This is a genomic window from Sphingomonas taxi, from assembly GCF_000764535.1.
Classification (GTDB): domain Bacteria; phylum Pseudomonadota; class Alphaproteobacteria; order Sphingomonadales; family Sphingomonadaceae; genus Sphingomonas; species Sphingomonas taxi.
On sequence record NZ_CP009572.1, the window covers coordinates 57672 to 115342 of the forward strand.

A 57671-nucleotide genomic window follows, 5' to 3' on the forward strand; every position below is an offset into this window, starting at 1 on the left:
CGTGCACCATCGGGATGTAGAGCACGTATTTCTGCGCCGCGGCGGGCAGGGCATCGACGAGGAACGCCGAACCCGACAACGGGAAGATCAGATATGAGGCGGGGTGCCAGAGCTTGTCGACCAGCTCGCTCTCGTGGCTGAGCGCACCCAGCGTGATCGCAAGCGCCGCGCCGAACCAGGCGATGAGCAGCCAGCCGCCGACCACCTCGAGGATGTTCTTGGGCGGATCGATCCAGCCGAGCACGATGAACAATACGCTCAAGCCGGCAAAGGACATCGACGCCCCGCCGAATTCGAGCGCGATGCGTGCGACATAGATGTCGAGCACGCGGATGTTGCGGTGGTAGAGCAGCGACAGGTTGCTCCACAGCGCGCCGATGCAGCGGCCCGGCATGTTGCGCCAGAGGAGCACGCTGGAATAGCCGGTCAGCGCGAAGGCGACGATCGGCAGGTTGCTGCCGTGATAGGCCTTGGCCGCGGTCCACAAGGCGGCGACGCCGAGCGTGAACAGCATCGGTTCGACGAACAGCCACAGGAAGCCGATATTGTGCCGGCCATAGCGGGTCAGCATCTCGCGCAGCAGCAGCGCGACGAGGACGCGGCCCTGGACCCGCAGGCTGTCGCGCAGCGGCGGACGGGCGAGTGGGGCGGCGGGGGTCATCCCTCGCGATGCTCGCGCACGCCGGCGAGCAGGATGGTGAGGATGCCCCAGGCGAGCAGGCCGAGCACCAGCACCGCCAGAATCCCGCCCAGCCGCCGCGGCCGGATCGGATAATCGGGCAGGCTGGGCGGCGCGATCCGCTCGACATAGGCGCGCTTGCGGCGGGCCTCGGCATGCGCGTCCTGCAACGAGATCAGCGTCGCGGCGAGCTGTTTGGCGGCCAGTTCGCTGTCGAGCTGCAGCACCTGGTAGCGGGCGGCCGCGGCGGACAGCGAATTGCGACCGCCGGCGACCCCCGAGCGGCGCTGCGCGATCTCCTTCTGCAATCCGTCGATCTGGGTGCGCAGATAGGGGATCTGCGGCGCGGCCGGGGTGAACGCCTCCATCTGCTGCAACTGGGTGCGGGCGGAGACGAGCTCGTCGTCGAGCTTGGCGATGCCCTGAAGCCGCGCCTCGGCCTCCTTCTCGGGATCGATGATGCCGGCGCGGTTGCGATAGGCGGCGAGCCGCACCGCGGCGGTGCGCGCGCGCTCCTGCGCGTCGCGCGCGTCGCTTTCGGCGACGGTCAGCGCGTCGGACCGCGCCCGGGTGGAGAGGCGGTTGACCAACGCTTCCGAGCGCTCGAGCAGGCGTTCGTTGATTGCCCGCGCCGCGACCGGATCGAAGGCGCTGACGCTGAGGTGGAGGACCTGCGTCGTGGTGTCGGGCTCGACCTCGACCTTGCCGAGATAATAATCGAAGAAGCGCTCGCGATTGGCGGGCAGCAGGCCGCCGAACCGGTCGAACAGGAACACCGACCCCGCGGTATAGGCGCGGGTCAGCAGACCGTCGCGATCGGCATCGGCCAGCGCGCCGCGCGATTCGAGATACTCCACCACCGCATTGCTTTCCTCGGTGGCGCCGCTGAGGCCGCTGCCGCTGAGCACCTGGCCGAGCGAGGTTACCGCCGCCTTGCTCGGGCTGCGCACGACGAAGCGCGCCTCCGAGACGAAGACGTCGCTGGCGAACAGCGCGAAGTACAGCGTCGCCAGGACCGTCGGCACCACCACCAGCGCGAGGAACAACGGCGACGGGCGCGTGAATGTGGACGACACTAGTTGGCGGTTCCCAGATTGATGTGACAGCCGGCGGGCACCGGACGGCCGGTCCCGGGGCGAAGGTCGGCGGCCGGGCGGGCGAGGGCCGTCATCCAGGGCGCGACCTGGTCGAAATGATCGTCCCAGCTCGGCGGGCAATAGCCGCGCAGCGCATCGATCCGGCGCTGTCGCTGCGCCGCGGCGCGATCGAAGGCGACGATCCGCGCCGCCCAGCCGGCGACGTCGTGCGGATCGAGCAGGCACGGAATGCCCTGGCCGACCTCGCGGAAACACGGCAGGTCGCTGGCGATCACCGGCACGCCCATCGCCAGCGCCTCGGCCATCGGCAGGCCGAACCCTTCCGCCAGCGAAGGCATCAGGACCGCACGCGCGCCGCGCATCAGCGAGGCGAGCGTGGCGTCGTCGCAATCCTCGACGATCTCGATCAGGCCGCCGGCCATCTGCGACGCGGCGAGGGCGTCGCGCAGCGCGGCGACCCCGGTGCCCCATCGCCCGACGATGACCAGCCGTGGCGGCATGCTGCCGGCGGTCGCGCGCATGCGGTCCCAGACCCTGCGCAGCAGATCGTGGTTCTTGCGGCTCTCGATCGTGCCGACGCACAGGAAATAATCACCGTCGGCCGGTGGCGGCGCATCGCAGGGCAGCGCGGCCCCCGCCAGCGGCGCGAGCGCGACGGGCGGGCAGGGGAGGCGCAGCCGCGCCGCATGCGCGTGCAGGTCGCGCGCCACCGCGGCGCTGCCGACGATGATCCCGGCGCCGTGGCGCAGCGCTGCGGCGACGCGGTCCGTATGCCGCCTGACCGCATGGGGGCGGCAGTGATCCGGGTGCAGGATCGGGATGAGGTCGTGGACGAGGTAGACGGCGCGCAGGCCGTGGCGCGCGATCCAGCGGACATGCGCCGGCAGGTCATAGTCGGTATGGGAGACGTTGAGGTAGAGGCCGCCCGGACGGGGCCGACGCGGCCGTGCCAGTGCCGCGGCGAGATGCAGCGCCAGCCGATGCCGGATGCCGCGACGACGATCGCCGGCCAGCAGCGCGAACAGCCGGCGCGACGCCGATCGGCCGAACACGCGGATGACGCCGCGATGCTGCACCACCGCGCGGGCCTGCGGCGCGAAATAGTGCAGATAGGCAAGGCAGATCCGGTCGATCCCGTTGGCCGGGCGCCCGGTCCAGCGCAGCGCCACCAGACGCGTCACGTCGAGCAGGACGAGCGCCTCGCCTGTCGCCGCGCTGGGGAAGCCTGGAGTGACCGCATTCATCCTGAGACAGACGGAGGCGCCACGTCCCGACCTTGGTGGCGTCGCGAATTTTTCCGGAGCGTGCCCGCCGCGCCGGTGACGCCCGATCTAGAAACGCGTGTCGAGGCCGATCCGGAAGGTGCGTGGCCGCAGCGGCGTGACCTGATCGCGGCCGGTGGCGAACGGCGTGCCGAGCGCGAAGCGGTTGCCGCGCGTGTCGAGCAGGTTGCTCACCCCCGCGGTCACGCCGAAGCGCGCGAAAGCCAGCCGCGCGGTGACCTCGGTATCGAGATAGCTGCCCTGCCGCTGGCCGAGCACCGGCCCGACGCCGAGCCGCGATGACCCGACGTAGCGCAGCCAGCCGTCGACCGTCAGCCCCGCCGCGCCGAGATCGTGATGGTAGGTGGCCCCGGCCCGCGCGGTCACCTTCGCGATATTGGGAATCTGTTCGAGCCGGGCGGAGGCCTGCGCGCGCGTGGCCGCCGCCCCCGGCGGCAGTTCCGGCGTCGCGATCAGCGCGAGCAGCCGGCTCGACGGCTCTTCGATGCGACCGTCGTTGTACGACACCGCGCCTTCGAGGCGCAGGCCGCCGACCGGGCGCAGCGTGCCGGTCGCCTCCACCGTCCACAACCGGCCGTTGCCGATATTGGCGGTACTCGGCAGTCCGAGGCCGTCGATGAAATCGGCCTGGATGTCGCGCCACGACGCCCGCGCGACCGTCACGCTGAGATCGGCGAGCGGCGAGCCATGGCGCACCCCGGCCTCGATCGTCGCCACCCGGTCGTTGCGGAACTGGCGCACATAGTCGCTTTCGATCGCCAGCCCGCCCGGACGGAATCCCTGCTGGTAGCGCAGGAACAGCTTGGTGCGCCGGGCGACGTCGACGAGCGCCGAGGCGCCCGGCAGGACGATCGTCTGCGACCGCTGCGCCGTCTCGCCGTCACGCGCCGTGGTGGCGACATCCTCGGGACTGCCGTCCAGCGTCGACCGCGTCGCGCGCAGGCCGCCGGTGAGCAGCAGGCCGGGCAGCGGACGGATGCTGCCCTCGCCATAAGCGGTCCATTCGCGCACGCTGTTGACGACGCCGGTGGTCGGCGCGGGCGCGTCGGGCGCGCCGAGCAGGCGGCGCAACCGGGTCTGATTGTGGACGTAGCTGATGCCGGCGAGCCAGCCCGATCCGTCCGGGGCGCTCTGCCAGGCGCGGGTCTCGTTCGCCTGCATCCGCGTCCGATTGGCCTGGACGAACAGGCGGGGCGGGCCGCCGGGCGGCGTCGCGTCATAGCGTTCGAGCAGGTCGTGTGCGGTGAGGCCGCTGGTCGAGCGGAACCGGACCGTGCCGATCTGACCGGCGATCACCGCCTGTGCCTGACCGTAATTGGCGCGGAAGCCCTCGGTGACCGGGGCGAGGCGGGTCAGCGGCGCGCCGTCGCGATCGGCATATTGGCTGTCCGCACCGTGGATCCGCTGGCCGATGCCGATCAGCTCGGCGCTCCAGCCGGACCCGATCTCGAGGTGCGCGGTCGCCCGCCCGCCCTCGATGCGGGTGCGATTGACGTCGGCGCGGCCGAGCAGCGGCTTGTCGATATAGCCGCCCTCGATCGCGTCGGTGGCGACGAGGCGCACGCCCAGCCGGTCGGTGACGACGGGCACGTTCAGCACCGCCTGCGCGTCCAGCCCCGGACCGCCATGCATCGTCGCCGACGTGCCGACCACCACCGATCCCACGGCACGGTCCAGCGCGACCGGATTGGGCACCAGCCGGATCAGCCCGCCGAGCGATCCGGCGCCGTAGAGCGTGCCCTGCGGGCCTTCCAATACCTCCACCGCCGCGAGATCGGCGAGGCGCAGGTCGGGATCGGGTGCGTTGTAGCTGAGACGCAGGTCGCCGTAATATTGGCCGACCGTCGCCTGGGTCGGACCGGTGAAGCTCGAATCGGCGATGCCGCGGATGAACAGCTTGTTCCGGCCGGCGCCGAGATAGGTCGAGGTCACGCTGGTCAGCCGCTGGACGAGGCGATCCGTGCCGCCGGCACCGCCGCGCTCCAGCTCGCCGCCCGGGATGCTCGAGACCTGGCCAGCGAAATTGTCCTGGGTCGTATCGCGCTTGCTGGCGGTGACGACGATGTCGCCGTCGGGCTGCGGCGCGGGGGGTGGCGGCGACGGGGGCTTCGGGCGGGGCAGCGGACGGGGTGCGGCGGGCGGCGCGGGGCGCAGCCGCCAGCTCTGCGCGCCGATCGGCTCGACCTGCGCATGCGCGCGCGCGGCGATCGCGGCGAGCGCCGCCTTGGCCGACAACCGTCCGCGCAATGCGGGGACCGCGCGCGACCAGAGCGATGCGTCGGGCACGACGATGCTGATCCGGGCCTGACGGCCGAGCGCGGTCACCTGTTGCCCGACGGTGCCGCCGGGCAGGTTGATCGACAGGGTCTCGGCGCGAACCGCGGGCGAGACGAGGAGCAGCGCGCAGGCGGCGATGCCGCTCGTCCCGCGCCTCACCGAGGCAGATCCAGCGTCCAACCGTCGCCGTTACGCCGCACGCTGACGTCCAGAAGCGCCGCGAGCAGCGTCGGGTCGTTGCGGAACGCGTGCGTCTCCAGCGTGCCGTTGAAGATCCGGGTGGCGACCGCCGGCGCGGCGGTGATGCGCCAGCCGAGCTGCCGCGACAGGTCTTCGGCGACCTCCGCCATCGTCGCGCCGTCATAGGCGAGGCGGCCGTCGCGCCAGGCGCCGACATCGGCGACGTCCGTCCGCGTCCGCCGCAACGTGTCGCCATCGGCGACGACCCCCTGACCGGGGTCGAGGCGGAGCGCAGCGCCTTTGGGGTCGACCATCACCGCGCCTTCGCCGACCGCGACCTGCTTGCGCGCGCCCAGCACCCGCACGTCGAACACGGTGCCGAGATCGGTCAGCGCAAGGCCACCGACATCGACGTGGAACGGCGCGCCGGCGTCGTGGCGCACCCGGAACAGCGCCTCGCCCGCCTCGACGGTGGCGCGACGCGGCCGGGCCCGATCGAGCCGGACGCGCGACCCGCCGGCCAGTTCGATGCTGCTGCCTTCGGCAAGCGCGATGCTGCGCCGTTCACCCGCCATGGTGGCGATCGTATAGGATCGATCCTGTTCGCGCCAAAAACCGAAACCGAACAATCCGACCAGCACGACGGCGACGGCGAGCCAGATGCCGCGTGCCGGCCGCTGCACAGGCTCGGCAATGACCGGCTCGGGATCATTCGCGGCGGGTGGCGGCGTCGGGACGGTCCGCGCGACGCTTTCGGTCGCGGCGGCCAGAGCGGCGACCGCGCGATCGTACAGCTCCGCATGCCCCGCGTCCGCTTCGAGCCAGTGCGTGAAGGCGTCCCAATCGGCATCGGGCTCGGCCATCCGCAGCGCCCAGTCCAAGGCGACGCCGTCGACGGCATGTCCTGCGGCGCCCGGTCCGAACGCGCTCATCGTATCTCACCCTTCAGCTTGACCAAGGCCCTGGTCACGTCGCGCAAATCGCTCTCCACCGTACTCAGGCTGATGCCGAGCTCCGCAGCGATCACCCGTTGCGGCACCCCCTCGACGCGCGCCCGATGGAAGATCGTCGTCTTGCGATCGCCGAGGCTGCGCAGGAGCTGCGTGACCTTCGCCGCCTCCTGCCGCGCGCCGACCTCGCGTTCCGGGGTCGGGGCGGTCGCGGGATGATCCTGCTGTCCGTCGTGCCACGCCTGGTCGCGCCGTTCCGCCTGCCGCAGCGAGCGATAGCGGTCGATCATCAGCAGATCGGCGGCCCGATAGAGGTAGGCGACGGGATTGGCGATCGGTCCGTCGCTGCGCCCCGCCACCTTGAGCCAGAGGTCATGGACGAGATCCTCGGCAGCCTCGCCCGCACCACGTGCCCGGAGGAAACGAAGCAGCTTGTCACGATTGTCCAGATAGACTGCTTCAAGGCCGTTCGGCGGCATGGTGTGACGGGTCGTCCGCGTTGGAAGATGCCGCTGTCTAATCGGAGAGGCCTGGCAGGAGAAGCCATGTTTGCCGTGGTCCGCTCCGGTACGCGGGGGAGAGACGTCATCGGCGGTGTCGTCCAGCGGGGGAACGCACCTGTCCGCCGCGCAAGCCGCGATCGGCCGCGCCTCGTCCCATTCATCCGTCCTGTCTTGCAGACCCTCGTCGAGGCGCATTGTCGGTCTTTCCCGGTCTTTAGCAACCGAGACGGAGTCGGACGGGCAAACCCTTGGAGCCGCCGGCCTTGCCCCCTCGCAGAAGGCTGCGGTCAGGTCCCGGACGCGACGCGTGGTCCGCAATAGATGATCGCGGCGCCGGCAAGGCACACGCACGCCCCCAGGACGTCCCAGCGATCCGGCTTCGTGCCTTCGGCGAGCCACAGCCAGACGACCGCCGATGCGATGTAGACGCCGCCATAAGGCAGCATAGGCGCGCCCCGCCTGCGCCATGGCTGGCAGCGTGAGCAGAGAGGCGAACAGGCATAGTGACAGCAGGCCCGGGACGACCCACCACATCGATCTGCCGAGGCGCAACCAGGCCCAGAAGGCGAAGCATCCGGCGATTTCGGCCAGCGCTGCCGCAAGGAATGCAAAGGCCGTCATCGTTGCGTTCGCGCTCATGGCAAAGGCCTCCGGTGGCCTATGCGGGGCCGCGCCGCCCGAACCGCCGCCCGATCTGCGACAGCCGGTCGACCACCATGCTCTCCGGCCCCTCGGGACGGCCGACCGCCGCCCAGGAGCCGAGCAGGATCGCGCCGTAGACCGATGCGCCGAGCACGACGGTGCCGATCACCGCGACCAGCGACAGCGACTGGCGCATCGCATCGGGGAGCAGCAGGATCGCTGCGGCCATGCCGGCGGTGGCGAGCGCGATCCGCCACGGCGCGAGCACTTGCGCGACGATGCCGAGGCCGACGAGCTTGCGGACATAGCCCATCGTCACCAGCATCATCGTCGCATTGGTGAGGACCCGGCCGATCACCGCGCCCATAACGCCATAATACCAGATCAGCGCCACCAGCACCGGCAGCTTGATGACGATCTCGACGAGGCGCTGGCGCAGGAAGATCGAGGTGCGGCCCATCGCCATCGCCATCGGATCGAGCGGCGAGACCCAGACGACGAACACCGGCGCGAGCGCGAGCCAGCGCAGCATCGGGATCGACGAGATCCAGTTGCCGCCGAGCACCACCGGCACGACCTGATCGGCGACGAGGCTGAGCCCGATCATGCCCGGCGCGGCGATGGTCAGCAGCGTCTGCGAGATGCGCAGATAGGCGCGCGCCATCCGCTCGCGCGAATCCTTGAGCGTCACGAAGCCGGCCATCAGCGGCCGCATCGCCGGCGTCACCAATACCTGTTCGGGCACCGACGACAGATCCGCCGCCATCGAGAAATGGCCGAGGTCGCCTTTGCTGATGAAGCGACCGAGGATCAGCTTGTCCGACTGCCAGCTCAGCGCGGCGAGCGCCTGCGCGAGGCTCGCCCAGCCGAGGAAGCCGGCGAAGCTGCGCCATTGTGACAGGCCGAGCCGCGGCCGGAACGGCGCAAAGCAATAGGATTGCACCATGCTGGCGAGCGGCGTGACGACGGTGCCCGCGGCGATCGCCCAGTAACTGTGGGTGGTGATCGCGAGCACGACCGCGACCGAGAAGCCGAACACCTTGCTGACGATCTCGATCACGAGATCGCGGCGGAAGTCGATGCGGCGGGCATATTGCACCATCGCCGGGCTCTGCAGCCCGCGCGCGATCGGCGACAGCGCGAGGAACAGGATCAGCGGCACCAGTCGCGGATCGGCATAGGCCCAGGAGAAGGGAAAGGCGGCGCCGGCGATGACGATGGCGAGGATCGCGCCGCGGATCACGCCGATGGTGAAGGCGGTGTCGAGATGGCTGCGGCCGATCTGGTCGAGCCGGACCAGCGACTGGACGATCGGCAGTTCGGACACCGCCTCGACGATGAAGATCAGCGTCATCGCCACCGAGATCAGGCCGAAATCCTGCGGCGACAGCGTCCGCGCGAGCACGATCAGCGTGGTGAAGTCGATGCCGCGCGCCATCAGCCGCGAGGCCATCAGCCACGCCACGCTGCCCGCCGTCCGGCTGCCAACCCCCGGCCCACGCTCTGGTCCGGCCCCTGGACCGCCCCCTGACTTGTCCGTCATCGCCGCAATGCCACCCTTATCATCCAGTGCCGGCCCGCTCCCCGCAGCCCCGGCGGCCGCCCGGCGATCGGGGCGGCGCACGTCGGCGCGTCCTACTCAATCGCGTGGCGTGAAAAAAGTCCTGTGCAGGAAGCGCTTGAGCAGCACCGCCTGCCAGCGGTGCTCGGCCGCCTCCTTGGCCGCCTTGGCCATCCGTCGCGCCCGCATCCGCACCGACGTGGTGAGATATTTAGGGTCGATGTTCCGGCTAGAATCGATCCGGAGATATTTGGCGAAATACGGATAGTCCTTGAGGAAATCGACATAGACCTGGCGGTGGCTCGGGTCCCACGGTCCGTTGGTGGTGTTCCACGGTTTGACCGGGCCGGTGAAATGGACGATCCGCGGCCCGAGCGAGCGATCGAGATCGGCGAGCCGGAACCAGGTCGAATAATTGTAGCGCGGATGCATCATCTCGCGCTGCGACCCGACCACCGCGTTGAGCGCGCTCTGGTCGTGATGCTTGCAGCGTTCGGGGTTCTCGGCGAGGAAGCGCAGCGCCTGCGTCGTGAACGTCCGCCACGCCTCGCGCTGTGCCATCATCACGCCGGCGTTGAAATAATCCGCGACCCGGTCGATGCCGATACCCTTCAGATAGGATTGCGGATTGGCGTAGCGGCCGCCGTTGTCGAGCCGGTCGGCCCCCGCCAGCAACGTGCCCGGCGGGCAGTCGTGCGCGATCAGCGGCGCGACCGGGCCGACGATCTGGACGTCGCCGTCGATATAGATGACCGTCTCATATTGCGCCGGGATCTCCGCCTCGACCGCGAGCCGGCCCAGGGTCGAGCTCGGGCAGTGCAGGTCGGGCAGGCGGTCGACGCTGTCGGGGATGAAGCGACGGCTGTCGAGGAAGCGGAAGTTGAACCGCGCCCCGCCGAGCGCCGCCTGGATCGCCGCCTGTTCCTCGTCGGGGATGTCGATCAGATAGATGATGATGTCGGCGATCGCGACGACATCGGGCTGCGCGGCGAGCTGCGAGGCGGCGATCATCGCTTGGCCGACATAGCCGCGGTCGCTCACGAAGGTGATGACCCGGGTGATCCCCGGCCTGTCACACTCGGGTGTCCCCAGGGTTAGCTTGTTCACCGGTACACTCCTGACTGGCGCATCGGGCCGGCGCCGGGCCGACCTCACGTCGCGACCAGCATGGCACGACGGGCATCCCGCGGCGCGCCGCGTTCATGTCCCCCTATGGTCGACGCAGGTCAATAATTAGTAAGCGCCCGTTTTGGCACGGGTTCGGCCCACGAGGATAGCCTTGGGCGACAGGCGATGCTACGGTTTTGTTGCCTGCTATCAGGTCGACGGACGGTGCGCGTCCATCGTGCGACGGCGTCGCCTTCTTCGGGAAGGGTGCGGTCAGGCGATGGTCCCGCGCCCCGATAAGGGTCTGCAATGGTCGTTCTAGCAATCTTCTGGCTGTTGTTCTTCGCCGCGGCGGTGTCGGGTATCCGCTGGACGCTGTATCTGTTCTTCGCCAGCCTCGCTTTCGGCTCGCTCGCCATCCTGCCCGTCAACCTGACCGGCGGTACCACCTTTCTGCCGCACACCGCCTGTTCGGCGTTGCTCTGCATCCGCTCGTTCATCGCCTGCCGCAAACCGCACCTGCTGATCGACGGGCTGCTCGACTATAACAAGCTCGGCCTGCTCACCGCCTTCATCGTCTACGGGCTGATGGTCACCTATACCGCGCCGTTCCTGTTCCACGGTGCGCCGATCATGGGGCTCAACAACATCACGCGCAGCCCGCTGGGCTTCGGCTCGGGCAACATCACCCAGCCGCTCTACCTGCTCGCCGCCTTCGCGATCACCATCTCTATCTACCAGCTGCTGCTGCAGACCGACACGCGGCGCATGGTCTATCAGGCGATCTTCGTCGGTGGCGCGATGGCGCTCATCGCCGGGATGATCGACATGGCGACCGCGGGTTCGGGCATGCTCGCGCCGCTGCGCACCGCGACCTATGTCATCATGGATGGCGACGACGTCGGCGGCATGCGCCGCGTCATCGGCTTCAACACCGAAGCCTCGGCCTATGGCGCGCTGGTGCTGTCGTTCGGTGCCATCATCTACTTCACGCGGATCGGCGAGGCGCTGGGCGGCATCTATGCCAAGATCCAGACGCCGATGGCGCTCGCGTTGATCGCGTTCACCGTGCTGTCGACCTCGTCTGCCGCCTTCCTGGGACTGGGTATCCTCGGCGTCTTCGCGGTCGTCGCCAACGTCATGGCATTGCGCCATCCCGCCGACGAGAAGCGGGCATTGATCCAGCTGCTCGTCATCGGCGCCGCGGGGCTGATCGTCGCGGCGCTGGTGGTGGCGACGCCGAGCATGTTCAACGGCGCGGTCGAACTCGTCGACAGCCTGATCTTCAAGAAGACGTCGAGTAGCTCCTATTCGGAGCGCAGCAGCTGGAACCTCGTCAGCCTCGAAGGCCTGGTCGCCACCGGCGGCTATGGCGTCGGCGTCGGATCGACCCGCGCATCGAGCTGGCCGGTCGCCGTGCTGAGCAGCACCGGCGTCATCGGCGGCCTGCTGATGGCGCTGTTCTTCCTGCGGCTGCTGACGCTGAGCCTGCGCAATGCCAGCGACGAGATCCGCCGGGTAGTGATCGGTGCGCGCTACAGCCTCGCGGTCTGTCTCGTCCCCAGCGCGGTGGCGGGCACGCTGGTCGATTTCGGCGCGTTCAACGCGACGCTGTTCGCGATCACCACCGCGCTGCCGACGCTGATCCCGGTGGCGACGCGCCGGCGACGCGTGCCGCGGGCGCCGCGCGTGCAGGCCAATGCCGTGGCGCAGCGTTGAGGCCGGGCCGAGATACGGGTGGCGGCACCGCGCCGGGTGGCGCCGGTGTACATACCTGTTATCAACACCCGATCGTTAATCCTGTCCTGATCCGGGGTAATCCACCTTTGATCTCACGGCCGTAGCACAGGAAGATCCAACGCATGAGCAGGCGCATTCTGGTAACCGGCGGGGCGGGATATATCGGTAGCCATACCTGCAAGGTGCTCGCGGCCGAGGGGTTCCTGCCCGTCACCTACGACAATCTCAGCCTGGGCGATCCGGCGCGCGTGCGCTGGGGACCGTTGGTCGAGGGCGACGTCCGCGATGCCGCTGCGGTCGCCCGCGCGATCGCCGATCACGGCGCCGAGGGCGTGATTCATTTCGCCGCGGACGCCTATGTCGGCGAATCCGTCGCCGACCCTGCGCGCTATTACGACAATAACGTCGGCGGCATGATCGGCCTGCTCGCCGGCATGCGCACGGCAGGATGCGGCCGGATCGTCTTCTCGAGCACCTGCGCGGTCTATGGCGACCCGACGACGTTGCCGATCTCCGAGGACACGATGCCGGCACCGGTCAATCCTTATGGCCGGACCAAGCTCATCGGCGAAGGGATGCTCACCGATTATGCCGCCGCCTACGGGCTCGACTTCGTCGCGTTGCGCTATTTCAACGCGAGCGGCGCCGACCTCGACGGCGAGCTGGGCGAGGACCGCGAGTACGAACCGCATCTCATCCCGCGCGCGATCCTCCATTTGCTCGGCCATCTTCCCGATTTCCAGGTGTTCGGCAGCGACTTCCCGACCCCCGACGGCACCGCGATCCGCGACTATATCCATGTCGCCGACCTCGCCCGCGCGCACGTGCTGGCGGTGCAGCGGCTGCTCGCCGGCACCGGCGGCCGGCGCATCTTCAATCTCGGCTCGGGCGTCGGCCATTCGGTCGCCGAGGTGCTCGCCGCGATCGCCGCGGTGTCCGGCCGGCCGCTCGCCACCCCGACCGGCAACCGCCGCCCTGGCGACCCGCCGCAGCTCGTCGCCGACGTCGCGGTCGCGCGCGACGACCTCGGCTTCACCGCGCGCCATTCGGCCTTGCGCGACATCATCGTCTCGGCCTGGCAATGGCACGTAAAGACCCATCGCGAGGCCGTGTCATCCTGACGCCGGCCGCCTCCATCCGCTCCTCGGGGACCGATCATGCATCTTGAGAAACGCATCCTCATCACGGGCGGCGCCGGCTTCCTCGGCTCGCATCTGTGCGACATGATGCTCGCCCGCGGCCATCGCGTCCTGTGCGTCGACAATTTCTTCACCGGCACGCAGCGCAACGTCGACCATCTGCGCGACAATTCGCGCTTCGAGCTGATGCGCCACGACGTCAGCTTCCCGCTGTTCGTCGAGGTCGACGAGATCTACAATCTCGCCTGCCCGGCGAGCCCGATCCACTATCAGCGCGATCCGGTGCAGACCACCAAGGTCAGCGTCGTCGGCGCGATCAACATGCTCGGCCTCGCCAAGCGCACCAAGGCCAAGATCTTCCAGGCCTCGACCTCGGAAGTCTATGGCGACCCCAGCGTCCACCCGCAGACCGAGGATTATTGGGGCAACGTCAACCCGATCGGCATCCGCTCCTGCTACGACGAGGGCAAGCGCTGCGCCGAGACCTTGTTCTTCGACTATCGCCGCCAGCACGGCCTGGCGATCAAGGTCGCGCGGATCTTCAACACCTACGGGCCGCGCATGCACCCCAATGACGGGCGCGTCGTGTCGAGCTTCATCGTTCAGGCGTTGCGCGGGCAGGACATCACTATCTTCGGCTCGGGCGAGCAGACCCGGTCGTTCTGCTATGTCAGCGACCTGCTCGCCGGGTTCGTCTCGCTGATGGACACGCCGAACGACGTCACCGGCCCGATCAACATCGGCAATCCGGTCGAATTCACGATGCTGGAGCTGGCGACGCTGGTGATCGAGCTGACCGGCTCGCGCTCCAGGATCGTCCACATGCCGCTGCCCGCCGACGATCCGCGCCAGCGCCGCCCCGACATCACGCTGGCGCGCCAACAGCTCGACTGGGAGCCGAAGATCCAGTTGCGCGAGGGTCTCGAGAAGACGATCGCCTATTTCGACGCTCAGCTCGCCGGATACGCCCAGCACCAGCGGGCCGATCCATGATAGGACGAAATCACCGTCGCCGTGGTGGCGTGACGCTTGCAAATCCCGCGCCGGCCATGCCATGGATCATCGCTTAGCCAGGCGACTTGAAGGTGTTGGTAATCATAGCATTACTACAACATGCAAGTTGCCGCGATCCAGCGAGCTAAACGGTTAGGACCAAAACGGGCGTGCGCACGATAGACCAGTATGTATTGTGCCGGCCGCATGACGCGGGACTACATATCCGTCAGGAACGGGATCGCCGGCATGACTGAGGGGATGCCGTCGATCCGGGCCAGCGTCGTCGTCATCAACCACAATTACGGCGAATTCCTCGCCACCGCGATCGACAGCGCGCTGGCGCAGGATCATGCCGATGTCGAAGTGGTCGTGGTCGACGACGGCTCCACCGACCATTCGGCCGCGATCATCGCCGGTTATGGCGACCGCATCCGGGCGGTGATGAAGGCGCAGGGCGGCCATGTCGAGGCGGTCAACGCCGGCTACGCCGCCTCGTCTGGCGAGGTGGTGCTGTTCCTCGACGCCGACGACCTGATCCATCCCGACTGCCTGCGCCGCGCGCTGGCGATGCTCCAGCCGGGCGATTCCAAGGTGCAGTTCCGGCTGGCGACGCTGGACCGCACCGGCGCCGACCAGAACATGCCGTTCCCGCATTTCCCGCCCAATTTCTCCGCCGACGACGTGTTGCGCGGCGCGGCGCGCTCGGGCTGGTATCCCTGGACGGTGTCGACCGGCAACGTCTTCGTCCGCGGTTTCCTCGACCGGGTGATGCCGATCGATGCCAAGACGGTCTATCGGTCGCCGGACGGCTATCTCAGCAAGCTCGCGCCGCTCTACGGGCCGGTGCGCTCGCTGCGCGAAGTGCTCGGCGGCTATCGCGTCCACGGCCAGAACGCCTGGGCGAGTTCGCAGAAGACGTGGAGCGCGGATACCGCGCTGCGCTGGCTCGCGTTCGACCGGGTGCTCGAACGCGCCTTCGTCAGCGCGGCGCAGACGCAGGGCGTCGTGGTCCGCCAGCCGCTGCTGCGCTCGTTCCAGGCGCTCGAATATCGCATGCAGGCGCTGCGCTTCGCCGATCCGGACAAGCGCCCGCCCGACAGCCGCCAGACGGTGATGACCGACGCCGTCCACTGGCTGGTCGAGCTCCACCCGTTCGGCTGGCCGGGCAGCGTCGCGCGATTCGGCTGGCTGGCGTTCCTCGGCTATGCGCCGCGCCGGCTGGTCGAACGCCAGGTGCGCAAGGCGCGCACCCAGACCAACCGCTCGCTGTTCTGGCGCTCGATGCTGTCGCTGACCCGCAAGTTCGAATAGGGGCGGCGCCGGTCCGGTCCGCCCGGACCGGCGCCAGGCCGGCTCACCGCCCGATCGAGGTATAGGCGAAGCCGAGCGCGGCGATCTCGGCGGGGCGGTAGACGTTGCGCAGGTCGACCAGCACCGGGGCCGCCATCGTCCGCTTCAGCCGCTCGAAGTCGAGCGCGCGGAACGCATCCCATTCGGTGACGATCACCACCGCGTCGCTGCCCGTCGCGGCGTCATAGGCGTCGCTGCAATAGGTGATGTCGGGCAACGTCGCGCGTGCCGCGGCCATGCCTTCTGGATCATAGGCGCGTACCGTCACGCCGGCATCGTGCAGCGCCTGGACGATCGCGATCGACGGCGCATCGCGCATGTCGTCGGTGTTGGGCTTGAAGGTCAGGCCGAGCAGCGCGACCGTCTTGCCGCGCGGCGCATCGCCGAGCATCGCGATCACCTTGCGGCCCATCGCGCGCTTGCGGCTGTCGTTGACCTTGACCACCGCCTCGACGATCTGGATCGGGCTGTCGTGATCCTCGGCGGTCTTGAGCAGCGCGAGCGTGTCCTTGGGGAAGCACGAGCCGCCATAGCCGGGGCCGGCGTGCAGGAACTTCTTGCCGATGCGGTTGTCGAGGCCGATGCCGCGGCTGACGTCCTGGACGTCGGCGCCGACCGCCTCGCACAGATTGGCGATCTCGTTGATGAAGGTGATCTTGGTCGCGAGGAAGGCGTTCGCCGCATATTTGATCAGCTCGGACGTGCGCCGGCCGGTGAACAGGATCGGGCTCTCGTTGAGGTAGAGCGGGCGGTAGACCTCGCGCATCACCTTGCGCGCGAGCTCGTCGTCGGTGCCGATGACGATCCGGTCGGGGCGGGTGAAATCACCGATCGCGGCGCCCTCGCGCAGGAATTCGGGGTTGGAGACGACCGCCACCGCGACGTCGGGGCGCTTCTCGCGCAGGATCGCCTCGACCTTGTCGCCGGTGCCGACGGGCACGGTCGATTTGGTCACGACGACGGTCGGGCCGGTCACCGCTGCGGCGATCTCCTCGGTCGCGGCGAAGACGTAGCTGAGGTCGGCATGGCCGTCGCCGTGTCGCGCGGGTGTGCCGACCGCGATGAAGATCGCATCGGCGCCCGCCACCGCCGCGGCGAGATCGGTGGTGAAGCGCAACCGGCCGGCCGCGACGTTGGCGGCGACCAGCGCGTCCAGTCCGGGCTCGAAGATCGGCATCCGCCCCGCCTCGAGCGCGGCGATCTTGTCGGCCGCCTTGTCGACGCAGATCACATCATGACCGAAGTTGGACAGGCAGGCACCCGAGACGAGGCCGACATAGCCCGAGCCGATCATGGTAATACGCATAGAGCCTCATCGTCTGGGGGACCGCCGCAGCAACGATGCGGCGTGCAACGATCTCTAACAAAAGGGGAAAGGTTAGAGAACGCGCGATTGCTGTCCTATTTTGGGCAGGGATCAGCGGATCAGGCGACGCATCGGCGGGATGTGGTCGAGGATCAAGACGCACAGCGCCGACGCCAGCACCGCGAGCAGCGCATTGCCGAGGCAGGCGGCGAGCGTCGCCTGACCCAGCAGGCGCGCCGCGAGGTCGAGGAACAGCAGGTGCACGACATAGAGGCCGAGGCTGAGCCGCGCGAGCCGCGCGAACAGCGGCGACAGGCGGAACGTCGACGGGATCGCCAGCGCGACGAGGAAGGCGGCGATGCCATAAGGGATGGTCATCAGCGTGTTGTCGGTGAAACGCGGGAAGGGGATGGTGCCGACCGCGACCAGCGCCGCGACCTCGGCGAGTTGCAGCAGCGCGGCGACGGCGAACACTGCCAGCGCAAGGCGTAGCGGAATATGACGGCCGCGATCGCGCAGCCACGCGCCCGCGGTGACGAACAGCAGGCCGAAGAAGGGGCCGTTGCGTGTGTTGAACGGCGGCTTCGGCAAATGAAGCAGCAGGCGCAACGGTCCGAAGGCGAACGCCAGCGCATAGAAGACGAGCGCCAGCGCGAGCACCGCGCCCCAGCCGAGCCGGCTGCGCACGACGGCGAACAGCACGCCGGCGACGCCCAGCGCGGGCAGGAACCAGAGATGCTGGCCGTCGAGACCGGTGATCAGCAGCCGCACGATCATCGCCGGCGAGCGCAATTCGGCGAGCGAGCCCTGGAAATAGAGGATGTAGACCAGCGCCCACACCAGGAAGGGCGGCGCGAGCCTGACGAGCAGGCGCAATGCGGTCCGCTCGGGCGAGCGTTGCGGCATGAAATAGCCGAAGGCGACGAAGAAGAAGGGCACGGCGAAGCGCGACAGCAATGCGATCACGTCGGCCGCGACCGGCGCGTCCTGGGCGCCGTTGGACACCGCATGGATCAGCACCACAGCGACGAAGGCGACCAGCCGCATCAGGTCGATGCCGGCGAGGCGGATCGTGCCGTCTGGCGGCGTCACCGGGGAAGCGTCGATTGCCGTCGCGATGGCCGATCCCTTTCCGCTCAAGCCTCGCATCGACCGGCGGCCGGACCGGCCCGACACGGTGTCGGCACGATCTGGACGGGGAGATGCCAAGCACCGCCAACAGGTTGGCGGCAAAGGTTAGCATAACCCGGCGACGGACCGGCAAGCTTTTGCGAAAGGTGGCGCGATAAACGGCTAAGCGACTGGGATCGCCTCGGTAATTCTACCGGGCAGCGTCAGTCCTTGTAATAATTGCGATACGCGCGACGCCTTCTGCGCCTCGACCGTCGGTTCAGCAAAACCACGATCAGACTTAATCCGACCAGCGCCGCGATTATGATGAGGGTAGGAACCGACATGCTCACGATTAATCAAAGGCTCCCTCGTGAACGCGTTGCCGCATCTAACAATGATGCGCTGCGATATGCAACGCCAAATCGCCTCGTACCGTGTTCAACAATGGGAAAGCATTCGACCCGATAGCGGCCAATAGCGACACTTGACCAAGCCAGTTTTGGTAAATACAAAATAAACGCGAGGCACGCATCAAGGTCGCCGCGCCATTCAAACAGCATGAACCGGTCGAGACCATTATAGCGCGATCGCGATCCGCGCCTTGAGCAATGCACGATCAATATTCGCGGTGACCGGCTATGGGCAGACCCGATCCGGGATTAATGCTCATGTACGGCACTGCGGCATTTCGAGGGATCATGGCCGTTTCGGATAGGGTCGGGCGACTTGGCGCGACGGGGTCGGGCAGCGTACACAATGTCCGTCGACCTCGATCGTCTTGGCGGTCATGCGAAACCCTGCGGCGCCGGCGGCAACGCTGATGATATTCGCCGCGGTATGGCCCCTGATCGGCGTGGATTGCCCGCACCTCTGGCAGACCAGGGTGATACGCGGCTGATATTGCTCGCCTTCTATCGCCCGATTGTCGGTCGGCTGGACGAGGTTGGCCTGCATCAGGATATCGAGGATGCGATAGACGCTCGCCGCGGCGGGTTCGGCGTTCACCTTGGTCGAGGCGGTGGCGAGCGCGAAGATCTGGTCGCGCGCATCGGCGTGCGCCGCCTCCTGCGCGGGCGACACCATGGCGCCGTCGCCCGCCGCGGCACCGCCACGCCGACGGCGCAGCTTGGCGGCGATGCCGAGCACCATCGATTCACCGCCCTGCGGCCGGCCGGCGACCTGCCAGAGCAGCAGCACCGTCGCGCCGAACGCCAATGCGCCGAGCGCGGCGAGCGCGGCGAGCGCCACCGTCAGCCACGGCCGCGACAGATCGGTCGGGAGCAGCTGTGCCACCGGGAAGACGACCGCCCCCATCACCAGGCAACCGAGGATCGGACGCAGGATCGCCTTGAGCTGCGCCCAGACCGGCAGTTCGATGGCGTCGCGCGCGGCGCGCACCGCCATCCCGGCCAGCACCAGCGCGGCGGCCGCCCGCGCGGCCGCGATCCCCGGGATCAGGAAGAACCAGGCGCCGGCGATGACCAACGGCACCTTGACGAGGAAGTCGGTGAGCTGGCGGTTGAAGATCAGCGTCGAGCGGCGCAGCGCCAGCGCCAGCGCGTTGAGCGGCGTCCACAACAGGCCGGGAATGCCGGCGAGCGCCAGCCATTGCAGGATCGGCGCGACCATATCCCATTTCGCGCCGAGCGCGAGGCTGACGACGGGATGGGCGAGCAACGCAGTGCCGGCGAGGATCGGAAAGCCGAGCAGCGCCACCGCCGCGAAGGTCTTGAGATAGGCCTGGCGCAGCCGCTCGGGATCGTCGCGCACCGCGACCAGCCCCGCCGACAGCGGCCCGAGGATCGGCGTCAGCAGCACCTGGCCGGGGATCGACGCCAGACTGTCCGCCATGGTGAAGCGGCCGACCGTCGCGGTCGGCGCGAGCCGGCCGAGCACCAGCCGGTCCATCTGCCAGGCGAAGGCGGAGAACAATTGCGCGCCGCTCAGCCAGCTCAGGAAGTTGCGGAACAGCCGCCAGTCCTTGAGCGAGAAGGTGGGCCGATAGGGGGCGAGGACGAACGACATCAGCGACGCCGTCACCGGCGACAGGATGGTGCCGAGCGCCAGCGCCCAATAGCTGCCCGTCGCCACCGCGACGCCGATCGACACGCACAGCGACACGACCTTGCCGAGCAATTCGGTGGCGACGGTCCGGCGGAAGTCGAGATCGCGATTGTACAGCGCCAGCCGCGGATTGCTGATGCCGCGGAACGCCGGCGCCAGCGCCAGCGCGGCGATCAGCGGCAGCAATCGTGCGTCGCCATAGACCATCGCGAAGGGCCAGGCCGCCGCGCCGATCAGGATCGCCAGGACGACGCCGCGCAGCACGCTGAGCGTGAAGGCGGTATCCATCATCGTCCGGGTGATGTCGCGCTCGACGAGCAGCACCTGCGACACCGGCAGTTCCATCACCGCCTCGACGATGAAGATCAGGCTCATCGCGATGCTGATCAGGCCGAAGTCGGCGGGCTGCAACAGCCGCGCCAGCACGATCAGCGCGACGAGATCGATCAGCCGCGACAGCAATCGCCCGCCGACCGCGAGGATCGAGGCGAGCGCGGTGCGATGCGAGGCGGTCGCCGCGACGGCGGTGGTGCGGGTGGCGGCGGCCGGGGCGGGGACGCCCGCCGATCCTAGCGCCACGTCAGGACCGCGCCGCAAGAGAAAGGGCCGCAAGAGAAAGGGGTGTCCCGGGGACGGGGCGCACGGCCGCAACGAACGCCAATACTCTCTGCTCCGATGATGACATCGACGGACCGGGACCGACGTGATCCTGGACCGCAAGCCGCGCCGCAGCCGCTTAGCGCATTGATTAGCGGTTCCTTCATCGTCTGTCACCCGCATTGAACCATTGCTTTCGGCGCGTCGCTGGCCTGATATGGGGCCATAAGCACGATGCAGGTGCGCGCCGCGCCGCGGCCGACGGGAGAGGAATGCAGACGACGGCCGAGCAACAGCACCCGACCCGCCGCCTCTGGTATAGTTAACGCCTGTTGACCAAGAACAGATCGGCAAGACACGTGCGCTGCAATAGCGCGATCGCAGTCCCGGCAGGGTCCAGACACGCGGGATCGGCCATGAGTGTTATCGTCGCGGTCTTTCTGTTCATCACTGTTGCCACAACGGTTGCGAATAAGCTGGTACGGCCGGTGAACATCGTTCACACTGTCTTTACCTTTTTTGGCTTAGAGCTATATCCAGAAGATTAGGGTGCGATATGGCGATAACTGCTCAGATCATCAGTGACGACCGCAGCTCGGAACGGTTCCCGGCCGGGCTCAACGCGACACTGCGCGACCAGGTGACGCGTCCCCACGACGTGATGATCGACGATCTGTCGCTGACCGGCTTCCGCCTGTCGGGCGGCCCGGCGATGGCGCTGGGCAGCGAGGCGTCGATCGGCTTCGCCGGCATCGGCGTGCATCAGGCGCGGGTGACGCGCCAGGACGGCGACGTCTACGGCTGCGAGTTCGTCACGCCGATCACGCAGGAGATGCTGACCCGCGCGCTCACCGCCGGCCCGGTCGCGCCGATCGCCTTCCCGACCGCGGCGGGCCCGTCGCTGCTCGACCACGTTCCCGAACCTTATGTCGAACCCTATTCGGGCCGCACCAAGCTGGCGATCGCGACGGTCGCGGCCGCCGCAGGCTGGGCGGTCGCAGCCGGCCTGTATTTCGCGCTGACCTGAGCGTCGGGGGCGGGGGATGACCCGCCCGCCCCGCACCGTCAGAAGCGCAGCACCGCCGATGCGGTCACGTTGCGCCCGGCGAAGGTCCGCGCGCTGGCGATGCCATCCGCCGGAATATAGTCCCGGGGACGGCCGACCTCGGTAACCGCGGTCACGTTGAACAGATTCTGCGCGTTCAGCCCCAGCCGGATCGTCGGCGTCACGTCGACCGACGCAAAGCCGTTGGTCAGGACGTAACCCGGCATCTTCAGCGTATTGGAGTCACCCGCATAGGATGACGTCGTGCCGGTGACGTTCAGGCCGACGACGAAGCGGCCGGTATCGATCGACGGCGTCGCCTGGAAGACGATAGCGGCCTGGCGATAGGGGATGTGCCCGTCGAGCGTCGGATCGACCTCGCTCTCGGAAATGCGGGCATGGGTATAGGTCGCCCCGCCGAGCAGGTGGAAGATGCCGCGGTCGAACCCGCCCTCGAATTCGACGCCGTAGGACCGGTAATGGTTCTTGACCAGCATCTGCACCGGGACGGCGATCTCGTTGGTCTCCGCGGTGAGCGCGCGGAAGGCGGTGAGGTTGGCGAAGAGCGGACCGGAGCGGAGCTTGATGCCGAGATCCTGCTGGTCGACGAAATTGACCGCGACCTCGTCGGCGATGCTGCCGTCCGCGCGAACGCCGCCCCCGAACAGCAGATGGTCGGCGTTGAAGCGCGCGCCGCGGCTCACCCGCCCGAACGCCGCGACATCATGGACGATCTCGTAATTCACGCCGACCGAATAGGTGAGGTAGGACTTGCGGTAATCGACGGGCTGCGCCGCGTTGAGGTCGACAACGGGAACGCGCTGTTCGGGCGTCTGGATACGCCCGTCCTGGTTGACGTCGATCATGCCCGGGCGGCTGGGGCCGGCATAGAAGCCGTTGGCAGACGAAATGTTGTAGCGGATGCTGCCGCCGACGTTGAGCCCGCCAATCTGGAAATTGGCGCCGAAATAGGGCGCGTCGATATTATAGTCGACGTCGTAGAAGCGCTGGCAGCAATTGCCGAATATGGGTTCGCCATAAGCGATCAGCCCGTTCTGCGTCACCGGCTGGCCGGCGCTGTCGTAGACGTCGAGCAAGGCGGCGCGATGGCCCTTCGCCTCCTCGAGATAGCTGTTCCAATGCCAGTCCATGCTGACCTTCTGGAATGACTTGAAATAGCCGAGCGCGATGCTGCCCTTGAAGGCGCCGAGATGGTAATCGCGGGTCAGCGACAGGATGTTGGTCGCATTGGTTAAATCGTTGAGCGTGACGCCGAAGGTCAGCGCGTAGAGGCCCAGGCCGTTGCCGTTGAGCCGGGTCGGGTCGGCGATCGCCCGACCGGCGTTCGGCCCGCTGGCATAGGCCACCGTCGCGCCCGCTTCGCCGATCCTGCCCGCCAAGGTTGCTAGCGGCGCCACATCCGCCGGGAAGGAGGTGATGACGCTGCCCGAATTGCTGGCGACGTTGAACATGTCGCTGAAATTGAAGCCGTCGCCCAGGTCGAACGACACCTGCGCGCCACCGCCGCGGGTCTTGATGCGATAGCCGTCGGCAAGGTCGGAGGCGATCCGGTTGCCGTCATGACCGATCGCGGTGTCGCTGCGGAAATAGGGCGACAGGGTCGTGCCGGACCGCAGATCGAAATCGGGGAAGCTCTCGTAGACCGGCTTGTCCGCGGTGCCGGTGATGCGGGCCGGCGTCGGCATGTAGAGCGGCGAGCGATCGTCGAGAACCTTGACGCTCAGCCGGATGAAGCCGTTGTCGAACTTGCGCGTGACATTGGCCTTGAACTGGCCGCCGCGCTCGGCGGTATAGCCCGTGTTCCTGAGCCCCTTGCCGATGCGGTAGAAGCCGCCGACGTGGAAGGTCCAGTCGTGGCCGATCGGTGCGCCGTAATCGGCATCGAGCCGGGTCCGGTCGAAGTCGACGCCGCGGCTGAAGCCGATCGACCCGCCGGCGACGTCGCCGGTCTTGCTGATGAAGTTGATCACCGCGCCGGGGGCGTTGCTGGTGAAGGTCGACGCCGATCCGCCGCGCAGCACCTCGACGCGCTGGATGTTGTAATCGGGACGCAGGAAGGTGTCGGCGGTGGCGAAGGCGATGTCGCCGAAATCGAGCAGCGGCAGGCCGTCTTCCTGGAACTGGACGAACTTGGCCCCGCCGCTGGCGGAGGGCAGGCCGCGCACCGCAATATTGGCATTGGTCTCGCCGCCCGACGATTCCGACCGCAGACCGGGAATGTTGCGCAGCAGATCGGCACTGCCCAGCGGCGCGAGCCGGACGAGGTCGGTGGCATCGACCGCGCTGATCGAGATGCTGGTGGTCAGCCGGCGCCGTGGGCGCGCCGTCCCGGTGACGATGATGTCCTTGTCGGGCGGCAAGGTCTCGTCAGCGGATGCCGGCGTGGCGGATGCCGGGGCATCGGATACCGGCACGGTGGTTTGCGCCGAAGCGTCCTGCGAGATCAACGCGATCGCAGCCACACCGACCAGCAAACGGGACGTAACGTTCATTCGAATACCTCATGCGGCGCCGAAACCTCCTTCGGCCGCATCAATTATAGAGGGGGCGGGCGACGCCGATCGGGCATCGGCCAGGCGCGAAACCGCGATCGGCCCGCCATCGACGTCGATGCTCTTGGGAACGTTAGCGCTCCTCGCGGTGACTAAATTTCAAGCGGCTGGATGCACTCGGCCGTACCGCATCCGTCGGAGCCGTTCGGCGCAGACCTAGCCGAACCCCGGATACGATGGTTCACGGGGCCATAGACGGCATCACAGGCCAATAAGCCGGCATCCCCCGATCGAAAGCATCACCAAATAAAATGAATTTTTCAGCCGGATCGTCAGAATACCGTCATACGACGGCAGTACCAGCAGTCTGATTGCAATAGAGTCGATCCGGCAAAGTGCGCATTGGATCGATCATGCAGTGTGTACCGCGATTAGCCGGCACTTTCTAAAGATCTGCGTTCAATTGGCGCATTGTGGTTGTTTGACAACGGCCGCAATCCGAACTCCGAAGGGAAAACAACGATCGTGGCCAGCGGCATGAACCGCCTCAAGTCTTCGCTGCGCGCCGCACGTGATTGGCTGCGCAACGAACCGGACAAGGGTCACGCGGCAGATCTCACGCTGGCCTGCCCATCGGATGTTCAGCGAACATCAATCGACATGCCAGGGCCAGAGATTTGGGATCATGCGCGTGATCGGGCCGAAGAAGCCGATCGAATCCGGCGCAATGGTTATCCATGATCCAGCCCCTTCTATCATCATGACAACGAACAAGATTTGCGGTGCCCCAGATGGGACGACATCCGATCGCAACCGAATGCCACCGGTTGCCGCCGAACGTCCCGATCACGTTCAGAACTGCGACGAAGAGAACAGAATGACATCCGAGATCAAGACCATACAGGCACGATTGGTGCAGGGATGGGAGATCGTCGAAGCCGATACCGGGATCGGCCTGATATTCAAACTCGCGAGATCGGACGGCAATGGCATGGTCGAGATCGTCGGCGATATTCCGCTTCTCCTGTCACCGGCACATTGTCGTTCGCTGGCAGCGCACCTGAACGAGATCGCTGATCGCACGAACGGTTCGGCGCGTCGCCCCTGAGGTTGCGTCGTTCGCACTTGCCGTTGTCCAAACCGGACTCGGCGTTTCACCCCGATCCGACCGGGACGCACGGCATCGTGCCGCACCGCACGCCGGCAATTGCTGGCGGGCAGGAGCGTTGCAAGCGGCGGGAATGCCCCTATAGCCGTGTGCATTACGACGGTGGCAGGATCGGACCTTCTGGCCCGCGCCATCGTCAAACCCCTGCCATCGGTCCCCTACCGTCGATGTTACGGGTCGCTCGCTCGACTATGGGGATGCGTGTTGACGATCGTTCAGGGACACAAACAGCATTTTCTCGTGCTCGACGGCATGCGCGGGATCGCCGCACTGATCGTGGCCGGGCTGCACGCCAGGGAGTTGATGATCGGCGGCCGGCTGCTCGACCATTCGTACCTCGCGGTAGATTTCTTCTTCTGCCTCAGCGGCTTCGTCATCGCCTACGCCTATGAGGGCCGGCTGGCATCGGGCATGCGGCTCGCGACGTTCGCCAAGCTGCGGTGGATTCGCCTGTATCCGATGATCTTCATCGGAGCGCTGCTTGGCGGCCTTGTGCTGATCGCCGGGCGCAAGGATGGCATCATCGTGCCGACGGTCATCACGATCGGGACCATGCTCCTGATCCCCGCCGGATTCTTCTTCAGGAAACAGGCCTATCCCAGCGACAATCCGATCTGGTCGCTGTTTTTCGAGGTCATCGCCAATATCGTCTATGCGCTGTCGCCGCGATTGTCGGCGCGGTCCTTCGGCGCCCTGCTGCTGCTGTCGGCGCTGGGCTATGTCGCGATCTGCTATGCGTTCGACGGCATGCAGTTGGTCGGCTTCGATAGCTGGTGGAGCTTTGCGGCCGGTTTCGTGCGCGTGACATTCCCGTTCGCGGCCGGCGTCGCCATCTTCCGTCTCGGCCTGCACCGCCGCAGCGGCGTGCCGACATGGCTGCCGCTGATCGCGCTGCCGGCGCTCCTGCTCTTTCCGATCGCCTCGCAGGCGATCGCCGACGCCGTGATCGCCTTGGTGTGCCTGCCGGCGCTAGTCGTGCTTGGCGCCCGCACCGCGCCTGCGGCAGCCCTTGCGCCGTGGCTGAAGGCATTGGGCGAACTATCCTATCCGCTGTACCTGCTGCACCAGCCGATCCTGCGCGTCGTCAAGAATGCGCCGCACATCGACGTGGTGCGATCGATCCATCCCCTGTTGCCGCCGCTGATGGGGATCATCCTCGCCGTCGTCGCATCGGCCATCGCGATCCGCGTGTACGACCGGCCGGTCCGCAAGCTGCTGACGGCGCACCTCGGCCGGGTCGCGGCCTGAGCGCCATCAGGCCCGCGTAAACCCGTCTCCGCCTTCCGTCAGCGCGCTTCAGGCTCCGCCGACGCCAGCACGCTGTCGGCCGCGACCAGCCGTTCGGCGCGCGCGACCTCCGCGGCGAAGTCGCGCAGGAAATTGGCGCGGGCGAAGCGGCTGGCGTTGGCAATCGCCGCCTCGGGGTCGAAGCCGGGCAGCCAGGCGTCGAACCGCTCCATCGCCGCGATCAACGACTCCGCGCTCTGCTCGTGGAAGTGGATGCCGGTCTCGCCGTCGATCACCGTCTCGGTGCCACCGCCACGGCCGAACACCACCACCGGTCGCCCTGCGGCCTGCGATTCGACCGGGATGATGCCGAAATCCTCCTCGGCGGTGAAGATCAGCGCGCGCGCCTGCGCATAGGCCGCGCGCAGCTCGTCGAAGCGCATCCGCGTCGTGAAGCGGACGTTGGGGCCGGCGCGTGCCTTCAGCGTCTCGAGCATCGGGCCGTCGCCAATGACGTGCAGCTTGCGGCCGCTGCGGGTGAAGGCGTCGACCGCGATGTCGGGGCGCTTGTAGGGGACGAGCTGGCTGATCCAGACGCATTCGTCGCTGACCGCGTCGCTGCGCTGGAAGATGTCGACGTCGACCGGCGGATAGACGACGCTCGCCTCGCGGCCCCAGAATTTGCCAATGCGCCGGCGGACGAACTGGCTGTTGGCCATGATGACGTCGGGCCGCGACGCGCTCATCCGGTCCCAGGCGCGCATCCGCGGCGCGACCAGCCGCAGGTAGAGGCCGGCGAGCTTGCCGCTCGCCTTGCGATAGGCGTGATATTGATCCCAGATGTAGCGCATCGGCGAGTGGCAATAGGTGACGTGGACCGCGTCGGGGCGGGTGATGACGCCCTTGGCCGGCCCGGCCTCGCAACTGATGACGAGGTCGTAGGCGCTCAGATCGAGCGCCTCGAGCGCGGCGGGCATCAGCGGCAGGTATTTCTGATATTGCGTCTTCGCCAGCGGCAGCTTGCTGATGAAGGTGCTGAAGATGCGATGGCGCTTGAGCGTCTGCGACAGCGCATTCTCGTCGACGACATGGGTGAAGATGTCGGCGTCGGGATAGAGATCGCAGATCCGCTCGAGCACGCGCTCGCCGCCCCGCATCGTCACCAGCCAGTAATGGACGATCGCCACCTTGCGCGGGCGGGCCGGGATGCTCTCGCCGGGCGTGGGGTCTACGGTCATCGAATAGGGTCCTGTTGCAAAAGCAGCGCCATGCCGCGAACTTACTGGGGCAGCGGCAGATGGGAACGCGTGTCGCGGCGATCGGGAAAATAATTGCGCGGCGTCGCTTTGGCGGCCGGGGTCGGGGTCGCGGCGGGGGCCGGCTGGCCGGCGGTCGCGCCGCTGCCGCCGCCCGGGTTCGCGCCGCTGTCCGACGTGGTGTCGGTGACGGTCGGGCCGGGATAAGCGGGCAGCGCGAGCGGCACGCCGACGACCGCGCGCGTATCGACGTCGCTCGCCGGCAGCGTCGGATCGGGCAGCGTCGGCGCGAGCAGCGCCGGGTCGGTGGGCAGCGCCGCGGCCGCGGTGCGGAAGGCGGTGTAATCGTGGGGCTGGCCGGGCAGGCGGTAGAAGATATGGTGGCCGAGGATGCCGAGCTTGAGCAGCTCGGGCGCCCATTTCGGGAAGACGTAGAGCGTGTGGTAATGCGTCGCCTGTCCGGCCTCGGCCGAGGTCCAGCCATCGAGCGCGGCGGTGGCGACGCCCATCGCGACCTTGAAGCGCGCCGGATTGGGCGCCCGCGCGAGCGAACCGTCGCAGGTGAAGCTGAACTGGCAGCCCGTCGGCCGGTCGGCCCCCTGGTTGACCACCTCGCAGATCGTCTTGGGATAGCGCGGATGGCGCAGCCGGTTGAGCACGACCTGCGCGACCGCGCGCTGGCCGCTCAGCGGCTCGCCGTTCGCCTCGTAATAGACCGCATTGGCGAGGCAGACGGTCTGGCGTTCGAGATCGGCGCCGAGCCAGGCGGCGACGAAGGGCGGCGCCAGCGGGTTGCTGGCATGGCTGAGCGGCAGCGCGAGGTTGCGGGCGAGCGCGTCCTGCGGCGACAGTTTGAGGATCGCGCTCGGTACGAAGGTGTCGAGCGGCAGCTCGTCCTCGGCCAGCGGCGCGGGGGCTTCGACCTTGGTGCGCGCCGGGCCGAAGGGAATGGCGTCGAGGAAGGTGCTGTCGTCGTCCATCGTCAGCAGCGCGGTCACCAGCCCGATGACGAGCAGCACCGCGGCCAGGCCCCAGAGCGTCGATCGTTGGGAATGGGAAAGCGACACGGGCGGTCCTCGGGCAATCGGGGCGGCCGCACCCTTATGCCGATCGTTCGGCGGGTGTCCTGCGCGGGATCGGATCGATCCCCGCCGCATCGTGTGTTTTCGGGACATTTGCAAGCTGGCAGAGGCGATTGCATTGGCTAGGGTCGTCGCGAACCGGCGGTTGGCCACGGCTCGGTCGGACAGGGGAAGGATATGAGCGTATTGCCCGATCGCGAGCGTGCCTCGCCTGCACCACCGACATCGGCGCCGCGTCCGCTCGGCTGGGCGGCGCCGGCGCTTGCCGGGCTGGTCGTCGTGCAGATCCTTGCGGGTGGCGCCAACCAGGGCCTCGCCAGCGCGATCGCCGCCTTCGCCGATGCCTTGCTCGCGATCGCGGTGATCGCGCTGTCGCCGGCCGCGTCGCGCTTCTGGCGGCTGGCGCGGCTGCCGCTCGCGCTGCTCGCCGTGGCGCTGGCGTGGGCGGCGCTGCCCGGATTGCTGCCGCAGGGGCTGGGCAGCGCGCTCGGCGTGCCCGCCAATCCGGCCGCCGATCTGTTCGGCCTCGCGCTCGCCAAGGCGCTGGCGACGACGCTGCTGACCCTCGTCGCCGCGCTGCTCGCCTATCGTGCCGGCTCGGCGCGCGGCGTCATACGGGTACTGACGCTGATCGGGCTGGTCTATCTCGCCTGGGCGGCGGTCGATGCGATCGACTGGCTGTACGACAGCGCGCGCGCGTCGCGCTACAGCGGCACGATCGGCAATCCCAATGCCGCCGGCATCACCTTCGCGGCGCTCGCCCTGCTCGCCGGCGGACTGGCGCTCGCCCCCGACGAGGAAGCGATGCAGCTGCGCCTCGCCGCGCTGGCCGGGAGCGCGGTGGCGCTGGTGCTGTGCGCGTTGACCGGCAGCCGCAGCGCGGTGCTGCTCGCGATGCTGGGCGGCGCCCTGCTGCTGGTGCGGCGCTGGCGGCGCTGGCAGGACGGCCGGCCGCCGCTCCGACTGCTCGGCCCCGCGGCGCTGGCGCTGATCGTGCTGCTGGTGCTGGTCGCGGTGTTCACCCCGGTCGCCGACCGCTCGGCCTATCTGCCCGAAGATGCCGGATCGCGCTGGGCGGTGATCGATCATTACACCGGCGTGGCCAACCAGAGCCCGCTGTGGGGCCATGGTCTCGGCAGTTTCTACGAGGTCAACCAGCGCACGCTGACCGCGGAGGTGGCGCCGCTCTACTGGAATTTCGGCGCCGCGCACAATGCGCCGGTACAGCTCGCGATCGAGGCGGGCTGGCCGGGGCTGGCGCTGCTGCTGATCGCGCTGGCGGCGATCGCCTTCCAGATCGCGCGGGCGCGGCGCGACTGGTGGTCGGTCGCGCCGCTGTGCGCATTGCTCGCGATCGCCGGCAGCGCGATGGTCGACATCGCGCTCAACGTACCGGCGGTGGCGGCAGTGTTCGCGGTGCTGCTCGGCTCGGTATGGGGCGCGGCGCTGGCGAGCGGCGCGACGCGGCGGCCGGTGGCGGCGCGACGGCCCGTGACGGCGCGGAAGCGACCGCGGCGCGCGAAGGCCTCGACGACCTGACATCCATCCGTTGGTGCGAATATCCATCCGTTGGTGCTGAGCCTGTCGAAGCACCTTGGGACCCACCTGCCCTTCGACAGGCTCAGGGCGAACGGGCTGGGAGGCGGGTAAGCGGGTAAGCAGGCAGCCTCCCGTCGTCACGCCTCAAGGCTTCGGCTGCACCCGCAGCGCGAAGCGGACCGACATCGGCGAGCCGCCCATGATGTCGACCAGCCGGTCGTTGAAGCGGCCGTCGAGCGCCGCGAGCCACGCCGCCTCGGCGACCGCCGCCTCCTGCGTCGCGGCGGGCAGGTCGCGCCAGTAGCGTGCCGCATAGGCCGCGCGCCAGAAGCCCTCGGCGGTGAGGAAGGGCGCGGCGGCATAACTGGCGATGAAGGCCCGCAGGCTCACCGGGGTCGGGTGATCGCCGGGGGCGATCGCGAGCTGGCTATGGAGCAGCAAGGTCGCCGCGGCGTCCGGCCGGCCGGCATCGGCAACCGCGAGCATCGCGCGGGCATGGGCGAGGCTGGCGCGATCCGAGCCGGGCGGCACCGCGGCACCGGCCTGCCGCAACCACAAAGCGGCAAGCCCGATCGCGGCGCGCGGCGGCACGTCGGCGGGCCGCCAGCCCGCCGCCTCGGCGAGCAGCGCGGCGCGGACCGACGGTTCGGCGTCGCGCGCCGCAGCGACCGCGGCGACGCGCCGTTCGCTGCCGATCGCCATCCCCGACACGACGAGCGTCACCCCCGCAGCCACCAGCCACGCCGGCCTCAGGCGGGAGCGGGTCACGCGCCCTTATTCGTTGTAGTAGGAGGAGTAGCGCGCCGAATAATAGAGGCCGCCCATCGCTTCCGAGCGGTGATCGACCATCGTCAGCACCGCGCCGAGCACCTCGCCCTGGCTCTGTTCGAGCCCGGCGAGCGCGGCGTCGACCGCGGCGATCGGCGTCGTGTTCCACTTGATGACCAGCATCACCGCATCGGCGAGACCGACCAAAGTGCGGGCATCGGCGATGCCGAGCAGCGGCGGGGTGTCGAGGATGATGAAATCGTAGCGGCCGCGCGCCTCGGCGAGCATCGCTTCCATCCGGCCCCCGCCGAACAGGTCGATCGGGGTGAACAGCGAGCCCTGGACGAGCAGCAGGTCGAGTCCGTCGACCTCGTCGGGGATCACCGCCTGCGCCATCGACGCACGGCCTTCGAGCACGTCGGCAAGACCGGTGTCGACCGAGCGGTTGAGCGCGCGGAGCACGCCGGCACGGCGCACGTCGCAGTCGATCAGCAGCACACGGTCGCCGCTCAGCGCCATGATCCGCGCCAGCGACAGCGCGCTGGTCGTCTTGCCCTCGCCCGGCAACGTCGAGGCGAGCGCGATCACCTGGGTCGGCTGGCTCTGGTTGCGCGACACGATGAACGAGCGGATCGCGCGATAGGCCTCGGCATAGACCGTCATCGGCTTGGCGACGAGCGTCGTCGCCGGATTGGCGACGCGGCGCGACCGCAGCTTCCACGGCGTCGGCAGACGCGGCACCGAGGCGACGAACGGCAGGCCGAGCATCGTCTCGATGTCCTCGGGCTTGCGGATCGTCGAGCTCAGCCCCTCGAACAGCAGCACGCCGGCGAGACCGAAGACGAGGCCGATCAGCAGGCCGGCCGCGGCGAACGCCTTGACCTGCGGGAAGGTCGGCTTGGTCGGGATCGTCGCATTCTCGATGATGTTCGCCTGCGGCGTCGAGACGCGCTGCGCCTGCGTCGACTGCTGCGCTGCCTGCGCGAGGCGGGTGTAGGCGGTACGCTTGGCCTCGGCGTCGCGCTCGAGGCTGCCGGCCATCACCGACGCCTGGTCGTCGCGGGCAACGCCGCGCTGGAGCGTGTTGAGGCGATTGCGCAGGCTGGCGGCGCGTGCCTCGGCGGACAGCGCCTGGCTGCGCAGGCCGCCGACGACGCGCTGCGCCTCCTGGCGGATCTGCGCGTCGAGCGATTCGATCTGCTGCGCGACCTGGATCGACAGCGGATAGCGCGGGCCGTAGCGCGAGCTGAGCTCGGCGCGACGCTTCTCCGCCTCGGTGCGCTGGCGGCGCAGGTCGGCGATGACCCCCGACGACAGCACCGCGGAGATCGCGTCGGTACCGCCGGTGGCATTCTGCCGTTCCGCCACCGACACCGCCGAGCGCGCCGCGGCGGCCTCGGATTCGGCGGTGGCGAGCTGCATCGACAAAGGCGCGATCTGCTGGTCGGTGATCGTGCCGCCTTCGCCGCTCTGGCTGATGCCGCTCTGCGCGCGATAGGAGGCGAGGCGCGCGTCGGCGGTCTGGACCTCGGCGCCGAGCTCGCGCAGCCGGTTCTGGATCGACTGCGACTGTTTCGCCGCAGTGCCCATCAGATTGTCGGCGGTGCCGGCGACATAGGTGCTGGCATAGGTGTTGGCGATCCGCGCCGCCTTGGCACCGTCGATCGAGCGGATGCCGATGAGGACGAGATAGCTCTTGTCGTCGCGGTTGATCTTGAGGTGCTCGAGCACACCGCTGGTCGCGCGTTCGATCGCGGTGTTGGCGGGGCCCTTGCCGGTGAATTCCGGATCGCGATCGAGGCCGAGCTGGGTGACGACCTTGCGCGCGGTGGCGCGCGAGCCGATCACCTGCACCTCGGTGTTGACCGCGGTCTGGTCGGCGGGCTGTTCGGTGCCGTTGCCGAAGTCGAGCGGCGAGGCGGCATTGGGGGTGATGCGCACCTTGGCGAACGCGTCGTATTTCGGCGTCAGCATCAGCGCCGTGCCGAGCGCGGCCGCGAACACCACCAGCGCGGTGACGACCACGATGATCCAGCGGCGACGGATCGCTTCGCCGACCGACTTCAGGGTGACAGCGCGCCGTCCGACATGACGTGACTGGTCGAAGCGGCTTGCTTCCTCTTGCTCGGCCAGCGTGGACATCTTGTTCATACGGTCGCTATTTTCCCTTGGGGGACGACAGCGTTAGCGCTGCAGGACGATTGATAACAGCGCACGGGTTTCGTCGAAAGCCTGTAATCCGACGTTGCCGCGGGCGGACCGGTTGTCGCGTCCGACCAGCAGGCCGAAACCGAAATTGCGGTTGAGCAGATAGCGGCCGCCGGCACTGTAGCGGACGATCTTCGACCGGCCGTTCTGGTTGACGAAATCGTCCTGCTCATAGCCGACCTGTGCGTTGAGCAGCAGGTTGCGAAGCAGTTCGTGATCGACGCGCAGCGCGGCCGCGGTCGCGAAGAAGCCGCTGCTGGTGCCGAAATAGCTGTCCTGCACGGTACGGCGGACGTTGAGCCCCACCGTGGTGAGCTGGGTCGGGAAATATTCGACCTTCGCTTCCGCCGCGATACCCGAAATGTCGCGGTAGATCGGCGAATCGTAGCGGCGGTTGACGTAGCCCACCCCGATGCCACCGCGGATCAGCGCCGACAGATCGAAGCTCGCGCCCCCGATCACGTTGAATTCCTTGGAATCGCGATTGGGGATGCCGGTTGTCAGCGGATATTTGTAGGTCGTGTCGGTATAGCCGCCCTGCACAAACAGCGAGGTGTCGGGCGACACCGCATATTCGCCGCGCGCGGTGGTGCGCAGCAGCACCTGGTCGCGGCCCTGCTGGCTGATCAGCCCGCCCGAGAAGGACCGGACGTCCGAGAAGTTGAACTGGTCGACGCTGACCGCGACCTGGCCGCGGATGCGCGCGCCGGCGAAGGCGCTGCCGACGCTGGCGGTGGTCTGCTGGAACTGGATCGCCTCGGCGGCATCCTGCGGCGAGGCGGCGGACGAGCGCGGCTCGGTCGAGCGTGCGGTGCGCAGCAAGGTGTTGAAGGTCAGCGAGCGCGTCGCGTCGAGCCGGCCGCTGGCGTCGATATTGTAGTTGGTCTCGTTCCGCGGCGTCTCGCTGGCGAAGCGGCGCAGGCGCGCGCCGGCGTTGAAGTTCAGTTCGTTCGTCGACCAGTTGCTGTTCGCGGCGATCGACGGCGCGATCAGCGCATAGACGTCGCTCTGCTTGTTGTTGTCGACCTGATAAGCGTTGTCGCTGAAACCGGCACCGAGTTCCAGCTTCGGGTAGAGCAGGAACGAGCCCGCCCGCACGCCCTGCGCCTGATATTCCGGGCGCTCGCGCTGGAGGACGCTGGTGTTCTTGCCGCGATCGAAGTCGAGCGGCAGGTTTGGCAGGACCAGATTGGAATCGGTCGACTGCGCCTGCGCCACGCCGGCAGCGAATGGCATCGTCAGCATGCCCGCCAGGGCAACAAAGGGCAGCCGCATCGAAATACCTGTCATCAAAGTCATCAATTAAAACGAGGCGTAATTGGAGCTGCCACCGCCGATCCCGACGGCGGGACCCTGGGCAAGCGTCGCGCCCGGGCCGCCGACCGCGGCGGTGCCGTAGCGGTCGCAGCGCGAGGCGTTGGTGAGCACGTCGCGCAGCGCCTCGACGGTCGGCTTGGGGCTGCGCGGCACGTCGAGCGCCTCGTGCAGCGCGGCGACGACGACCGGGCAATTGGCCTGGCTCTGATCGACCGTATAAGCGATCTGCGCTTCGAGCTGGTCGCGGCCCGCCGGGGCGGGAACGCCGGCGATCGTCCGCATGATCTCGGTATAGAGCGCGATGACGTTGGGATCGTCGCGCGACACCATCGGCGACAGCGGCGTCACCGGGATCTGCGCGTCACCACTGGCACCGACGAAAGACAGCGTCGCCGCCATGCCGAACAAAACCAATCGCATAGCTGAACCCCTTAGTTGACAAGTCTGTGTCACATAACGCCGCAATCGGCAATCACGTGGCATGGCCCGGTCAACATTCCGTCCGATTTCGGGACAATAATGGCCCTAATCACACGGTTTCGACGTATGTCCGGCGACGGAAAGGGGGCCGTCGCCGGGCCGGTTGCTAGAACAGACGCTCGCGAATGCGGATCGTGTCGCCGGGACGGACGCGCAGATCGGGCGACAGCGGCACCGTCTCCTCGGTCGCCTCGCCGGCGTGCTTGACCACCACCGACTTCTTGCTGGCGCGATAGGTGAAGCCCTCCGCCGTGGCGACCGCGTTGAGCACGGTGAGCCCCGAGGAATAGGGATATTCGCCCGGCTTGTTGACCTCGCCGAGGATATAATAGGGCCGGAAGGTCAGCACGTCGATGCTGACCCGCGGCTCGCGCAGATAGCCGTCGGCGAGCTTGCGCTGGATGGTCGCGGCGAGCGCGGTGGTGGTGACGCCGGCGGCATCGACGTCGCCGATCAGCGGCAGCGACAGCTTGCCGTTGGCGTTGACCAGGAATTCCCCCGACAGCGACGGTTCGTCGAAGATCAGGATGCGGATCTTGTCGGCGACGCCGAGCCGGTAATCGTCGGTCGACGCGGTGACGCCCGCCGGACCGGCCTGTGCCGAAGCGGTGACGCCGCCCGCGGCGGTGGCGGCAGGGCGCGCCGGCGCGCTGGCGGTGGTCGGCGCGGTCTGGCCGGAGGCGAGGGCAGGGCCGCAACCCGCCAGGCCGATCGCCGCGATCAGGGTCATCAGGATTTTCATTCGCCGGACTTCCCCATTTGCCACTCTATCTTCCGAACGACCGCCGCAGCCGCGGTCTCAATCGGTTAAGGCTAGCGCAGGTCGCGATTATTGTCACCTGTCGGACACGCCCCGCAACGCGCCCTTTTCTGGGACGGCACAGGAATTTTCCTTAACCTTCCCGCGGTACATTGCATGACGAGATGATCACCGCGCCCTCCTCGACCGGCCGTATCGCGGCCCTCCTTGCTGCGGCGCTGGCCGTGCTGTCCGCCACCCCGGCGAGCGCGAGCCGGCCCGACCTGTTCATTGCGCTCGCCCAGCCGATCACCCCGCCGCGCGGCTTTGCGGTGATGTGCGAGACGCGCCCCGATCTGTGCAGCAACCAGCCCTGGACGGGCGAGACCGAGATCACCGACGACCTGCGCCTGCTCGACCAGGTCAATCGCACCGTCAACCGTCATGTCCGCCAGGAGAGCGATCTACGCGCCTACGGCCGTGCGGAGGTGTGGACGCCGTCGGGTCGCGGCCGCCGCGCGGTCGGCGATTGCGAGGATATCGCGCTGGAGAAGCGGCTGGAGCTGATCAAGGCCGGCTTCCCGCCCGACAATCTGTTCCTCGCGGTCGGCTATGCGCGGCGCATCGGCCTCCATGTCGTGCTGGTCGCGCGCACCGGCTCGGGCGATCTGGTGCTCGACAGCCGCGCCGCGGGTATCCGGATGTGGCGCGACGTGCCCTATAGCTGGATCGGCGCGCAGTCGGGGCAGGACCCGGCGCGCTGGTTCGGCATCCAACGCAGCTCCTGACGGAACTTACCCATTGCTCGGCGATTGACCCCCTTCGGCTTTCAAGCCGTTCGATAACAGGGGTAATTTCGATGAAGAAGATGGTGGTTCTCGCCATGGCGGCCGGTCTGGCCAGCCTGTCGGCCTGCAATTCCAGCCCGCGCGAGCAGGTTGCCGACAATATCGAGGCGAACAGCGAAGCGGTTGCCGACAATCTGGAAGACGCCGCGGACAATGCGAGCACCAGCGCAGCCGAAGCCAGCCTCGAGAACAAGGCGGACGCGGTACGGGCGACTGGCCAGAACCAGGCCGACGACATGCGCACGAACGACCCCGACACCAATCTGTCGAACGGTATCTGACGGCCGGCGAAGTTCCGGGTCAGGCCGGGCTGTTCCCAAGCACAGCTCCGGACTGGGGGGCGTCCGGTCAACCGGGCGCCCTTTTTCGTTGCGGCACGGCCGGCAACAGCCTGACCCCGCCCGCCGTAAACGACGGACGGGGCCGGACGTCACAGCTTAGTTGCTGTCGGAATCATTGTCTTCCTTGTCGCTGATCAGCACCGCGGCGCCGATCGCGATACCGGCGACGATCACCGCTGCGGCGATCGGACCGATGCCGGCACCGGCGAGCTTGCTCGACTTGCCTGCGGGCGCGCCGGCACGATGCGCGGACGACAGCGACAGCGCGCTTGCGGCATTGGTCGGCGCGGCGACGGTCGGCGCGGCGCTGGCGGCGATCGGGCTGGCGACGAGGGCGAGCGTCGAGGCGCCCAGCATGACGGATTTAAGCATAGAGATACTCCCGGTTGCGATTGTCGGCGAACATCGCCGCCCGACCGAACGCGTCAGGACGCGAGCCTCTACCATCCAAGCTACGGATTCTTTTGCACTGCGGTGTAACCGGGGCGGGGCGGGGGCGCGACATCGCCCGGCTCCGCGGCCGCTAGCCAAGCGGCGGACTGACGATGCGCGGGCGGCCGTCACGCGCCTGGACGAGCCATTGCGCGTCGTCTTCCAGGCCGAGCGCGGTGAGGCAGCCGGTTTCGTGCGCGCCGGTGTCGATGCCGATGCGATTGCCGCCGAGCCGCGGTACGCCGGGCTCGACGGTATGGCCGTGGACGACCACTTTCTCGTGGCGGCGCTTGCTCGACAGGAAGGGTTCGCGGATCCACAGCAGGTCGTCCGGGTCCTGCCGGGTCAGCCGCACCCGCGGACGGATGCCGGCGTGGGTGAAGAAATAATCGCCCAGGCTCCACGAATGCGGCAGCCGGTCGAGCCAGTCGACGATCGCGCCGTCGAGCGCGCTACGCAGCAGCGCCAGCGTGCGGGCGCTGTCGAACGGCCGCCCGCCGACCGGCACGCCCAGCCCCTCCAGTGTCGGGCGGCCGCCGAATTGCAGCCAGAAGGCAAGCGCCTCCTCGTCGCCGCGATAGACGTCGACCAGCGCCGCCTCGTGATTGCCCTTCAGCACCTTCACGCCTTCGTCGCCGGCAAGCGAGAAGACCTTGAGCAACGTCGCCGAATCCTTGCCGCGATCGATGAAGTCGCCGAGGAACACCAACGTCACCGCAGCCGGCGGGCGGGCGTGGGAGTCGACCCGGATCGCCTCGAGCAGGCGGATCAGCAGATCCGCCTCGCCGTGGATGTCGCCGATCGCATAGACGCGCCGGCCCGGCGGCAGGCACGGTTCGGTCGCGGGGCGGCGGCTTCGGAATACCATTGGGACAACCAGACATGCCGCGGGCGGACCAACGGGGAGCGGGATCGGGCGGGACGGGGTGAAACGGCGAGCGGCTCCAACCATCATATCCGCCGAGCGGCAACCGATATTTAACTCGGTGCCGCTAAGAACTTGAGAATAATCTCAAGTTGGATCGTCATGCTGAACTTCCGAATGACTCTTGCGACGTGCGGCGCGCTGCTGCTCGGTGGCTGCGGAGGAGGCGGCGGAGGTGCTGCCGGCGAAAGCGCGGCCGGTTCGTCCGGCGCCGTCGTCGTCGTTCCCGCCGCGACCCCCACGGCAACGCCGACGCCCACTGCGACCCCGACCGCGACCCCCACGCCGACCCCGGTCGCGACCACGCCGAGCGCGATGATCCTCGGCGCCGCCACCGCCTTCGGCCAGCAGACCTGGGACTTCTCGATCCTGCAGACCGCAAAGTCGCTCGGCACGGCGGTCGTGCGCGACGGCGTCGCCTGGACCGAGATCGAGAAGTCGCCCGGCGTCTATGAGTTCAATTCGGCCAAGGTGAGCTGGATCAACAACGTCAGCGACGGCGGCTTCCCGGTCACCTTGCTGTTCGACAATACCAATCCGCTCTACGACGGCGGCCTGACGCCCTATACCGACGCCGGTCGCGCCGCTTACGCCAAGATGATCGTCGCGACGCTCGACCATTTCCCCAAGGTCAAGACGATCGAGGTCGGCAACGAATACAACGCCTTCAACTTCGTCACCGGTCCGGTGCTCAACGACGGCTATCCGGCGCGCCAGAAATATTATTACGAGACGCTGAAGGCGGTCTATACCGCGGTCAAGGCGACGCATGCCGACGTCAAGGTGCTCGGCGGTGCGGCGCTCGCCATCCCGGTCGGCTATTTCAAGCCGCTGTTCGCGATGGGCGGGCTCAACTATATGGATGGCATCGTCGTCCATCCCTATACGACCGACGCCGAACAGCTCGACAAGCAGCTCACCGTCCTCAAGTCGGCAATGGGCGCCAATGCCAAGCCGATCCACGTCACCGAATTCGCCAAGGAGCTCGACAGCGTCGTCGACACCGCCGACTATCTGGTCAAGAGCGTCGCGGTGATGGCGACCGCGGGCGTCGCGGAGGCCGACTGGTACGCGCTGCGCCAGCAGGGCGGCCCCAACAACATCTGGTACAAGAATGTCGCGCTCGCCTCCTTCTCGGGCGCGGTGCTGCCGCCGGGGCAGGGCTATAAGGTCATGGCGACGCAGGTCCTCGCGAAGGGCGCAGGCCGGCGGATCGCCACCGATCCCTTCGTCTACGCCTATCAGTTCGGCCAGAATGCGATGGTCGTCTGGGGCGATCCGCGCAGCCTGACGGTCAAGGCCAGCGCGAAATTCTACAATTCGCAGGGCATCGAGATCGCCCAGCCGACGACGATCGACGCCAAGTCACCGACGATCATCGTCAGCGACAGTCCGTTGGTCTATGGCGACACCGTCGTGCTCGGCTCGAGCCAGCTCGTCGCCGACAGCTACGACCAGTTCGACTTCACCAATTCGCTCGACGGCTCGACCAAATTCGAGGGGCCATGGACCTATTTCGCCTATGGCGTCCGGTCACAGGCCTATACTTTGGCCTATACGCAGGGCGGGGGCGAGGTCGCGAGTTCGGACTGGATGCCCTATATCGGCATCGACTGGCTGCGCCCGTTCAACATCAACGCCAATACGGTGAGCCCGGTCGACTATAACACCGGCGGGTCGCCCGACGCCTATAAGGCGATCCTGCGCTACACCTCGCCCTATGACGGCAAGTTCGACATCAGCGGGGTGTGGGACGTCAACGCCAAGTCGGCGGACGGCATCGACGTGCAGGTCGTGGTCAATTCGCAGACCGTGCTGGCGACGATCTTCAACGGCCATTACGATATGAGCCTCAAGGGGATCAGCCTCAAGCAGGGCGACGTCATCACCTTCGTCGTCGGGCCGAACAAGAATGCCGCCGGCACCGACACGACCAACTACCGGATCAAGATGTACCGCGCGTCCTGATCGCGGCGCATCGCGCCAACGTCCCGAGGAACGGGTCGCCGGCACCCCGCCGGCGGCCCGTTCGTCCGTTACCAGGCGAGACGCAGCGACAGCGCGCCGTTGATCGCCTCGCCGACGTTGGTCTGCGTCCAGTAATGCGCGTTGGTCAGATTGTTGACGTTGCCGGTGACGGTGACCGGCTGGTCGCCGAGCCGGGTCTGATACTGGAAGCCGGCATTGGCGACGGTATAGCCGGGGATGGCGAGCCGGTTGTCGTCGTCGGTCGGTGCCGGGCCGATATAGCGGACGTTGCCGAACAGGCTGAACCCCGGCAGCGCGGGCGGCCGGTAATCGGCGTTGCCGGTCACCTGCCATCGGCTCGCGCCCGCTGGGACATGGCCGAGGATGTCGGCATTGTCCGACGCGACGGTGCGGAGGCTGGGGTCGAGATGGATCGCGCCCGCCCCCAGCCGCAGCGCCGGGGTCAGCCGATAGCGTGCGGTCGCCTCGACGCCCTTGTAGAGCGTCAGCCCGTCCTGCACCAGGCGATGGCCAACCCCCTCGATCGGCTCGACCCGTTCGATGCGGAAGGTCGCGGTGGTCAGGCTGAGCCCGTCATGCTCATATTTGCCGCCGACCTCATATTGACGGCTGATCGTCGGCTTCAGCACCTCGCCGGCGTTGACGTAGATGCCGTCGACCCGGCTGCCCGGCTCCAGCGCCTCGGCATAACTGGCGTAGAGCGTGGCATAGGCGACCGGCTTGTAGAGCAGCGCGACGGTCGGCGTCAGCGCAGTGGCGCGGTAGCTCGAATCCTTCGTGGGATCGTCGTCGGTGTCGGACAGACGATAAAGATTGTAGCGCGCACCGGCCATCGCCTGGACGTGATCGCCGAAGTGCAGCGTATCGCTGGCGAACAGCGCCCGCTGCTGCTCCCGCGACGGCCAGCCGTCGGTGCCGAAGGCGATCGCGCGCGTCACGCGGAACGGCTGGTTGCGATAGAGATTGCCGTTGAAGTCATTGCCCCAATGCGAGTCGGCGGGGCCGAAATCGCTGAGGTTCACCTGCAGCGACGTGCCGACGACGATCTCGTGCCGCACCGGCCCGGTCGCAATCTCGCCCTGCACCAATGCCTGCCCGAAGTGGCTGCGGCCCAGCGAGCCGAAATTGTAGGCGAAGCCGCGGTAGTCGCCGGTCCGGTCGAGCAGGTCGACGAACATCTTGTTCGCATGGTGCAGCTTGCTGGTGTAGCCATAGGTCAGCCGCACCGACCAGTCGGGCGCGAAAGCCCAATCCAGCCCGGTTGCGGTCGCCAGCGTCCGCGTCGCGTAGAAGCTGTTGGCGATGTTCAGTTTGTCATAATCGTACGAGACGCGCGGCAAGGCCGTATCGCTATATCGAGACCAATAGACGCCGAACGGCTCGTGGCGCAGCGTGCTGTCCTCGTAGCTCGCGGTCGCATACCAGTGCAGATCGGCGGCGAGGCGATAGTCGAGCGCCAGCGCACCGACCAGCCGGTTCACCCCGGCGCGATTATAGGCATCGCCCTTCTCGCCGGCGAGGTTGAGACGATAGCCGAACGCACCGTCGCGGGTCAGCGGCCCGCCGGCATCGAGCCGCGCATAGCCGATGCCGGCGGTGCGATACCCGATTTCGGTGGTGAGCAGCGGCGCCGGCGTCGGCCGCTTGGTACGATAGCTGATCACCCCGCCCGGCGACCCGAAGCCGTACATGAAACCGGTCAGCCCCTTGAGCGCGGTGACGCTCTGGATCGGCTCGAGCGCGAAGTCGCCGCCCCAGTGCAGCGCCATCGGCACGTCATCGACGTAATAATTGCGCACGCCGATGCCGCGGATCTGCGTTCCCCACCAATTCGTCGAGGCCGCCGGTGCCGACGACGAGACCGAGGGATCGTCGGCGAAGAGCTGGCCGATATTGGTCACCTGACGGCGCAGGATATCCTCGGCATCGACGACGGACAGCGAAAACGGCGTGTCGAGCAACGGCTTGGCGCCGAGCGCGCCGTTGCTGACGATTTTCGCCTGCCCTTCTTCGTCGTGCACGCCGGTGACGATGATGTCGTGCCGGTCGTCCTGCCCCGCGGCGGTCTCCCCCGCCTCGGTCGCGGACTGGCTGCTTTGCGCGTCGACCGTCGCCGGCCATGCGGCAAGCGCCGAGGTGGAAAGAAGATACGCGCAGACCCGATACATGCTGTTACGCCCCCGAAACATCCGGGCGCCATAGGTTGCATGATAATGCGAGTCAAAGGCGTTAAGCCAGCTTAATGATAAGGTCCTGAGAAGAAGGGCTTTCGCTCCAGTCTTCGGTGGATGGATGCAGCGAGCGCTGCCTGCGACGGCGCTCCGCCGCTTGCCCAGCCCCAGTCAGGGAGGGTGCGGGCGGCGTTCCTGCGATCAGATGGCGGCGGGCGCGGCCGTGGTGTTCGATGGCGAGGCGAGTGCGCGATTGACGTCGTCGGCCGCCGCATCGCCGTCTTCCCCGTCCTGCTCGTGGCGGCGCCGCACGCTCGCCTTGAGATCGCGGGCGAGCGCGCGCGCATCGCGGGCGAAGGCGGCGTCGGGATCCTCGCCGACGGTGACCGCGACGCTGGTCACATCGCTCACCCTGGTGACGGCGCTGGTCAGGTCGGCGGCCTCGGTGTCGCGCTGCGCGGTCGCGGCCTGGATCACGGCGGCATGCTGCACGTCGCCACGGGTGGCGGCGACCGCGGCCGCCGCGACCAGCACCGCCGGATCGGTTGGGCTGACCGCCTTCGGCGGGGCGGTGTCCTTGACCGGATCGATGTCGATCGCGCTGAGATCGATCGGCGTGCCGCCGACGCTGATGAACGCCTGCACCGAGGCGGCCAGTTCGCGCGCGATCTGCGCCACCGCCTGTCCGTGCCGGGCGGGATCGCCGGTGTGCATCATCTCGACCAGATGCAGCTGCGCCTTGAGGTCCTGCAGCTTCTGGCTGGCATGCGCGCGCGCGATCTCCGCGTCGCGCTTCACCGCGCGCAGCGTTTCCAGCGTCTCGCTTGCGCCGGACACCTTGTGCGCATCCGGGCGATGCACGGGATGGGGCTGTTGCGGATCGATGCGGTTGGGATCGGGGGCGCCGGCATCCACCGTGCCGTCGCTCGCCGACACGTCTTGGACCGGCGCGATCGGCGCGATGCCGAACTGCTGCGGATCGGCGGAAACCGCCGGCGAGGCGCTGCCTATCTTCATGGATCCATCATAGGATGGAATCCGGAACCGCGGAAACACGGCCGGCGCCGGCGCGCCCGACGGCACGCCGGACCGCGGCATGGCCTGCCCGGCCACGCCGCGGCGTCAGATCAGAATACGGTCGCGATGATGCCCGCCCAGAGCGCAGCCGCGATCGGCAGCGCGATCAGGATGCCATGCGCCCCAAAGGGGTGACGCTCGGCTTCGGGGTAATTGAAAATACGCATCAGAACCTCTCCCAGCGTTTTCGCCTTAGGAGGTTAACGTACCAATTTGGGAAAGAGGTTCAAGGGGTAGACGGATCTTTTGTTTTTTTGGCATGGGTCACCCGCACCGCATTGCAGCGACAACATCTCGAAATCGTCGTCCCGACCCTCGCCGTGGCAGGCTTGTGCTGCCATCGGTGGATGCCGTGCCGGCAGAGAAATCTCAGCACGCAAACGCCTCACCTTGCTTGGGCTATCCTTATCCAAACACACGGGTTTTACCAGCCATCACGGGTCTATCGCGTCTCAAAACGGGGCGATGCGCGACCGCTGCGATGGCCGCCGGGACGGTGAAAGTGGGGCGATGGCGGGGGGTGTCCGGGCGCGGGGTGAACGTCCGTACCGGGGCGTGTTTTTTTTCGAAGACGGATGCAACGGGAGCGTTTTCGTGGTTCGGGTACGGTCTATTGCGGCTGTGAGACGGCTGCCCGCCACGATGGCGGCTGGGTCTTGATAGTTGATGATTCGGCCGGCACGTCGGACGCCGCCTTCCGCCCCTATGTCGGTTTCGGCCTGCGCGCGCAGCTGCAGGGCCGCAAGCCCGAGGCGTTCGGCGGCTATGCCGGTGCGCCGCTGGTCCTCGGCGCCTTCGGGGCGCAGCGCGCGCCGCTGGTCGGCACCGTCTCGGCGGGCGTCGGCTATCGCCTCAACGACGGGATCGAGCTGTTCTCGACCGTCGAGGCGCAGACCGGCCGCGACGACCATCGCGAGAGCATCGCGACGGGCGTCCGCCTGCGCTTCTGACCGGGTGGACGCCGGTCCTTTGGGCCGGCGTCCGCACCGTTTCATCCCGCAGGGCGGCTGCGGCTGCATCATTCGGCAAGTTTGTTCGTAGCTTGCCACTCGCATGCTGCGACCGCGAAGGAGCCCGTGATTGTCCGACCCGTCCGCGCCGATCGACTATGCGCAACTGGCGCAAACCGAACTGGATCTGGCCGCCCGTTCGCCGACCACGGCGCGCCGGCGCGCGCACCTCGACCAGGCGGCGATCTTCGCGACGCTGGACGAACGGCAACGCGCCAATTGCGATGACGGCGACCGCTCCGCCGGGTGAGCCGACCCAGTGACGGCTGTCAGGAGATGATCCGCCTATCGCGGAAGAGCTTCCCGGCCGGCTTGCAGATCTCGTCTGTCGATCAAGCCACCTTAAGGTTCCTTAAGGCCATTTATCGTGTTGCTACAAGATCTTGGCCCCGTAATTGCACCATCTTAAGGAACCTTAGGACTCGTCTCGACGGCATTTTACCGCTTTTTCCCAAACGCTTGGCGCCACGGCCCGCCGTGTAGGGTGTGCAAAAAACAGGAACTGCCCGCCGTCTGTTTCCGTGCTCTCCCGACCTCTCGTCCGGATGGCTGGCGTAGACCTGGGAGAGGCGAACGTATGGCGACCAATCGCGCAATCATGCGGGTCGAGGCGTGCGCAGATCCGATGCCGCGGTGCACCGACGACGGCCGATCGCCGCTGCCGATGCTGCGCCCGTCTTACATTTTGTTGCGGGCTGCCAGTGCCGCAACCCGAGCCCCTTGCCCGGAATTGTAGGACCATGGTCCAACAACATCCGCATCACCGGCCGGGACAGGCCGGGATGCCGCAAGGAGAGACATGATGGCCTATATGCTGCTCGCCGGTCTGGCGCTCGGCGCTGCCGGCGCCACGCTCGGCATGACCGTGGATCATCGCACGCAGCTCGATCACCATAGCGGCCGCGTCGCCGTCACCTATCGTGGCGATGTCGCGATCCACCACAAGCAGGTCGGCACCGCGACGGGCGGCGGTCGCAGCGCGACGCTGCGCTGCGACTGGACCGCGAAGATGACCGTCGCCCGCCACGCGACCGGCACCGGCGGCACCAGCATGACCCGCCATATCGCCGATACGCCCGCGATCGCCGGCACCCGGCCGGGCTGGTGCATCACCAACCGGTCCGCGATCAGCGAGGAGGTCGCCAGCCGCGCCGGCGACATGCAGCGCCATCTGGTGACGGTCGCCGAAGAGGATCATGCCGCCTTGCGGGCCGAACTCGACCGGTTGCACGGGGCGGAACGCACCGGATGATGCGCATGCGGGCAATGCTGCTGACCCTCGCCGCGGCGGCCCCCGCCGCGGCGCAGGACGTGCCCTCCGCCGGCGTGACCGCGAGCGCGGAAGTGACGAGCGACGAGGTGCGGCGCGGACTGAGCTGGAGCGGCGGCCGCGCCGCGGTCGCCGGCGAGCTGCTTGGCTCGCGCGGCGCGCTCGACGCGTCGGTGCGCGCGGTGACGCTGCGCGACAGTCCGCGCCATGCCGGCGCTGAGGCCGTCGTCGATCTGACCACCGGCACCGGCTGGGACCTCGGCGCGATCCGGCTCGACGCCACCGCGACCGGCCATCTGTTCGCCGGTGCGCGCGGCCGGATGGACTATGTCGAGTTCGGCGCCACCGCAGGCTATGGCTATGGCCCGATCTACGCGACGCTCGGCGTCGCGGTCGCGCCGTCGCAGGATGCGATCGGCGGCAGCAACGTGCATGTCCGCGCCGACGCCAACGCCGGCATCCCCGGCACGCCGTTCACCCTGCTGGCCGGGCTCGGCCATTCCTCGGGCAGCGTCACCGATCCCGCCCGCGCGGACCGGCTGCGGCCGGGCGGCAGCTATGTCGACTGGCGGCTCGGCGTCGAGCATCGCCGCGACCGGCTGACCTTCGGCATCGACTATATCGGTACCGATGTCGCGCAGGCGGACGCCAGCACCCGCTTCGCCGATGCGCGCCACGCGGGTGACCGGCTGGTCGGTCGCGCGCAACTGTCCTTCTGATCCCACCGGCCGGAGCGATGTCCGTCAGTGGGTGACGGACCGGACGGGTCGCGTGATGAAGCGCTGGATCGTATCGCGCAGCCGGTCGTGCGACACCGGCTTCTGGATCACCGCGCCTGCGGACGGGCAGCCGTGACAGCCCTCGGGATGGCCGGTGACATAGAGGACGGGGATGGGACCGCCCGCGCCGGTGATCCGCCGCACCGCGGCGACGCCGGTGCCACGGCGCAGCCGGACGTCGGCGACGATCAACGCCGGCACGCGACGCGTCGCCGCCTGTTCGGCCTCGGCCTCCGTCTCCGCCACCTCGACGGTGCGTGCACCCGCGAGGATCGCGGCATCGCACACGAACTGACCGAACAGATAGGAATCCTCGATGATCAAGACGTGCGGCATTAGGGACTTCCAGCTAACCGCTTAGAAAATGCCGTTAAAGCAGGATTGTTCCGTTAGTGTAACGGTATTTGCGAGGCGACGGCCGTCTGACTGTCGACAATCTGCCGATCGCGATGGTCCGCCAGCCATGTGGCGAAGTCGCCCGCTTCCATCGGCCGCGCGAACCAGAAGCCCTGCGCCTCGTCGCAGCCGAGCCGGGTAAGCACCGTCGCCGCGGCTTCGGTCTCGATCCCCTCGGCGACGACGTGATAGCCGAGCTTCTTGGCGAGGCCGATCATCGTCTCGACCAGCACGAAATCGGGTCCCTGCGCACCGGTCAGGTTGCGGATGAAGGCCTGATCGATCTTGAGCACGCGCGCCGGCAGCCGCTGCAGATAGGCGAGGCTGCTGTGCCCGGTGCCGAAATCGTCGATCGCCAGGCAGATGCCCGCCGCGGCCAGCTCGCGCAGCATGGCGAGCGCCTGATCGGGTTGCGCCATGATCGCGCTCTCGGTCAGCTCGATCTCGAGCCGGTCGGGACGCAGGCCACGCTGCGCCAGGCCGCGCTGGACGCGCGCGACGAAATCGGCCTCGGTCAGATTGGCGGCGGAGATGTTGACCGACAGCGTCTGCGCGATCGCCGCATGGTCCCAATGCGCCAATTGGTCCATCGCCGCATCGAGCACCCATTGCGTCGTCGGCCGCGCCAGCGAGGTCTGTTCGATGATCGGGATGAATTCGGCCGGCGAGATCTCGCCGAGCTGCGGATGCCGCCAGCGCAGCAGCGCCTCGGCGCCGAGGCAGCGGCCGCTCGCCATGTCGAGCCGCGGCTGATAGACCAGCCGCAACTGGTCGCCCGCCTCCAGCGCCGCGCCGAAATCGCGCAACAGACGATATTGGCGCTGGTGGGCAGTGTCGTTGGCGGCGGAGTAGAGCGCGATCGACCCGTCGGCGCGGCGCGCATCCTGCGCGGCGCTCGCCGCGCCGCGCAGCACGTCGTCGGGCAGCACGTCGCCGAGGACGAAGGGCCGCACGCCGATCGCGACGCTGGTGACGAAGCGTGCCGAGGACGATCGGCGGATCAGCGCGAACCCCGATTGCAGCACGTCGAGATAGGCCGCCTGTTCGGTGTCGGGCGGCGACAGGAAGGCGAATTGCGCCGCTCCGACGTGATAGACGGTCCGGCTCGGCCCGAGCATCCGGGCGAGCGAGCGCGCCGCTTCGCGGATCAGCTCGTCGACGCGCGTGCCGCCCATCACGCGCGTGATCCGGCTGATCTGGTCGTCGCGCGCGAGATCGACCACCACCGCAAAGCGCGGCTCGCCGCCACGGTCGCGCGCGAGATCGGTCAGATCGTCGCGGAACTGGTTGCGCGTCGGCAGGCCGCTGATCGGATCGATCCGTCCGAAGGCATGCTGCAACTCGATCTGCGCCATCACCATCGCGGCAAGATCGACCAGCCCGGCCAGCTCGGCCGGCGAGACCTGCCGCGGCACGGTGCCAAGGACGCACAGCGCGCCCAGGCCATAGCCGTCGCTGGTGATCAGCGGCGCGCCGGCGTAGAAACGCGTACCCGCGCGTGCCAGCACGCTGTCGGCGTAATGAGGGTCGGCCAGCAGATCCTCGACGACCAGCGGCACGGTCGATTCCGCGACCGCGGCGCACGGCGCCTTGTCGCGCGGGATGCTGCAATGATCGATGCCGACGCGCGACTTGAACCATTGCCGGTCGCGATCGGTCAGCGAGACGGCGGCTACCGGCAGGCCGAAGATCTGGCTCGCCATGCGGGTGATGCGATCGAAGCTTTCGCTCGGCGGGGTGTCCAGCAATTTGAGCTGGGCGAGGGCATCCAGCCGGGCGTCTTCGACGTCGTTCGCGCGCGGTTTCATTGTGATTTGGATTAGAAACAATGTCTTAAATATGTGTGGCGGGCGACCGCCGGCAGTCGCCGAGCCGCCATGAAACGCCTCGCCGCGCCTGGACGGCGTCGGGCGAGGCATTTACCCGGCCTTGGGGGGCACCGAGCGTCAGGATCACTGACGCTTATTCCCTAACGAAAGGTAAAGGCTCCGCTCAGGAATGGGCGAGCTGGCGGTCGGCCGGCGCCGGCCCGGCCAGCACCCCGGTCAGTGCGGCGAGCAGATCGGCCTGGCGGAACGGCTTTTCGAGCCGCGGCAGATCGGCCGCGAGGCCGACCGCATCCGAATAGCCCGAGACGACGAGGACGGGCAGGCCCGGCCGCCGCGCGACGATCTCCCGCGCCAGCTCGACCCCGGTCATGCCGGGCATCAGATGATCGGTGACGAGCAGGTCGATCGCGCCGGCCTCGTCCAGACGGGCGAGCGCCTCGCTCCCCGAACGCGCCTCGATCACCTCGAAGCCGAGATCGACGAGCATGTCGGCGGTCGACGCCCGCACCAGATCCTCGTCGTCGACGAGCAGCACGGTGCCGGCGACCGCGGCGGTGGCAACGCCCGGCGCCGGGCGTACTGCCACGGCTGCCGCGCCGGCGGGCAGCCAGAGCGCCACCGACGTGCCTTCGCCGACGCTGCTGTCGATCGTCAGGCGGCCGCCGAGCTGCAACGCCAGACCGTGCGCCATCGACAGGCCGAGCCCGGTGCCGCGGCCGACGCCCTTGGTCGAGAAGAACGGCTCGACCGCGCGCCGGCGCGTGTCGGCGTCCATCCCGGTGCCGGTGTCAGTGACGCGGATGACGACATAGGCCCCCGGCGCCAGCCCCGCCGCGGCCGGATTCTCCCCGCGCTGCGCCGACACGGTCAGCCGGCCGCCGCCCGGCATCGCATCGCGCGCGTTGACCGCCAGATTGAGCAGCGCCATCTCGATCTGCTGCGGATCGGCGATCGCATGCGGCAGCGCCGGGGCGATATCGAGCTGCAACCGGATCTGCGGCCCCAGCGTCGTGCCGATCAGATCCGCCATGCCATGGATCAGCGCCGACGGCGCGACCGGCTCGGGGCGCAAAGGTTGCCGGCGCGCGAAGGCGAGCAGCCGCTGCACCAGCGTGCGCGCCCGGTCCGCCGACTGCAACGCGCCCGCGATCAGCCGCTGTTCGCGCTCCCCGCCGATCTGGCGGCGGTGGAGCATGTCGAGGCTGCCGATGATCGGGGTCAGCAGATTGTTGAAGTCGTGCGCGACGCCGCCCGTCAGCGATCCCATCGCCTCCAGCTTCTGCGATTGCTTGAGCGCCTCCTGCGTCTCGACCAGTTCGCGGGTCCGCTCCTCCACCCGCTGTTCGAGCGAACTCGCCGCGCGGCGCAGCGCCTCTTCCATCACCTTGCGCTCGGTGATGTCGATGGTCACGCCGGCCATGCCCTCGACCCCGCCGCCCAGCAGCAGCGCCGGGCGGCCGCGCGCCTCGATCCAGCGCTGGTCGCCGGCCGGCGTGGTGATGCGATATTCGACGTGATAGTCGCCCCCCTGCGCCAGGCTGGCCTCGATCGCCGCGCGCACCCGGTCGCGATCCTCCGGCGCGACCGCGGCCTCGAAATCCTCGTAGGTGAAGGGCGCGGCGGGATCGCGGCCGAACGTCACCCGGCACGTCTCCGACGTCTCGAGCCGGTGGCCGAGCGCATCGAGCGCCCAGGTGCCCATCCGCCCGGCGTCGAGCGTCAGCGTACGCAGCCGCTCGCTTTCCTCCATCGCGTGGATCAGCCGCGCATTCTCGATCGCGGTGCCGGCGAGCTGCGCGAGCATCTGCAACCGGTCGATCACCTCGGGGCCATGGTCGCCGGGATCGGACCAATAGGCGCCGAGCGCGGCGACCGGCTCGGGCGTGCCGATCGGCGCCATGATCAGGCTGCGCACGAAGGTGGCGCGATAGGCGTCCTGCGGCACGCGCGGATCGGTGCGCACGTCGGCGATCACCGTCGTCTGGCGATGACGCATCACCCAGCCCGAGACGCAGCTGTCGGCGGCATAGCGATTGCCGCGCCACAGCGGCCCGATCGCATCCTCGGCGACGTAATAGCATTGGTCGCCGTCCTTGAGCGCGACCGCGATCCCCTCGGCGTCGAGCGCGTCGCGCGCGGTCAGCCGCAGCGCCTCGACCACCCCAGCGATCGACCGGGCGGCACCAAGCCGTTCGCTCGCTTCGCGGAGCAGCGCACTGACCTCTCGCCCCTGGGGCACTATCGGTTCCTTCGTGGGAGCGGGTCCCGCCTGACCCTTATCATCTCCCCCCGGCGAACGCGACGAGACAAACAGCGTGAAACCACGTGGATGGCCTGATCGCGATCGGCCGGGCGGCCGATTGCAACGATCCTGGCGACGGATCGTTAAAGCCCCGTAACAGCAGGATGTCGCGACAGGATGAAACGCGTCGTCGGGTCCGCCGCAGCCGATGAATCGGCCCGATCGGCGCTCCGAGGTCGCCCGACTCCCGCCGCATAACGCGCACGTCTTGCCTGATATCGATTGTCAATTGGCGCCGAGCCTGAGCTGTCTCCTGCGATCCATGTTGGAAAGGTGAGTATATGCGTCTGAATTTCCCTAAATCTTCCGCGGTTGTCGTGATCCTGGTCGGTGCCACCGCGCTCGGCGGCTGCGCGACCAAGGGGTTCGTCCGGGAGCAGATCGCCACCGTCAACACCCGCATCGACGGCATGGACGGCCGTCTGCGCACGGTCGAGGGCACCTCGGGCCAGGCACTCGCCCAGGCACAGGCCGCCGCGGGCCAGGCGCAGCAGAACGGCCAGCGCATCGACCAGCTCAACGGCCGCGTCGATGGCCTTGACCAGCAGGTCCAGCAGCAGGCGCAGCAGCGCGCCCGCCGTCCCCGCGGTTAAGCACCAAGGCACCGGACGGCTCTGCTGAACAAGATCGTGTCGACAGGGCTGTCCCGTCGCGGCCGCACGGCGCTCGCCGTGCTGGTCGCGCTCGCACTGAGCGTCCCGGCTGCGGCGATCGCGCCGCAGCCGGGTGCGCGCAAGACCGCACCGCGCGCCAAGGCGGCGGCCAAGGCCAAAACCAAGGCCAAGACCGCGAAACCCGTCGCGCCCGTGGTCGTGCCGGCGCTACCGCGTTCGGACGCGGCGAACCGGGTGATCGCCTGGGTCGCCGCAGCGCACGACAATGCCGGCCTGCCCTATGCGGTGATCGACAAGCCGACCGCATCGCTCTTCCTGTTCAGCGCCAAGGGCGAATTCCTCGGCGAGACGCCGGTGCTGCTCGGGGTCGGCGTCGGCGACGAATCCTCGCCGGGGATCGGCGCCAAGCGGCTCGAGGAGATCGGCCCCGTTGAGCGGACGACGCCGGCGGGACGGTTCGTCGCCAAATTCGGCCGCGCCTTCGGCAACCAGCGCGTGCTCTGGGTCGATTATGCCAATTCGGTCGCGCTGCACGCGGTGATCACTACCCACAAGAGCGAGCATCGCGTCGACCGCCTGCTGTCGCCGACCCCTGACGACAACCGGATCAGCTTCGGCTGCATCAACGTCGGCACGAGCTTCTACATCAAGTCGCTGCGGCCGCTGTTCCAGAAGAAGGGCGGCATCGTCTACATCCTGCCCGACACGCTGCCGCTCGACGACGTCTTCCCCCGGCTGCGGCTGCTGCCCTATCTGGGGGCCGATGGGAGGATGGTTGAAAGCGTAAGCTAAGCACGGCGACCGTCTCGATTGGGATCCTTTTTGGGAAAGCTGGCTGGGCAGTCGGCAGGGCTGAGGCTAAGCACCTGCTCCGCCGCCAACATGAATGAATGGTAGAAGGTGGGGAGCCAAAAAGAGGCCGCGGATGACCGGATGTGGGTCATGCGAGCTGATTATCTGGCAGCATCGTCATTCGTTGTTGCTTGTGTAGCGGCAAGGATAACTCGGATGGTTTCTGCGGGCATGTCCCACATGGGAAAGTGGCCGCTTGACTCAAACCAGTGCAGTTGCGCGGAGGGAAACGCCGCCATTGCCCGCGCCGCCTGCCTTGGCAGGCAGAGCCTGTCATGCTTGCCCCACCCGATCACGATATGGCCGGTGCTATCGGCCGCGGGTCCGATCTGCTCGGGACCTGACGCAAGGCTATCGACCAGCGCATCGAACGTCGGGGTCAGGCTAAGACCCTTCAGCTCAGTTCCCACAATCTCCGGATCGAGCGCCCACGGATGCGCGGACAGCTGGGCCAGCAGTGCGGTGCGTGACGCAGCATTCTGGCTGAGCATCGGCAGACCGGGCCGGATCGCCCGCAACAAGCGGCCCGAAAGGCCTATGGTGATTTTGAAGAAGGCACGCTCCCAGCCGCGCCAGAACCCGCCCGGATCGAGCGCGACGACGTTTCCGACGACACCGCGCCGAGCGAGTTCGAGCACCAATCGCGCGCCCATCGAACTGCCGACGACATCGATCCCCGTCAGCTCGTTGCTCTCAATGTAACGCTGCACGCTGCTGACCAAGCCGTCAAAGGTACCGCTATCGTGCTCGACCGGCGTCGCGCCATGCCCGGGGAGGTCGACCGCGATTACTGTGCGGCTGACGCTGAGCCCATCCAGAACGGTGCTCCACGATTGCCAGCTACCTCCCAAGCCGTGGATCAGTAACAGCTTGCGACCGGTGCCGCGCTGGATATGGTTCATCTCGGATCACCTGTCTTATTGAAACAGCTCAACGATCACGGCCGGTGCGTGGGGCCAGCGGCCATCACGAAACTGCTGACTCAAGGGAGAAGTTTTCGCAGCGGCGAGATCGGCCCTTTGAAATGTCCAATTACAAGCGTTCACTGCTCGAAGGCGCTGGAGGTGACCTGGACGTCGCCTCTGGATTTCTTTGGCCTGATAAATCGAGTTAGATGCCGTGTGGAAATCTCGACTACGGCAGATGTGCCGCTTCGATCGGACCGGTCAGCCTTTGTCGCGGCAACGTTGCGGTGTGCTGAAGCGTCTTGAGGGTCCATGCCAATCGATCCGACCCTCAATCGTCTGCTGACCGCCCTCGAGGTGGCGCCGCATGCCTTTTCAGTGTGCCGGATCCAGTCCGGTTGGCGAATGAGTTTTCCGGTGTTCAAGGCGGTCACGGTCCATTTCGTGCTGCGCGGATCGGGACATGTCCAGGCTGGCGAGAGGGCGCCGGTTCCATTTGCTCCATCGAGTGTCCTGGTCGTGCCGGCGTTGCAGCCACACTGGGTCGGGGACGCTGATGTAACCGCCGCGACCGGCGCTGCGGCCGACAAGTGCGAGCTGATCGGTGACGGCCTTGTCGAGTTCACCGCGGGCAACGGCGCCGACGACACACTGCTGCTGTGCGCCGCGCTGTCCGCGCCGGACCAGGCGGCGCTCGGTCTGTTCGACCTGATGCGCTGGCCGGTGGCCGACGACCGCGCGGCAAGCGGCGTGCCGGCTGCGATCATCGATGCCATGCGCCACGAGGTCACCAACGCCGGGCTGGGGACTCAGGCGATGTGTCAGGCGCTGATGAAGCAGGCGCTCATCACGCTTCTGCGCCGGCACTGGTCGCAGGCGGACAGGTCCAGCGTCCTCGATGCGCTCCATCACCCCCGGCTTGCCCGCGCGATCGCCGCCATCATCGAGCGACCCGGGGCAAACCACAGTGTGGGCAGCCTTGCCGATCTCGCCGGCATGAGCCGGGCGTCGTTCTCCGATCATTTCTCGCGCACCTTCGGCCAGGGCCCGATCGACTTCGTGCAAAAGGCGCGGTTGCGGGTGGCGGCGCGGTTGCTCAGGGTTACCGACCTTCCGATCAAGGCCATTGCTCAAAGCGTAGGCTATGGCGGATCGCGGCCGTTCTCTCGCGCGTTCGAAGCGACCTATGCCATGTTGCCATCGGCGTACCGGCTGGCACCGCTCCCGTCGCCGATACATCCAGACGACGCAGATCAATCGTCTGCAAGTCACCGATCGTCCAGATTGACCGCCTCGCTGTCCAATCCTTGAGCGACTAGGGAACGGCTCAATCGACGAGCCGTCCTGCCAGAGACCCTCGCGCATGTGTGCCTTTGGTCACCATGAGAGGATTGCCCATGATTACCGATCGCCGCACCATTCTGACCGGGGCCGCCGCTGCCCTAGTCGCCGCTCCCGTCATGGCGATGGCGCAGCAGCGCCGAGTGGAAACGGACCCGGCCATGATGCCGATGCCTGATGTCTCCGGCACGCGCACGCACACTCAATTCGAAATGGGCGTGTTCGGCCCCGCAATGCTGTCACTGGCGACCAGCCAGATCGCAGTTGACCGGGCGCGGAAGGCCGACGCGCGCGAGTTTGCCGGTTTCGAGCTGACCGAGGCGGTCGCCGTCACGACCGTGCTGAAGCAGCTAGGCAATACGCCGCCGCCGTTGGACGCCAAGGCGCAGGCGACGCTGGACAAGATTCGCTCGGCGGCACCCGGTGCGGCGTTCGACCGCGCGTACATCGACGCTCAGTACGAAAACCACGTGTTTCTGCGCGATCTCGCCACCGCCTACCTGGCCAGCGCGGCGAATACGAGCGACATGATGGAGATGCACGGACGCCATCTCGCGACGCTCGCGCTGGCGACGTTCAAGGAGCATACGATGATCACGCAGCGTATCGCGCACGAACTCCGCGTCTGACGAGAAGACCGGTCTCCTCTTCGCCGGAGGAGACCTCCCCCATCAGCTCCGTTTTAAAATTGGAGATTCCGCGATGCCTGACGACATCAAACACGCGCCTGTTCCATTTACCCCCAATGTCGAAGTCCGCGCTGAAGACGAGGCCGAGACGATCCAGGGGTTGAACGAGCAGATCCGCCTTATCCAGGAAACGACCGCCAAGGATTATGGCACCGCGGTTCGCGGCGTTCATGCCAAGGGCCACGCAATCGTAAAAGGCAAGCTTGAGGTGCTGCCAGGAATTGCGCCGGAACTCGCCCAGGGGCTGTTCTCGACGCCCGGCAGCTATGACGCCCTGCTGCGCTTCTCGACTTTGCCCGGCGACCTCCTCGACGACAGCGTCAGCGTGCCGCGGGGTCTTGCCATCAAGCTGTTCGATGTACCCGGCGAGCGGCTGCCTGGATCGGAGAACGACACCACCCAGGATTTCATCCTGGTCAACGGCCCGGCATTCGCGTCGCCGACGCCCAAGGCGTTCCTCGCCAACCTCAAGATGCTCGCTAAGACCACTGATGTTGGCGAGGGCCTGAAGAAGGGGCTGTCGGCGACGATGCAGACGCTTGATGCGGCATTGGAGACGGTTGGCATCCAGAGCCCGACGATCCAAACGCTGGGCGGCGCACCTAACACCCATCCGCTCGGCGAGACCTACTACACACAGGTGCCGTTGCGGCATGGTGGCTACATCGCCAAGCTGTCGGTCGCGCCCATTTCGATCAACCTGACCGAGCTCGCCGGCAGCAAGGTCGATACTTCCGGCCGTCCCGATGCCCTGCGCGAGGACATGGGAGAGGTGCTGATCGAGCAGGACAGCGTCTGGGAGGTGCGCGTCCAGCTCTGCACTGATCTAGAGAAGATGCCGGTTGAGGATACCTCGGTGGTCTGGGACGAGAAGGTGAGCCCTTACGTGGCCGTCGCACGGCTCACTGTGTTGGCGCAGCTCGGCTGGGAGCGGGGCCTTAGCGAGCATCAGGAGCAGGCGGTCGCATATAGCCCGTGGCACGGCCTGACGGCTCATCAGCCGATCGGCGGCGTCAACCGGGCTCGCAAACCGACCTACGAGCGCTCAGTGCAGTTCAGGGGCGAGCGAAACGGCTGTCCGGTTCACGAGCTTCGGGCGATTGGAGACTTGCCGACGCAGGGCATGACGATCGATTGAGCGCAGACCTGAGGCGCTGGAGCATAATTCGGCGCCTCAAACCCATAAGCAGTGAAGATCGCGCACGTGATCCGAGGTGGTCCGAACCTGCGTCCGATCACTGGCAACTGGATCGTGATCATCCAAGCTACCGATGGCCGATCGTCTTGGTGAACGAATGTCCGAAGCAGGGTGCGGGTCGCAGGTCATTGAATGACCGGGTCTGGGCGGAAGCGGCCATCCCGCAAACGAAGGTTGAGGGAGACCATCAGAGGTTTCGGCCAATCCCGTAGGTCGCGGGCGGGCGGCTTTCCCGAAATGTGTTCCCGACAGAGTTTTCCCGAAACTGCCCGTCGGACATGGAGAAACGGGACGCTCCGCAATCGGGCCTATGGGTGACGAAGCGCCTGTCCGGCTCGATCGGCATCAAGCGATGTCACCTAACCCGTCACGTGATCGATGGACCCCAATCGATCCCGGCTCCGGGCGGAATGACACGCCAAGGATGGCCCCTTAGCGTACGATTTGACCATTCGCTCACCGGCCCCGTATCTCGGCGCGACCGCTTGAGGATAACGGGTTCGCGCCACCGATCCTTCTTTTGCTGGCTGCCGGTCTGACCTAGGCTGCCGCTGCGCCCCGGCACCGGAGGCGGTCATGCGAAGGAACGATCATGCTGATGCTCACGCTTGCCCTGCTGGCTGCGGCGGACCGACCGGTGGTGGTGAGCGCGCTGACCACCGGCCAGCTCGTCGAGCAATGCCGCGGCAAGGACAACGACCCGACCTCCAATTTCTGCACCGGCTATATTCTCGGCGTCTTCGACACGCTGTCGCTGGCCCGCCAGATCTGCCCGTC

49 protein-coding genes and 1 pseudogene (2 of these 50 cut by a window edge) are annotated in these 57671 nt (G+C 67.7%); 22 read left to right on the forward strand and 28 right to left on the reverse strand.

Annotated elements, in window-relative coordinates; genetic code table 11:
* The 9 genes and pseudogenes from MC45_RS17820 to MC45_RS17860 form a co-directional block, all read right to left on the reverse strand.
* Positions 1 to 661, reverse strand: the 5' portion of a protein-coding gene (locus MC45_RS17820; RefSeq protein ID WP_041394057.1) for an ABC transporter permease. The gene continues 146 nt to the left of window position 1, outside the view; the window shows 661 of its 807 coding nt (coding positions 1–661); it begins with the start codon at positions 659 to 661; its stop codon lies off the left edge, out of view.
* Positions 658 to 1755, reverse strand: a complete 1098-nt coding sequence (locus MC45_RS17825) for a KpsE/RkpR family capsule polysaccharide export protein (RefSeq protein ID WP_041394059.1) — start codon at positions 1753 to 1755, stop codon at positions 658 to 660. The genes MC45_RS17820 and MC45_RS17825 overlap by 4 nt, the downstream gene beginning before the upstream one ends.
* The gene (locus MC45_RS17830) at positions 1755 to 3020 is read right to left on the reverse strand and encodes a glycosyltransferase family 4 protein (RefSeq protein WP_052075855.1); all 1266 of its coding nucleotides are present in this window, start codon (positions 3018 to 3020) and stop codon (positions 1755 to 1757) included. The genes MC45_RS17825 and MC45_RS17830 overlap by 1 nt, the downstream gene beginning before the upstream one ends.
* An 87-nt stretch (positions 3021 to 3107) precedes the next feature.
* Positions 3108 to 5495, reverse strand: coding sequence for a TonB-dependent receptor (locus tag MC45_RS17835; protein WP_041394060.1), 2388 nt, complete (start codon positions 5493 to 5495; stop codon positions 3108 to 3110).
* The gene (locus MC45_RS17840; protein WP_052075856.1) at positions 5492 to 6448 is read right to left on the reverse strand and encodes a FecR family protein; all 957 of its coding nucleotides are present in this window, start codon (positions 6446 to 6448) and stop codon (positions 5492 to 5494) included. Before MC45_RS17840 ends, MC45_RS17835 begins: the two co-directional genes overlap by 4 nt.
* The gene (locus MC45_RS17845; RefSeq protein WP_041394062.1) at positions 6445 to 6945 is read right to left on the reverse strand and encodes an RNA polymerase sigma factor; all 501 of its coding nucleotides are present in this window, start codon (positions 6943 to 6945) and stop codon (positions 6445 to 6447) included. Before MC45_RS17845 ends, MC45_RS17840 begins: the two co-directional genes overlap by 4 nt.
* Before the next feature lie 311 nt (positions 6946 to 7256).
* Positions 7257 to 7590: pseudogene (locus tag MC45_RS17850) on the reverse strand (YnfA family protein).
* Positions 7591 to 7627: 37 nt separating this feature from the next.
* Positions 7628 to 9076, reverse strand: a complete 1449-nt coding sequence (locus tag MC45_RS17855; RefSeq protein ID WP_137899946.1) for a lipopolysaccharide biosynthesis protein — start codon at positions 9074 to 9076, stop codon at positions 7628 to 7630.
* Between the two features lie 174 nt (positions 9077 to 9250).
* Positions 9251 to 10279, reverse strand: a complete 1029-nt coding sequence (locus MC45_RS17860; protein ID WP_156143932.1) for a glycosyltransferase family 8 protein — start codon at positions 10277 to 10279, stop codon at positions 9251 to 9253.
* A gap of 309 nt (positions 10280 to 10588) precedes the next feature.
* Here MC45_RS17860 and MC45_RS17865 point away from each other — a divergent pair, with 309 nt between their 5' ends.
* The 4 genes from MC45_RS17865 (at position 10589) to MC45_RS17880 (ending at position 15465) form a co-directional block, all read left to right on the forward strand.
* Complete coding sequence (locus MC45_RS17865; RefSeq protein ID WP_052075858.1) at positions 10589 to 11998, forward strand: hypothetical protein; 1410 nt, start codon at positions 10589 to 10591, stop codon at positions 11996 to 11998.
* A 143-nt stretch (positions 11999 to 12141) separates the two neighbouring features.
* On the forward strand, positions 12142 to 13140 hold the full coding sequence (gene galE / locus MC45_RS17870; RefSeq protein WP_041394065.1) for a UDP-glucose 4-epimerase GalE: 999 nt from the start codon (positions 12142 to 12144) through the stop codon (positions 13138 to 13140).
* Positions 13141 to 13176: 36 nt separating this feature from the next.
* On the forward strand, positions 13177 to 14151 hold the full coding sequence (locus tag MC45_RS17875; RefSeq protein WP_041394067.1) for a UDP-glucuronic acid decarboxylase family protein: 975 nt from the start codon (positions 13177 to 13179) through the stop codon (positions 14149 to 14151).
* A gap of 249 nt (positions 14152 to 14400) precedes the next feature.
* Positions 14401 to 15465, forward strand: coding sequence for a glycosyltransferase family 2 protein (locus tag MC45_RS17880; RefSeq protein ID WP_041394069.1), 1065 nt, complete (start codon positions 14401 to 14403; stop codon positions 15463 to 15465).
* Positions 15466 to 15508: 43 nt separating this feature from the next.
* Here the strand turns inward: MC45_RS17880 and MC45_RS17885 are convergent, their stop codons facing one another.
* From MC45_RS17885 to MC45_RS17895, 3 genes are all read right to left on the reverse strand, one after another.
* A complete protein-coding gene (locus tag MC45_RS17885; RefSeq protein WP_041394070.1) occupies positions 15509 to 16810 on the reverse strand; it encodes a UDP-glucose dehydrogenase family protein in 1302 nt (433 codons plus the stop codon).
* A 111-nt stretch (positions 16811 to 16921) separates the two neighbouring features.
* Complete coding sequence (locus tag MC45_RS17890) at positions 16922 to 17902, reverse strand: acyltransferase family protein (protein WP_041394071.1); 981 nt, start codon at positions 17900 to 17902, stop codon at positions 16922 to 16924.
* Between the two features lie 717 nt (positions 17903 to 18619).
* Complete coding sequence (locus tag MC45_RS17895) at positions 18620 to 20566, reverse strand: oligosaccharide flippase family protein (RefSeq protein ID WP_052075859.1); 1947 nt, start codon at positions 20564 to 20566, stop codon at positions 18620 to 18622.
* A 574-nt stretch (positions 20567 to 21140) separates the two neighbouring features.
* Between MC45_RS17895 and MC45_RS17900 the strand changes: the two genes are divergently transcribed.
* The gene (locus MC45_RS17900) at positions 21141 to 21611 is read left to right on the forward strand and encodes a PilZ domain-containing protein (RefSeq protein WP_052075860.1); all 471 of its coding nucleotides are present in this window, start codon (positions 21141 to 21143) and stop codon (positions 21609 to 21611) included.
* A 38-nt stretch (positions 21612 to 21649) separates the two neighbouring features.
* Here MC45_RS17900 and MC45_RS17905 read toward each other — a convergent pair whose 3' ends face one another.
* Positions 21650 to 24142, reverse strand: coding sequence for a TonB-dependent receptor domain-containing protein (locus tag MC45_RS17905; RefSeq protein ID WP_041394073.1), 2493 nt, complete (start codon positions 24140 to 24142; stop codon positions 21650 to 21652).
* A gap of 477 nt (positions 24143 to 24619) precedes the next feature.
* On the opposite strand from MC45_RS17905, the gene MC45_RS19425 reads away from it, so the two are divergent.
* The 3 genes from MC45_RS19425 to MC45_RS17915 all read left to right on the forward strand — a co-directional run bounded on the left by MC45_RS19425 (position 24620) and on the right by MC45_RS17915 (position 26558).
* Complete coding sequence (locus tag MC45_RS19425) at positions 24620 to 24883, forward strand: hypothetical protein (RefSeq protein WP_156143934.1); 264 nt, start codon at positions 24620 to 24622, stop codon at positions 24881 to 24883.
* Positions 24828 to 25250 carry a hypothetical protein gene (locus tag MC45_RS19430; RefSeq protein ID WP_156143935.1) on the forward strand — a complete coding sequence of 141 codons (423 nt, stop codon included), beginning with the start codon at positions 24828 to 24830 and terminating at the stop codon, positions 25248 to 25250. The genes MC45_RS19425 and MC45_RS19430 overlap by 56 nt, the downstream gene beginning before the upstream one ends.
* A gap of 99 nt (positions 25251 to 25349) precedes the next feature.
* Positions 25350 to 26558, forward strand: coding sequence for an acyltransferase family protein (locus tag MC45_RS17915; protein ID WP_156143936.1), 1209 nt, complete (start codon positions 25350 to 25352; stop codon positions 26556 to 26558).
* 38 nt (positions 26559 to 26596) lie between these two features.
* On the opposite strand, the gene MC45_RS17920 is transcribed toward MC45_RS17915, so the two are convergent.
* Both MC45_RS17920 and MC45_RS17925 read right to left on the reverse strand, forming a co-directional pair.
* Complete coding sequence (locus MC45_RS17920; protein ID WP_052075861.1) at positions 26597 to 27775, reverse strand: glycosyltransferase; 1179 nt, start codon at positions 27773 to 27775, stop codon at positions 26597 to 26599.
* A 41-nt stretch (positions 27776 to 27816) separates the two neighbouring features.
* Positions 27817 to 28860, reverse strand: coding sequence for a cell wall hydrolase (locus MC45_RS17925; protein ID WP_245640929.1), 1044 nt, complete (start codon positions 28858 to 28860; stop codon positions 27817 to 27819).
* Between the two features lie 192 nt (positions 28861 to 29052).
* Between MC45_RS17925 and MC45_RS17930 the strand changes: the two genes are divergently transcribed.
* Complete coding sequence (locus MC45_RS17930; protein WP_041394078.1) at positions 29053 to 30414, forward strand: O-antigen ligase family protein; 1362 nt, start codon at positions 29053 to 29055, stop codon at positions 30412 to 30414.
* A gap of 144 nt (positions 30415 to 30558) precedes the next feature.
* Here the strand turns inward: MC45_RS17930 and MC45_RS17935 are convergent, their stop codons facing one another.
* The 5 genes from MC45_RS17935 to MC45_RS17955 all read right to left on the reverse strand — a co-directional run bounded on the left by MC45_RS17935 (position 30559) and on the right by MC45_RS17955 (position 35917).
* A complete protein-coding gene (locus MC45_RS17935) occupies positions 30559 to 31182 on the reverse strand; it encodes a hypothetical protein (protein ID WP_156143937.1) in 624 nt (207 codons plus the stop codon).
* A gap of 6 nt (positions 31183 to 31188) precedes the next feature.
* The gene (locus MC45_RS17940; RefSeq protein WP_041394080.1) at positions 31189 to 33333 is read right to left on the reverse strand and encodes a GumC family protein; all 2145 of its coding nucleotides are present in this window, start codon (positions 33331 to 33333) and stop codon (positions 31189 to 31191) included.
* Positions 33334 to 33366: 33 nt separating this feature from the next.
* Entirely contained in the window at positions 33367 to 34665 is a 1299-nt protein-coding gene (locus MC45_RS17945) for an outer membrane beta-barrel protein (protein WP_169742577.1), read from the reverse strand.
* A gap of 27 nt (positions 34666 to 34692) precedes the next feature.
* The gene (locus tag MC45_RS17950) at positions 34693 to 35127 is read right to left on the reverse strand and encodes a hypothetical protein (RefSeq protein ID WP_156143938.1); all 435 of its coding nucleotides are present in this window, start codon (positions 35125 to 35127) and stop codon (positions 34693 to 34695) included.
* Positions 35128 to 35293: 166 nt separating this feature from the next.
* Positions 35294 to 35917 carry a polysaccharide biosynthesis/export family protein gene (locus MC45_RS17955; RefSeq protein WP_245640930.1) on the reverse strand — a complete coding sequence of 208 codons (624 nt, stop codon included), beginning with the start codon at positions 35915 to 35917 and terminating at the stop codon, positions 35294 to 35296.
* A gap of 194 nt (positions 35918 to 36111) precedes the next feature.
* Here MC45_RS17955 and MC45_RS18695 point away from each other — a divergent pair, with 194 nt between their 5' ends.
* Positions 36112 to 36714, forward strand: coding sequence for a transglutaminase-like cysteine peptidase (locus MC45_RS18695; RefSeq protein ID WP_052075863.1), 603 nt, complete (start codon positions 36112 to 36114; stop codon positions 36712 to 36714).
* Positions 36715 to 36785: 71 nt separating this feature from the next.
* Positions 36786 to 37055 carry a hypothetical protein gene (locus tag MC45_RS17965; RefSeq protein ID WP_041394085.1) on the forward strand — a complete coding sequence of 90 codons (270 nt, stop codon included), beginning with the start codon at positions 36786 to 36788 and terminating at the stop codon, positions 37053 to 37055.
* A 156-nt stretch (positions 37056 to 37211) separates the two neighbouring features.
* Here MC45_RS17965 and MC45_RS17970 read toward each other — a convergent pair whose 3' ends face one another.
* A complete protein-coding gene (locus tag MC45_RS17970; protein ID WP_081974586.1) occupies positions 37212 to 37487 on the reverse strand; it encodes a hypothetical protein in 276 nt (91 codons plus the stop codon).
* 151 nt (positions 37488 to 37638) lie between these two features.
* Positions 37639 to 38415: a metallophosphoesterase family protein gene (locus MC45_RS17975; RefSeq protein WP_041394087.1), complete on the reverse strand. Its 777-nt coding sequence runs from the start codon at positions 38413 to 38415 to the stop codon at positions 37639 to 37641.
* A gap of 174 nt (positions 38416 to 38589) precedes the next feature.
* Between MC45_RS17975 and MC45_RS19625 the strand changes: the two genes are divergently transcribed.
* Entirely contained in the window at positions 38590 to 40440 is a 1851-nt protein-coding gene (locus MC45_RS19625) for a hypothetical protein (protein ID WP_041394088.1), read from the forward strand.
* Positions 40441 to 40508: 68 nt separating this feature from the next.
* Here the strand turns inward: MC45_RS19625 and MC45_RS17985 are convergent, their stop codons facing one another.
* Entirely contained in the window at positions 40509 to 42650 is a 2142-nt protein-coding gene (locus MC45_RS17985; RefSeq protein ID WP_245640931.1) for a TonB-dependent siderophore receptor, read from the reverse strand.
* A gap of 183 nt (positions 42651 to 42833) precedes the next feature.
* The gene (locus MC45_RS17990) at positions 42834 to 43649 is read right to left on the reverse strand and encodes a hypothetical protein (protein ID WP_041394092.1); all 816 of its coding nucleotides are present in this window, start codon (positions 43647 to 43649) and stop codon (positions 42834 to 42836) included.
* A gap of 716 nt (positions 43650 to 44365) precedes the next feature.
* On the opposite strand from MC45_RS17990, the gene MC45_RS17995 reads away from it, so the two are divergent.
* The 4 genes from MC45_RS17995 to MC45_RS18010 all read left to right on the forward strand — a co-directional run bounded on the left by MC45_RS17995 (position 44366) and on the right by MC45_RS18010 (position 46708).
* The gene (locus tag MC45_RS17995) at positions 44366 to 44659 is read left to right on the forward strand and encodes a hypothetical protein (RefSeq protein WP_041394093.1); all 294 of its coding nucleotides are present in this window, start codon (positions 44366 to 44368) and stop codon (positions 44657 to 44659) included.
* Between the two features lie 130 nt (positions 44660 to 44789).
* Positions 44790 to 44969, forward strand: coding sequence for a hypothetical protein (locus tag MC45_RS18000; RefSeq protein ID WP_041394094.1), 180 nt, complete (start codon positions 44790 to 44792; stop codon positions 44967 to 44969).
* A 549-nt stretch (positions 44970 to 45518) separates the two neighbouring features.
* Positions 45519 to 45971, forward strand: a complete 453-nt coding sequence (locus tag MC45_RS18005) for a hypothetical protein (RefSeq protein ID WP_041394096.1) — start codon at positions 45519 to 45521, stop codon at positions 45969 to 45971.
* Positions 45968 to 46708, forward strand: a complete 741-nt coding sequence (locus MC45_RS18010; protein ID WP_041394098.1) for a TorF family putative porin — start codon at positions 45968 to 45970, stop codon at positions 46706 to 46708. The genes MC45_RS18005 and MC45_RS18010 overlap by 4 nt, the downstream gene beginning before the upstream one ends.
* Positions 46709 to 46732: 24 nt before the next feature.
* On the opposite strand, the gene MC45_RS18015 is transcribed toward MC45_RS18010, so the two are convergent.
* The 3 genes from MC45_RS18015 to MC45_RS18025 form a co-directional block, all read right to left on the reverse strand.
* Entirely contained in the window at positions 46733 to 47104 is a 372-nt protein-coding gene (locus MC45_RS18015; protein ID WP_052075865.1) for a response regulator, read from the reverse strand.
* Positions 47105 to 47157: 53 nt separating this feature from the next.
* Positions 47158 to 48972, reverse strand: a complete 1815-nt coding sequence (locus tag MC45_RS18020) for a putative bifunctional diguanylate cyclase/phosphodiesterase (RefSeq protein WP_041394100.1) — start codon at positions 48970 to 48972, stop codon at positions 47158 to 47160.
* Between the two features lie 184 nt (positions 48973 to 49156).
* On the reverse strand, positions 49157 to 51232 hold the full coding sequence (locus MC45_RS18025) for an ATP-binding protein (protein WP_156143939.1): 2076 nt from the start codon (positions 51230 to 51232) through the stop codon (positions 49157 to 49159).
* A gap of 380 nt (positions 51233 to 51612) precedes the next feature.
* Between MC45_RS18025 and MC45_RS18030 the strand changes: the two genes are divergently transcribed.
* Both MC45_RS18030 and MC45_RS18035 read left to right on the forward strand, forming a co-directional pair.
* Entirely contained in the window at positions 51613 to 51888 is a 276-nt protein-coding gene (locus MC45_RS18030) for a hypothetical protein (protein WP_081974588.1), read from the forward strand.
* A gap of 36 nt (positions 51889 to 51924) precedes the next feature.
* Complete coding sequence (locus tag MC45_RS18035; protein WP_245640932.1) at positions 51925 to 52701, forward strand: hypothetical protein; 777 nt, start codon at positions 51925 to 51927, stop codon at positions 52699 to 52701.
* Positions 52702 to 52862: 161 nt separating this feature from the next.
* Here the strand turns inward: MC45_RS18035 and MC45_RS18040 are convergent, their stop codons facing one another.
* Complete coding sequence (locus tag MC45_RS18040; protein ID WP_041394102.1) at positions 52863 to 53663, reverse strand: alpha/beta fold hydrolase; 801 nt, start codon at positions 53661 to 53663, stop codon at positions 52863 to 52865.
* 315 nt (positions 53664 to 53978) lie between these two features.
* Between MC45_RS18040 and MC45_RS18045 the strand changes: the two genes are divergently transcribed.
* From MC45_RS18045 to MC45_RS18060, 4 genes are all read left to right on the forward strand, one after another.
* On the forward strand, positions 53979 to 54977 hold the full coding sequence (locus MC45_RS18045) for an AraC family transcriptional regulator (protein WP_081974590.1): 999 nt from the start codon (positions 53979 to 53981) through the stop codon (positions 54975 to 54977).
* 86 nt (positions 54978 to 55063) lie between these two features.
* On the forward strand, positions 55064 to 55636 hold the full coding sequence (locus MC45_RS18050) for a DUF4142 domain-containing protein (protein WP_169742578.1): 573 nt from the start codon (positions 55064 to 55066) through the stop codon (positions 55634 to 55636).
* A 73-nt stretch (positions 55637 to 55709) separates the two neighbouring features.
* Positions 55710 to 56834, forward strand: a complete 1125-nt coding sequence (locus MC45_RS18055) for a catalase family protein (protein ID WP_041394106.1) — start codon at positions 55710 to 55712, stop codon at positions 56832 to 56834.
* A 652-nt stretch (positions 56835 to 57486) separates the two neighbouring features.
* Positions 57487 to 57671, forward strand: partial view of a Rap1a/Tai family immunity protein gene (locus tag MC45_RS18060; RefSeq protein ID WP_137897773.1) — the 5' portion only. 136 nt of this gene lie beyond the right edge of the window; only the first 185 of its 321 coding nucleotides appear in the window; its start codon is at positions 57487 to 57489; the stop codon falls past the right edge of the window.

What these genes read in the sequence shown, in the direction of transcription:
- MC45_RS17830 (WP_052075855.1), bottom strand. Translation starts at nt 3,020, where the DNA reads ATGAATGCGGTCACTCCAGGCTTCCCCAGCGCGGCGACAGGCGAGGCG.
- MC45_RS17840 (WP_052075856.1), bottom strand. Translation starts at nt 6,448, where the DNA reads ATGAGCGCGTTCGGACCGGGCGCCGCAGGACATGCCGTCGACGGCGTC.
- MC45_RS17845 (WP_041394062.1), bottom strand. Translation starts at nt 6,945, where the DNA reads ATGCCGCCGAACGGCCTTGAAGCAGTCTATCTGGACAATCGTGACAAG.
- MC45_RS17865 (WP_052075858.1), top strand. Translation starts at nt 10,589, where the DNA reads ATGGTCGTTCTAGCAATCTTCTGGCTGTTGTTCTTCGCCGCGGCGGTG.
- galE (WP_041394065.1), top strand. Translation starts at nt 12,142, where the DNA reads ATGAGCAGGCGCATTCTGGTAACCGGCGGGGCGGGATATATCGGTAGC.
- MC45_RS17875 (WP_041394067.1), top strand. Translation starts at nt 13,177, where the DNA reads ATGCATCTTGAGAAACGCATCCTCATCACGGGCGGCGCCGGCTTCCTC.
- MC45_RS17880 (WP_041394069.1), top strand. Translation starts at nt 14,401, where the DNA reads ATGACTGAGGGGATGCCGTCGATCCGGGCCAGCGTCGTCGTCATCAAC.
- MC45_RS17885 (WP_041394070.1), bottom strand. Translation starts at nt 16,810, where the DNA reads ATGCGTATTACCATGATCGGCTCGGGCTATGTCGGCCTCGTCTCGGGT.
- MC45_RS17900 (WP_052075860.1), top strand. Translation starts at nt 21,141, where the DNA reads ATGGCGATAACTGCTCAGATCATCAGTGACGACCGCAGCTCGGAACGG.
- MC45_RS17905 (WP_041394073.1), bottom strand. Translation starts at nt 24,142, where the DNA reads ATGAACGTTACGTCCCGTTTGCTGGTCGGTGTGGCTGCGATCGCGTTG.
- MC45_RS19430 (WP_156143935.1), top strand. Translation starts at nt 24,828, where the DNA reads ATGCGCGTGATCGGGCCGAAGAAGCCGATCGAATCCGGCGCAATGGTT.
- MC45_RS17920 (WP_052075861.1), bottom strand. Translation starts at nt 27,775, where the DNA reads ATGACCGTAGACCCCACGCCCGGCGAGAGCATCCCGGCCCGCCCGCGC.
- MC45_RS17930 (WP_041394078.1), top strand. Translation starts at nt 29,053, where the DNA reads ATGAGCGTATTGCCCGATCGCGAGCGTGCCTCGCCTGCACCACCGACA.
- MC45_RS17940 (WP_041394080.1), bottom strand. Translation starts at nt 33,333, where the DNA reads ATGAACAAGATGTCCACGCTGGCCGAGCAAGAGGAAGCAAGCCGCTTC.
- MC45_RS17945 (WP_169742577.1), bottom strand. Translation starts at nt 34,665, where the DNA reads ATGCGGCTGCCCTTTGTTGCCCTGGCGGGCATGCTGACGATGCCATTC.
- MC45_RS17950 (WP_156143938.1), bottom strand. Translation starts at nt 35,127, where the DNA reads ATGCGATTGGTTTTGTTCGGCATGGCGGCGACGCTGTCTTTCGTCGGT.
- MC45_RS17955 (WP_245640930.1), bottom strand. Translation starts at nt 35,917, where the DNA reads ATGACCCTGATCGCGGCGATCGGCCTGGCGGGTTGCGGCCCTGCCCTC.
- MC45_RS18695 (WP_052075863.1), top strand. Translation starts at nt 36,112, where the DNA reads ATGATCACCGCGCCCTCCTCGACCGGCCGTATCGCGGCCCTCCTTGCT.
- MC45_RS17965 (WP_041394085.1), top strand. Translation starts at nt 36,786, where the DNA reads ATGAAGAAGATGGTGGTTCTCGCCATGGCGGCCGGTCTGGCCAGCCTG.
- MC45_RS17970 (WP_081974586.1), bottom strand. Translation starts at nt 37,487, where the DNA reads ATGCTTAAATCCGTCATGCTGGGCGCCTCGACGCTCGCCCTCGTCGCC.
- MC45_RS17975 (WP_041394087.1), bottom strand. Translation starts at nt 38,415, where the DNA reads ATGGTATTCCGAAGCCGCCGCCCCGCGACCGAACCGTGCCTGCCGCCG.
- MC45_RS19625 (WP_041394088.1), top strand. Translation starts at nt 38,590, where the DNA reads ATGACTCTTGCGACGTGCGGCGCGCTGCTGCTCGGTGGCTGCGGAGGA.
- MC45_RS17985 (WP_245640931.1), bottom strand. Translation starts at nt 42,650, where the DNA reads ATGTTTCGGGGGCGTAACAGCATGTATCGGGTCTGCGCGTATCTTCTT.
- MC45_RS17990 (WP_041394092.1), bottom strand. Translation starts at nt 43,649, where the DNA reads ATGAAGATAGGCAGCGCCTCGCCGGCGGTTTCCGCCGATCCGCAGCAG.
- MC45_RS18005 (WP_041394096.1), top strand. Translation starts at nt 45,519, where the DNA reads ATGATGGCCTATATGCTGCTCGCCGGTCTGGCGCTCGGCGCTGCCGGC.
- MC45_RS18010 (WP_041394098.1), top strand. Translation starts at nt 45,968, where the DNA reads ATGATGCGCATGCGGGCAATGCTGCTGACCCTCGCCGCGGCGGCCCCC.
- MC45_RS18015 (WP_052075865.1), bottom strand. Translation starts at nt 47,104, where the DNA reads ATGCCGCACGTCTTGATCATCGAGGATTCCTATCTGTTCGGTCAGTTC.
- MC45_RS18020 (WP_041394100.1), bottom strand. Translation starts at nt 48,972, where the DNA reads ATGAAACCGCGCGCGAACGACGTCGAAGACGCCCGGCTGGATGCCCTC.
- MC45_RS18040 (WP_041394102.1), bottom strand. Translation starts at nt 53,663, where the DNA reads ATGAACCATATCCAGCGCGGCACCGGTCGCAAGCTGTTACTGATCCAC.
- MC45_RS18045 (WP_081974590.1), top strand. Translation starts at nt 53,979, where the DNA reads ATGCCAATCGATCCGACCCTCAATCGTCTGCTGACCGCCCTCGAGGTG.
- MC45_RS18050 (WP_169742578.1), top strand. Translation starts at nt 55,064, where the DNA reads ATGATTACCGATCGCCGCACCATTCTGACCGGGGCCGCCGCTGCCCTA.
- MC45_RS18055 (WP_041394106.1), top strand. Translation starts at nt 55,710, where the DNA reads ATGCCTGACGACATCAAACACGCGCCTGTTCCATTTACCCCCAATGTC.